The organism is Niallia sp. 01092, assembly GCF_052318935.1.
GTDB lineage: Bacteria > Bacillota > Bacilli > Bacillales > Cytobacillaceae > Niallia.
In genome coordinates, this window is record NZ_JBQRKO010000008.1 from 57,672 (window position 1) to 115,342 (window position 57,671).

General features: G+C 36.3%; 54 protein-coding genes and 1 pseudogene (2 of these 55 cut by a window edge). 10 read left to right on the top strand and 45 right to left on the bottom strand.

Annotated elements, in window-relative coordinates:
- The 3 genes from ACTXGU_RS09225 to ACTXGU_RS09235 form a co-directional block, all read left to right on the top strand.
- Positions 1 to 210: the final stretch of a MerR family transcriptional regulator gene (locus ACTXGU_RS09225; RefSeq protein WP_443481219.1), read on the top strand. The gene continues 567 nt to the left of window position 1, outside the view; the window shows 210 of its 777 coding nt (coding positions 568–777); the start codon falls outside the window, past its left edge; its stop codon occupies positions 208 to 210.
- Between the two features lie 58 nt (positions 211 to 268).
- On the top strand, positions 269 to 1,729 hold the full coding sequence (locus ACTXGU_RS09230; protein WP_443481220.1) for an alpha-L-fucosidase: 1,461 nt from the start codon (positions 269 to 271) through the stop codon (positions 1,727 to 1,729).
- Positions 1,730 to 1,934: 205 nt separating this feature from the next.
- Positions 1,935 to 2,318: an SET domain-containing protein gene (locus ACTXGU_RS09235; RefSeq protein WP_443481221.1), complete on the top strand. Its 384-nt coding sequence runs from the start codon at positions 1,935 to 1,937 to the stop codon at positions 2,316 to 2,318.
- A 32-nt stretch (positions 2,319 to 2,350) separates the two neighbouring features.
- Here ACTXGU_RS09235 and ACTXGU_RS09240 read toward each other — a convergent pair whose 3' ends face one another.
- Both ACTXGU_RS09240 and truA read right to left on the bottom strand, forming a co-directional pair.
- The gene (locus ACTXGU_RS09240) at positions 2,351 to 4,834 is read right to left on the bottom strand and encodes a helicase-related protein (RefSeq protein ID WP_443481222.1); all 2,484 of its coding nucleotides are present in this window, start codon (positions 4,832 to 4,834) and stop codon (positions 2,351 to 2,353) included.
- Positions 4,835 to 4,986: 152 nt separating this feature from the next.
- Positions 4,987 to 5,724 (bottom strand): tRNA pseudouridine(38-40) synthase TruA, encoded by a 738-nt coding sequence (truA, locus tag ACTXGU_RS09245; protein ID WP_443481223.1) that lies wholly within the window; start codon positions 5,722 to 5,724, stop codon positions 4,987 to 4,989.
- Between the two features lie 514 nt (positions 5,725 to 6,238).
- Between truA and ACTXGU_RS09250 the strand changes: the two genes are divergently transcribed.
- On the top strand, positions 6,239 to 7,456 hold the full coding sequence (locus tag ACTXGU_RS09250; RefSeq protein ID WP_443481224.1) for an MFS transporter: 1,218 nt from the start codon (positions 6,239 to 6,241) through the stop codon (positions 7,454 to 7,456).
- 652 nt (positions 7,457 to 8,108) lie between these two features.
- On the opposite strand, the gene ACTXGU_RS09255 is transcribed toward ACTXGU_RS09250, so the two are convergent.
- From ACTXGU_RS09255 to ACTXGU_RS09285, 7 genes and pseudogenes are all read right to left on the bottom strand, one after another.
- Positions 8,109 to 8,546 carry a DUF3995 domain-containing protein gene (locus tag ACTXGU_RS09255; RefSeq protein WP_443481225.1) on the bottom strand — a complete coding sequence of 146 codons (438 nt, stop codon included), beginning with the start codon at positions 8,544 to 8,546 and terminating at the stop codon, positions 8,109 to 8,111.
- Positions 8,547 to 9,006: 460 nt separating this feature from the next.
- Positions 9,007 to 9,387, bottom strand: a complete 381-nt coding sequence (locus ACTXGU_RS09260) for a VOC family protein (RefSeq protein WP_443481341.1) — start codon at positions 9,385 to 9,387, stop codon at positions 9,007 to 9,009.
- Positions 9,388 to 9,429: 42 nt separating this feature from the next.
- Positions 9,430 to 9,852 (bottom strand): SRPBCC family protein, encoded by a 423-nt coding sequence (locus ACTXGU_RS09265; protein WP_443481226.1) that lies wholly within the window; start codon positions 9,850 to 9,852, stop codon positions 9,430 to 9,432.
- 144 nt (positions 9,853 to 9,996) lie between these two features.
- Positions 9,997 to 10,377 (bottom strand): annotated as a pseudogene (locus ACTXGU_RS09270) (DUF6262 family protein).
- On the bottom strand, positions 10,370 to 12,484 hold the full coding sequence (locus ACTXGU_RS09275; protein WP_443481227.1) for a tyrosine-type recombinase/integrase: 2,115 nt from the start codon (positions 12,482 to 12,484) through the stop codon (positions 10,370 to 10,372). The pseudogene ACTXGU_RS09270 and the gene ACTXGU_RS09275 overlap by 8 nt, the downstream one beginning before the upstream one ends.
- A gap of 14 nt (positions 12,485 to 12,498) precedes the next feature.
- Positions 12,499 to 13,620: a tyrosine-type recombinase/integrase gene (locus ACTXGU_RS09280; RefSeq protein WP_443481228.1), complete on the bottom strand. Its 1,122-nt coding sequence runs from the start codon at positions 13,618 to 13,620 to the stop codon at positions 12,499 to 12,501.
- A 195-nt stretch (positions 13,621 to 13,815) separates the two neighbouring features.
- Complete coding sequence (locus tag ACTXGU_RS09285) at positions 13,816 to 14,970, bottom strand: serine hydrolase domain-containing protein (RefSeq protein ID WP_443481229.1); 1,155 nt, start codon at positions 14,968 to 14,970, stop codon at positions 13,816 to 13,818.
- Positions 14,971 to 15,294: 324 nt separating this feature from the next.
- On the opposite strand from ACTXGU_RS09285, the gene ACTXGU_RS09290 reads away from it, so the two are divergent.
- Positions 15,295 to 15,726 carry an Lrp/AsnC family transcriptional regulator gene (locus ACTXGU_RS09290; RefSeq protein ID WP_443481230.1) on the top strand — a complete coding sequence of 144 codons (432 nt, stop codon included), beginning with the start codon at positions 15,295 to 15,297 and terminating at the stop codon, positions 15,724 to 15,726.
- A gap of 278 nt (positions 15,727 to 16,004) precedes the next feature.
- Here the strand turns inward: ACTXGU_RS09290 and ACTXGU_RS09295 are convergent, their stop codons facing one another.
- Both ACTXGU_RS09295 and ACTXGU_RS09300 read right to left on the bottom strand, forming a co-directional pair.
- Positions 16,005 to 16,289 (bottom strand): DUF3784 domain-containing protein, encoded by a 285-nt coding sequence (locus ACTXGU_RS09295; protein ID WP_443481231.1) that lies wholly within the window; start codon positions 16,287 to 16,289, stop codon positions 16,005 to 16,007.
- A gap of 301 nt (positions 16,290 to 16,590) precedes the next feature.
- Positions 16,591 to 17,025 (bottom strand): hypothetical protein, encoded by a 435-nt coding sequence (locus ACTXGU_RS09300; protein WP_443481232.1) that lies wholly within the window; start codon positions 17,023 to 17,025, stop codon positions 16,591 to 16,593.
- A gap of 115 nt (positions 17,026 to 17,140) precedes the next feature.
- Here ACTXGU_RS09300 and ACTXGU_RS09305 point away from each other — a divergent pair, with 115 nt between their 5' ends.
- Complete coding sequence (locus tag ACTXGU_RS09305) at positions 17,141 to 17,749, top strand: LysE family translocator (RefSeq protein WP_443481233.1); 609 nt, start codon at positions 17,141 to 17,143, stop codon at positions 17,747 to 17,749.
- A gap of 229 nt (positions 17,750 to 17,978) precedes the next feature.
- On the opposite strand, the gene ACTXGU_RS09310 is transcribed toward ACTXGU_RS09305, so the two are convergent.
- Positions 17,979 to 18,200 (bottom strand): hypothetical protein, encoded by a 222-nt coding sequence (locus ACTXGU_RS09310; protein WP_443481234.1) that lies wholly within the window; start codon positions 18,198 to 18,200, stop codon positions 17,979 to 17,981.
- Between the two features lie 422 nt (positions 18,201 to 18,622).
- Here ACTXGU_RS09310 and ACTXGU_RS09315 point away from each other — a divergent pair, with 422 nt between their 5' ends.
- Positions 18,623 to 19,327 (top strand): DUF421 domain-containing protein, encoded by a 705-nt coding sequence (locus ACTXGU_RS09315; RefSeq protein ID WP_443481235.1) that lies wholly within the window; start codon positions 18,623 to 18,625, stop codon positions 19,325 to 19,327.
- A gap of 119 nt (positions 19,328 to 19,446) precedes the next feature.
- Here the strand turns inward: ACTXGU_RS09315 and pduL are convergent, their stop codons facing one another.
- The 10 genes from pduL to ACTXGU_RS09365 form a co-directional block, all read right to left on the bottom strand.
- Positions 19,447 to 20,016: a phosphate propanoyltransferase gene (pduL, locus tag ACTXGU_RS09320; RefSeq protein ID WP_443481236.1), complete on the bottom strand. Its 570-nt coding sequence runs from the start codon at positions 20,014 to 20,016 to the stop codon at positions 19,447 to 19,449.
- 193 nt (positions 20,017 to 20,209) lie between these two features.
- Positions 20,210 to 20,413, bottom strand: coding sequence for a hypothetical protein (locus ACTXGU_RS09325; RefSeq protein WP_443481237.1), 204 nt, complete (start codon positions 20,411 to 20,413; stop codon positions 20,210 to 20,212).
- 82 nt (positions 20,414 to 20,495) lie between these two features.
- Positions 20,496 to 21,722, bottom strand: coding sequence for a M20 metallopeptidase family protein (locus ACTXGU_RS09330; RefSeq protein WP_443481238.1), 1,227 nt, complete (start codon positions 21,720 to 21,722; stop codon positions 20,496 to 20,498).
- 236 nt (positions 21,723 to 21,958) lie between these two features.
- Positions 21,959 to 23,008, bottom strand: a complete 1,050-nt coding sequence (locus ACTXGU_RS09335) for a DUF4030 domain-containing protein (protein WP_443481239.1) — start codon at positions 23,006 to 23,008, stop codon at positions 21,959 to 21,961.
- Positions 23,008 to 23,517, bottom strand: a complete 510-nt coding sequence (locus ACTXGU_RS09340) for a sigma-70 family RNA polymerase sigma factor (RefSeq protein ID WP_443481240.1) — start codon at positions 23,515 to 23,517, stop codon at positions 23,008 to 23,010. Before ACTXGU_RS09340 ends, ACTXGU_RS09335 begins: the two co-directional genes overlap by 1 nt.
- Before the next feature lie 258 nt (positions 23,518 to 23,775).
- Positions 23,776 to 23,919, bottom strand: a complete 144-nt coding sequence (sspO, locus tag ACTXGU_RS09345) for a small acid-soluble spore protein O (protein ID WP_443481241.1) — start codon at positions 23,917 to 23,919, stop codon at positions 23,776 to 23,778.
- Positions 23,920 to 23,985: 66 nt separating this feature from the next.
- Positions 23,986 to 24,573: a LysE family translocator gene (locus ACTXGU_RS09350; protein ID WP_443481242.1), complete on the bottom strand. Its 588-nt coding sequence runs from the start codon at positions 24,571 to 24,573 to the stop codon at positions 23,986 to 23,988.
- 20 nt (positions 24,574 to 24,593) lie between these two features.
- Entirely contained in the window at positions 24,594 to 25,160 is a 567-nt protein-coding gene (locus tag ACTXGU_RS09355; protein WP_443481243.1) for a helix-turn-helix domain-containing protein, read from the bottom strand.
- A 401-nt stretch (positions 25,161 to 25,561) separates the two neighbouring features.
- Positions 25,562 to 27,934, bottom strand: a complete 2,373-nt coding sequence (locus ACTXGU_RS09360; RefSeq protein WP_443481244.1) for a polyprenyl synthetase family protein — start codon at positions 27,932 to 27,934, stop codon at positions 25,562 to 25,564.
- A gap of 580 nt (positions 27,935 to 28,514) precedes the next feature.
- Positions 28,515 to 28,973 (bottom strand): hypothetical protein, encoded by a 459-nt coding sequence (locus ACTXGU_RS09365; protein WP_443481245.1) that lies wholly within the window; start codon positions 28,971 to 28,973, stop codon positions 28,515 to 28,517.
- 277 nt (positions 28,974 to 29,250) lie between these two features.
- Here ACTXGU_RS09365 and ACTXGU_RS09370 point away from each other — a divergent pair, with 277 nt between their 5' ends.
- The gene (locus tag ACTXGU_RS09370) at positions 29,251 to 30,225 is read left to right on the top strand and encodes a YczE/YyaS/YitT family protein (protein ID WP_443481246.1); all 975 of its coding nucleotides are present in this window, start codon (positions 29,251 to 29,253) and stop codon (positions 30,223 to 30,225) included.
- 324 nt (positions 30,226 to 30,549) lie between these two features.
- Complete coding sequence (locus ACTXGU_RS09375) at positions 30,550 to 31,551, top strand: zinc-dependent alcohol dehydrogenase family protein (protein ID WP_443481247.1); 1,002 nt, start codon at positions 30,550 to 30,552, stop codon at positions 31,549 to 31,551.
- A gap of 175 nt (positions 31,552 to 31,726) precedes the next feature.
- Here the strand turns inward: ACTXGU_RS09375 and ACTXGU_RS09380 are convergent, their stop codons facing one another.
- The 3 genes from ACTXGU_RS09380 to ACTXGU_RS09390 all read right to left on the bottom strand — a co-directional run bounded on the left by ACTXGU_RS09380 (position 31,727) and on the right by ACTXGU_RS09390 (position 34,060).
- Positions 31,727 to 32,569 carry an aldo/keto reductase gene (locus ACTXGU_RS09380; RefSeq protein WP_443481248.1) on the bottom strand — a complete coding sequence of 281 codons (843 nt, stop codon included), beginning with the start codon at positions 32,567 to 32,569 and terminating at the stop codon, positions 31,727 to 31,729.
- Between the two features lie 159 nt (positions 32,570 to 32,728).
- Positions 32,729 to 33,328, bottom strand: a complete 600-nt coding sequence (locus ACTXGU_RS09385) for a cell wall hydrolase (RefSeq protein ID WP_443481249.1) — start codon at positions 33,326 to 33,328, stop codon at positions 32,729 to 32,731.
- A 552-nt stretch (positions 33,329 to 33,880) separates the two neighbouring features.
- Positions 33,881 to 34,060, bottom strand: a complete 180-nt coding sequence (locus tag ACTXGU_RS09390; RefSeq protein ID WP_443481250.1) for a DUF3934 domain-containing protein — start codon at positions 34,058 to 34,060, stop codon at positions 33,881 to 33,883.
- Between the two features lie 426 nt (positions 34,061 to 34,486).
- On the opposite strand from ACTXGU_RS09390, the gene ACTXGU_RS09395 reads away from it, so the two are divergent.
- Positions 34,487 to 36,232 carry an ABC transporter ATP-binding protein gene (locus ACTXGU_RS09395; protein WP_443481251.1) on the top strand — a complete coding sequence of 582 codons (1,746 nt, stop codon included), beginning with the start codon at positions 34,487 to 34,489 and terminating at the stop codon, positions 36,230 to 36,232.
- A 105-nt stretch (positions 36,233 to 36,337) separates the two neighbouring features.
- Here ACTXGU_RS09395 and ACTXGU_RS09400 read toward each other — a convergent pair whose 3' ends face one another.
- The 20 genes from ACTXGU_RS09400 to ACTXGU_RS09495 form a co-directional block, all read right to left on the bottom strand.
- Positions 36,338 to 37,018, bottom strand: coding sequence for a type II toxin-antitoxin system VapC family toxin (locus ACTXGU_RS09400; RefSeq protein ID WP_443481252.1), 681 nt, complete (start codon positions 37,016 to 37,018; stop codon positions 36,338 to 36,340).
- Position 37,019: 1 nt separating this feature from the next.
- The gene (locus tag ACTXGU_RS09405) at positions 37,020 to 37,223 is read right to left on the bottom strand and encodes a hypothetical protein (RefSeq protein WP_443481253.1); all 204 of its coding nucleotides are present in this window, start codon (positions 37,221 to 37,223) and stop codon (positions 37,020 to 37,022) included.
- 344 nt (positions 37,224 to 37,567) lie between these two features.
- Positions 37,568 to 38,614, bottom strand: coding sequence for an ATP-binding cassette domain-containing protein (locus ACTXGU_RS09410; RefSeq protein ID WP_443481254.1), 1,047 nt, complete (start codon positions 38,612 to 38,614; stop codon positions 37,568 to 37,570).
- A gap of 5 nt (positions 38,615 to 38,619) precedes the next feature.
- Positions 38,620 to 39,312: a GTP-binding protein gene (locus tag ACTXGU_RS09415; protein ID WP_443481255.1), complete on the bottom strand. Its 693-nt coding sequence runs from the start codon at positions 39,310 to 39,312 to the stop codon at positions 38,620 to 38,622.
- Positions 39,309 to 40,289, bottom strand: a complete 981-nt coding sequence (locus tag ACTXGU_RS09420; RefSeq protein WP_443481256.1) for an ABC transporter substrate-binding protein — start codon at positions 40,287 to 40,289, stop codon at positions 39,309 to 39,311. Before ACTXGU_RS09420 ends, ACTXGU_RS09415 begins: the two co-directional genes overlap by 4 nt.
- 475 nt (positions 40,290 to 40,764) lie before the next feature.
- Positions 40,765 to 41,343 carry a hypothetical protein gene (locus ACTXGU_RS09425; protein ID WP_443481257.1) on the bottom strand — a complete coding sequence of 193 codons (579 nt, stop codon included), beginning with the start codon at positions 41,341 to 41,343 and terminating at the stop codon, positions 40,765 to 40,767.
- Positions 41,344 to 41,485: 142 nt separating this feature from the next.
- Positions 41,486 to 41,935: a hypothetical protein gene (locus ACTXGU_RS09430; RefSeq protein WP_443481258.1), complete on the bottom strand. Its 450-nt coding sequence runs from the start codon at positions 41,933 to 41,935 to the stop codon at positions 41,486 to 41,488.
- Between the two features lie 27 nt (positions 41,936 to 41,962).
- The gene (locus ACTXGU_RS09435) at positions 41,963 to 42,928 is read right to left on the bottom strand and encodes an ABC transporter ATP-binding protein (protein WP_443481259.1); all 966 of its coding nucleotides are present in this window, start codon (positions 42,926 to 42,928) and stop codon (positions 41,963 to 41,965) included.
- Positions 42,921 to 43,907: an ABC transporter ATP-binding protein gene (locus ACTXGU_RS09440; protein WP_443481260.1), complete on the bottom strand. Its 987-nt coding sequence runs from the start codon at positions 43,905 to 43,907 to the stop codon at positions 42,921 to 42,923. Before ACTXGU_RS09440 ends, ACTXGU_RS09435 begins: the two co-directional genes overlap by 8 nt.
- Before the next feature lie 15 nt (positions 43,908 to 43,922).
- Positions 43,923 to 44,849: an oligopeptide ABC transporter permease gene (gene opp4C / locus ACTXGU_RS09445; protein WP_443481342.1), complete on the bottom strand. Its 927-nt coding sequence runs from the start codon at positions 44,847 to 44,849 to the stop codon at positions 43,923 to 43,925.
- A gap of 18 nt (positions 44,850 to 44,867) precedes the next feature.
- Complete coding sequence (locus ACTXGU_RS09450; protein ID WP_443481261.1) at positions 44,868 to 45,824, bottom strand: ABC transporter permease; 957 nt, start codon at positions 45,822 to 45,824, stop codon at positions 44,868 to 44,870.
- 65 nt (positions 45,825 to 45,889) lie between these two features.
- The gene (locus tag ACTXGU_RS09455; protein ID WP_443481343.1) at positions 45,890 to 47,563 is read right to left on the bottom strand and encodes an ABC transporter substrate-binding protein; all 1,674 of its coding nucleotides are present in this window, start codon (positions 47,561 to 47,563) and stop codon (positions 45,890 to 45,892) included.
- Between the two features lie 77 nt (positions 47,564 to 47,640).
- Positions 47,641 to 48,858, bottom strand: coding sequence for a M20 metallopeptidase family protein (locus tag ACTXGU_RS09460; RefSeq protein WP_443481262.1), 1,218 nt, complete (start codon positions 48,856 to 48,858; stop codon positions 47,641 to 47,643).
- Between the two features lie 23 nt (positions 48,859 to 48,881).
- Complete coding sequence (locus ACTXGU_RS09465; RefSeq protein ID WP_443481263.1) at positions 48,882 to 49,613, bottom strand: FadR/GntR family transcriptional regulator; 732 nt, start codon at positions 49,611 to 49,613, stop codon at positions 48,882 to 48,884.
- A 162-nt stretch (positions 49,614 to 49,775) separates the two neighbouring features.
- The gene (locus ACTXGU_RS09470) at positions 49,776 to 50,837 is read right to left on the bottom strand and encodes a DUF4030 domain-containing protein (protein WP_443481264.1); all 1,062 of its coding nucleotides are present in this window, start codon (positions 50,835 to 50,837) and stop codon (positions 49,776 to 49,778) included.
- A complete protein-coding gene (locus tag ACTXGU_RS09475; protein ID WP_443481265.1) occupies positions 50,824 to 51,366 on the bottom strand; it encodes a sigma-70 family RNA polymerase sigma factor in 543 nt (180 codons plus the stop codon). Before ACTXGU_RS09475 ends, ACTXGU_RS09470 begins: the two co-directional genes overlap by 14 nt.
- A 318-nt stretch (positions 51,367 to 51,684) precedes the next feature.
- Positions 51,685 to 52,251, bottom strand: a complete 567-nt coding sequence (locus tag ACTXGU_RS09480; protein ID WP_443481266.1) for a Uma2 family endonuclease — start codon at positions 52,249 to 52,251, stop codon at positions 51,685 to 51,687.
- A gap of 188 nt (positions 52,252 to 52,439) precedes the next feature.
- Positions 52,440 to 53,033, bottom strand: a complete 594-nt coding sequence (locus ACTXGU_RS09485; RefSeq protein ID WP_443481267.1) for a cell wall hydrolase — start codon at positions 53,031 to 53,033, stop codon at positions 52,440 to 52,442.
- A gap of 436 nt (positions 53,034 to 53,469) precedes the next feature.
- A complete protein-coding gene (locus tag ACTXGU_RS09490; RefSeq protein WP_443481268.1) occupies positions 53,470 to 54,339 on the bottom strand; it encodes a YitT family protein in 870 nt (289 codons plus the stop codon).
- 387 nt (positions 54,340 to 54,726) lie between these two features.
- Positions 54,727 to 57,671 carry the 3' portion of an SNF2 helicase associated domain-containing protein gene (locus ACTXGU_RS09495; RefSeq protein ID WP_443481269.1) on the bottom strand. It continues 340 nt past the right edge of the window, so only the last 2,945 of its 3,285 coding nucleotides appear in the window; its start codon lies off the right edge, out of view — the gene reads right to left on this strand; the stop codon is at positions 54,727 to 54,729.

Sequence of the window (57,671 nt, forward strand, 5' to 3'; positions counted from 1 at the left end):
GTTGCGCAAAATCTTGCAAAACAATGGATGAACATGGCAGAATCTGCTACTGGAGGGAATGAACAGCTTTTGAATGCCTATCTTCAGGTTAATCAAAACAGGGAGATGTGGCCAGAGGGTGCACGTGCATTAATGGAAGAAGCAGACTCCTATATAACGGATTACTGTAAAATTTATTGTGCCAATAATGATATAAATATGCCTTGGTAATTGCTGAATAAACGGAAATAAAGAGATGTTTAGATTTTAAATATAGGAGGTTCAGTAAATGAATAAAAAAAATTATCAACCAACAAAGGAGTCCCTCAATACTCACCAGGTTCCGGAGTGGTTTGAAGATGCTAAATTTGGAGTGTTTATACACTGGGGGTTGTACTCAGTTCCTGGATTTGCACCTTTAGGTAGTTTAGCGGAGACTTTGAAGACGGATTATGATCGGGCACTGTTAAACTACCCCTATGCTGAAGGCTATTGGAATGCTATTAAGGACCCGAATACACCATCCGCTCAATACCATAAAACTAATTATGGCAACATGCCCTATCAAGGATTTAAAGAGATGTTTGTGGATGGACTGAAAGATTGGGATCCCTCTGCTTGGGCAAAAACCTTTAGAGACACCGGTGCTAAATACGTAGTGATCGTTTCAAAACACCATGATGGCTTTTGTCTATGGCCTACTAAGGTGAAAAATTCACACGAGGATAATTGGTTTAGCAAGCGTGACATTATCGGTGAATTAGCTGAAGCGGTTCGAAAGGAAGGCATGCGCTTTGGCATATACTATTCAGGGGGAATAGACTGGACGTTTCGTCGCAGGATTTCAAGAACGTTTATGGATTATTCCTTTTTCACACCTGGCGGCGACTATCCGGCATACGTTGATGCTCAAGTCCGCGAGCTAATAGATCGATATCATCCGGATATTTTATGGAATGATATTTGCTGGCCAGATAATCAGGATAGACTATTTCGTTTGTTTGCCTACTATTATGATGCCGTTCCACACGGTGTGGTAAATGACCGCTGGAAACATGCCACTTCAACCAACAAGATTATGGGTCTGAAACCTGTACGAGCCATGATGGACTTAATGGTAAAACAAATGATAAAGAAAAATCCCGATATTCACTCTGCTCTTGTACAACCTGCCATTCCCCATAGCGATTTCGCTACACCAGAGTATACGAAATACACGGAAATACAAGCAAAAAAATGGGAGATGACACGTGGAATCGGAAATTCATTTGGCTATAACCGCAATGAGAGCGATAAAGACTACGCCAATTTTGAGACATTATTTTTAGATTTTATAGATGCTGTGTCCAAGAATGGCAATTTACTGCTGAATGTAGGTCCTCGTGGTGAAGATGCACAAATACCTAGTGAACAACTAAGCCGATTATCAAAATTCGGCAATTGGCTGAAGCAGAATGGTGATGCAGTATACGGTACACGGCCATGGACACAGGCGGAAGCAATCACAGAGACAGGAGAGGCTGTTCGCTTTACTAAAAAGGACAATAAGCTTTACTTGATGATTCTAGGTAAGCCTAGCGGATCAAAAATAAAAGTAAAAGAAATATTCTTAGATGGCGAAGCATGCCTGCTTGCTGACGGCAGCCCGATCAAGATAGAACGAGATGGTGATGACATGGTTCTTACCTTTACACAGTCACTTAATGATCTATTTGTACCTGTTGTTCTTATCCAAGATGAGATAAGATAGTTCGTTGCATCTCATTTATACAGGAATAAAAGATGAATTCACATCATTTTCAAGGTCTGTCCTATAAGTCGATATAACCGACATATGGGACAGCCGCACCTATATTTAAGTCCATCATATTGAATTGGTCGAAACATTTATTTCCTTTATTTCAACAACAATGTTACAGTTAGATAGAAACTTAAAAGATGAGTAGGTGACAAATTTGATAGAAGTAAAAACCTCTCCACTAAGTGATGGAGAATTTAATAGAGGCGTCTTCGCTACATGCGATATAAAAAAAGGTACGCTGTTACATGCAGCACCTGTTCTTCCTTATCCTAACGACCAGCATAAACACATTGAGCAAACACTTCTCGAAGATTATGTTTTTGAGTATGGGAAAAATCACACGGCTGTCCTTCTTGGTTATGGCATGCTGTTTAATCATTCGTATGAACCTAATGCAACCTATGATATTAATTTTGCCAACCATACGTTTGACTTCTATGCTTTTACCGATATAAAAGCAGGAGAAGAAATTCTCATCAACTATAATGGTGATGTAGATGACAAAGAACCACTTTGGTTTAATAAGGACAATGATTAAAAGCTGACGAAAATGTCAGCTTTTTACTTTCACTATTTCTTCCCTACAAAATAACAATCATTGCAAACCTGATATTTAAAACGTGTGGGAAGGGACTCTCCACAAATTCTGCAAACCTTTTTTCTTGTCGGTATCCCAGCTTTTAAGTGTTCATGTATTTTGCTGCTAATATCATCTCTTACCCTTTCCCAGTAATGTGCTTCTGTTCTTTTCCCTAATTTATATAAAAATAAAAGGTGAACGCCTACTGATTTATAAGATAACTCCATATCTTCTAGACTAGATTCTTTTATTAATGGGTCAGGCAGTTCTTTATTTTCTACAAGTGCTTCCATTTTTAATTTCCATTGTGCTCTTAAAGCAGGTTCACTTGTAGCAAAAGGGAGTCGTAAAAACCCAAATAAATCGTTGACAGATAACCTTGCTTCTACCATCGTATCTTCAATCATTTCATATAATATTTTTTCTTCTGATAAAGTAGCCTTTTTTGTTCCCTCTGGACTTTTAAAACGATCCCATAAGTGAAAAAACAACCCGAGGTTATTCGCGTATTTTTGAAATCTTTCTAAAACAGCTGATGTAGGGGCAATCGCAAATCCTGTGAGTTCTTCATCCTTTTGTTCGAGAAGCTGCGTCATTTTTTTCGGATCACTTGTAAAAGCAACTCTTCCAACATCATATAAACCGCGCCGTCCTGCACGTCCAGCAATTTGTTTTACTTCTTGAGAAGTGAGCCATCTTCGCTTCGTTCCATCAAACTTGTCATTCTCCAAAAATACAATTCGTCTAATCGGCAAATTTAAGCCCATTCCTATGGCATCTGTTGATACGATGACGGATGTCTCCCCCTTTAAAAAACGCTGCATCTGTTTTTTTCTTGTTTCAGGCGGCATACTTCCATAGATTAAACTTACTTGACGACCCGTTCTTTGCAGTTCTGACGCCGTTTCAAGCACTCTTCTTCTCGAAAAGCAAACAAGAGCATCTCCTTTTCGTGTTTGATTGAAACGAAATAATTGGGAATCCACTTCTAAAGGTGTCTCTCTTACATATTCATGCACTTCCACATAAGACTCACCCAAAAGCTGAAGGATCATCGATTTTGCATGGAAGCTGCAAATAATATGGACCTCTTTTGCATTTGCTTTTGTTATCGCTCGATACCAAGCGAAACCTCTGTCCTTATCTGCAATCATTTGCGATTCATCGATGACAATTACTTCATAAAAATCCTTTTCATGAAACATTTCGACTGTACATGACAGATGGTTTGCACCCATTATCAGTTTTTCTTCTTCCCCCGTTTTTAAAGAACAGAGCACATTATCTGCATTTAATTTCTCATACACTTCAAGTGCTAATAATCGAAGCGGAGCTAAATACAGTCCACTATTTGCTTCTTTCATCCGTTTTATTGCTTGAAATGTTTTCCCTGTATTTGTTTCGCCCACATGAAGGACATAATGAATATTTCGGCCGGATGGAGGATTATATTCTCTGCCGAAAATATCATCAATCATTCGTGCTTCTTCCTCTTTGCGCCGCTTCCTTTCTTCCCTATCCGCTATTTCTTTTTGTTGTCTTTTTAATCGATCTTTTTCATAAATTTCTTGATGTGTTTCTAGATCAAATGGAATATCAATCAGCTTCATCAAATCGGCAATGTTTTCCTCAAGAAGGTCCTCAAAAAATTCTAGAGAACTATCTTCAAAAAGATCCATTCCCACTTCCTTTAAATAGGAGTCTGTTAACGCTTTTTGGAAGACCTTCTCATATTCCTCATATAGGTGGGCAGGTAATGTTTGTTTTAGCCAATTTGGACCAAAATCAAATAAATACTGCAAAATGATCGCTTCATATGTTTCTGTTAAGTCCTCTAAAAAAAGAAATTTATTATCCGGCAGCTCCATTTCATCGTACAAATACTCATCAAACGTTAGTTCCTCAGAGGATAGCGTAATCCCTTTTCTTTCTATTTCAATGGCAAGGTGGCTTCCTATTAAATAACGAACATACAAGTATAAATACTCATAATCTTCATCTAATATTTGTTTGATATAGTATTGAAACTTTCGATCTAATTTCGTTCGAATATCTCGTTGTTTTTCCTTTTTTTGCTGGTCTAAATATGCTTCTCTCGCCTTTATGTATCGTATTTCCCATGCAGATTTTTGATTAGCAAAAAGACTGTCTAGCCAATCATGATAATCATACGGTTTTATTTCTCTTATTTCATTTCGAAACAGTTTGTTTATCAGTTTTCTATTTTCACCCTCTATACTTAAACCCTTGTGTGTTAAATACTTTTTCTTTTCCTCAAAAGAGGCATGGCTTGCTGCTGAATTCAGCCACGTATTTAACCAAATTTGGTTGATATATTCTTCTCTTTCCCGTAAATACTGCTCATACGAAGGCATTTCCTTTTTCCCTTGCAAATACTTGTCTATATCCTCCAAAATCATTTCTTTTGTTCGTTCTACTGCCTTATAATAATAACCGCTTAATATGTCGCTCATGAGAAAAACTCCTAGTTTTTTTAATAGTCATTATAAAAGTATACAAAAGCAAGCCTCTGGAACAATTCTTCAGAGGCTTTACGTATAGTATTTTGCTATTACTTCCAACTGATACGCTTTTTTTGTACGTCGTAGTTTTTTTAATCCTGTTGTTAAAAATCAACCTTTTCCAAATAAAGACCACATGCATCTGCCATGCCACCGGTTTGGTTTCGTTCTTTTGCATCTAATATTCCAGGGATCTGATTGGCATCTATTCTGCCTAATCCTACTTCTATTAATGTTCCGACAATCTTCCTAACCATATTATAAAGAAACCCGTCCCCACGCACTCTAACTTGCAGGAATCCAGCCTCTTCTTCAATATGAAGTGAATATATCTCACGCACCATCGACTTTTTCTTAGACTTCGCATTTGAAAAAGCAGTAAAATCATGTTTCCCGATAAAATGTTGACTTGCATGATTCATTTTTTCGATATCAAGTTTTTGCTCTACATGCATACTGTACTTGCGCATGAAAGGATGTGTATATTCCTCGTTCCAAATCTTATACAAATACGTTTTATCCTTCGCATTATACCGAGCATGAAAACGTTCAGGCACTAACACAACATCTAAAATACTGATATCTTGGGGTAAATATCTATTTAAGTAATTCTTAATTTCCGATTCCGTAAAATTGTTGCTAATCTTAAAATTGGCAATTTGCGAAAGAGCATGAACACCTGCATCCGTTCTGCTGCAGCCAATAATTTCGACCTTTTCTCCCGTCATCTCCGTTAACACATTTTCTATTTTTCCTTGAATGGAACTGTCGCCATTGCCAAGCCGCTGCCAGCCTTTATAGCGTCCACCATCATATTGAATGACTAATTTATAATTATTCATCTTTACTCCTTCATTTAGCGCTTTTTCTTTTTATAATAAATAGCATCTTATATTTACTCACCAATCTTGGTATGTATCCAAACTTAAAATGTCACCTTCTCCTTGGTTGGAAACATTTATTATAACACTTCGCCAGAAAAAAGTGTAAAACCATCCCAAATGGAATGATTTCAAGATGCAACATTTTGGCAGCTGCAATGATTGGTGCCGTATAGAAGCCAAAGGATTTCCATAATTCGGCTGCTGTCAGCGGTTCATTACAAATTCATGATCATATTGATTGAACAAGCTCCCTTTTACAGTATATTTATCGCTAAAAGCACCATTACAATCATCACCTTAATTGTATAAGTAATGTTACGTAAATAAGATTAATTTTAAAGTAAAAAAGAGATAACACCTATAATCATGTATGTAAAAGGATTCTTCTTTTTTGTAAACTAATTATATTCAAACGAAGATTAATATCAAGTAATTTTTCTTCGGCTTTAATAGAAAAAGGAGGATTTTAAACATGTCTCAAAAAAATATTTCTTCTACTATTGCTCTTCAGGATTCTAAATCAAAATCAGCATCTCACCTTCCATGGAGTGGCTTATTAGCACTTGCTATGGCTGGGTTTATTTGTATATTAACGGAGTCAGTTCCTGCAGGACTTTTATTACAAATTAGTGCTGGCCTATCGATATCCGAATCACTTGCAGGTCAGTTAGTGACATTTTATGCTCTTGGTTCACTTGTAGCAGCTATACCGATAGTTACGGCGACCCGTGGGTGGAATAGACGTCCACTTTTGCTTTTATGTATTGTTGGTTTCTTTGTATTTAACACAATAACGGCAATTTCATCTGTTTATTTATTAACTATAGTTGCTCGATTCTTTGCTGGGGTCTCCGCAGGGGTTCTATGGGGCATTACTGCTGGTTATGCCCGACGATTAGTACCCGATAAATTAAAAGGGAAAGCAATGGCAGTTGCTATGGTGGGAACTCCTCTTGCATTAGCATTAGGAGTTCCTATCGGGACATTTCTTGGTTCCATATTCGGTTGGAGGATTGTTTTTCTAATCATGTCATTAATGGCACTTGTCCTAGTTTTCTGGATACTTTGGAAGCTGCCTGATTTCTCTGGACAGGATTCTAGGGCTAGTAAACAACCTCTTAATAAAGTTTTCTTCCTGCCTGGTATACGGCCAATCTTAATTGTTGTCCTTGCATGGGTGCTTGCACACAATATTTTATATATTTATATTGCTCCTTATCTGGCTAGTGCAGACTTAAAAGGAACTGTAGAGCTAATGTTACTTATATTTGGCGTAGCATCTGTTATTGGTATTTGGTTAATAGGAATATTCATTGATCAATGGTTACGTGTATTAATACTGCTAAGTCTTGCCGGTTTTGCCCTTGCATCCGTTTTAATCGGAATAGCTATAAGTTTTCCAACTACTATTTATTTAGGTGTTGCAATCTGGGGACTTACTTTTGGTGGGGCTGCTACTTTATTGCAGACAGCATCTGCTGAAGCAGCCGGAGAAAATGCTGACGTAGCACAAGCGATGCTTGTAACATCTTGGAACTTGGCGATTGGTGGTGGAGGTGTTGTAGGAGGAATTTTCTTGGAAATCATTGGAATACAAACACTTCCTTGGGCTATTCTTTTGTTAATCTTATCAGCCTTTATTGTTGTAAAGTTTGGATTTCTTAAATCGAAAAAACAAATAAAACTATAAACAACTATAACTATATACCTAATAAGGTGTTGTACTATAATCCACTATGCACATAACAGACAACACTATAGACAAAGAGTAAATACATTAGAAAACACCCTTTTTAAATTTATAGAGGGTGTTTTCTCACATTATTAAAAAATAAAGTTCTGTATTATTAAAGAAGCATATCATAGACAATTCTGATATGCTTAGAAAAAGAAAAGGTTGCTGAAGTTATCAAGACCTGAATTATAAAAATCCATAAAAAATAAAGGAGAAAACATATTAGTCATATATAATATGTTTTCTCCTTTTTATTCGATTAAAGCGCCCTTATCTACAGTATGTTTTTCCACCGTATTCAACGTATTTTATGATAACAAAAATGGTAATTTTCTATCTTTGTGGAAGCATTATCTACAGTAATTATTTATAGTTTTCAACGTACACAAAGATAGGACTTTACTTGGAGTGGTGGGTATGATAGGCTCGAATGCCTGATGAAACAACTGCTTCAGCCTTTCATGACCAATCGTACCCACGGAGGCTCCATGTCAAGTCCTTAACCACTTATCTTGGCATACATGTACATAAAGATAAAAGGTGCATTCTATCAATCTTTTGTTGGTAATACTGTAGATAAGGGCCAGTTTCTTGAATAACTATAGGTTTACCTCATATTTATCCCGTTATGTTTTATTTTTCTCCCTTTATTGGAGGTATAAATGTAAAGAAAAGCAAGAAGTCCATATATGATACCTCCTAACAAGAAAAACGGTTCAACAATTATTAATAGTAAAGAAAGTGATTCTGATTCTAACAAGCTTTGAATTATCCCTGCACCACCGCGCAAACCCAATACCACACACGCTCCCCATGCTAAAGTGAGCAACAACCAGGATGGAAACCTTTGTCCCCATGCTTGAACAAGTGCAAGTGCAGTAAATGCAGCAATTATACATAGGGCAATTGCAATCAGATTAATGATGAATAACACTTCGCCCATCGTCCTGCCTTCAAATCCTAAAGTGCCTCCTGCAGCCCAGTAAATGTGGATTAACCCGAATAGAGTCGACCAAACAAAAGCTGCATAACCAGTAAAAACCAACCACCTCTCTGTTTTGTCCAGAGGATGACGATCATTATTGTTTTTGATTTTAGTAACTCCTTTCATTATGAGGGATAACAGAACAAGACAAACAAAAATAACAAAATAACTTTTTTGATAATTATTATTTCCCCCAAGAATTTTTGATTACTTTTTTATATTACCATTATAAGTAAATTTAACCACTTAGTATTCATTATTTCAATACTTCCAGAGTCTATTTAAATGTCAGTCTTAAGAATTAGATTAAAAGAATAATCAAGCCAAACTATGAAATGGCTGTTCTTCCACTAAAAGGCCCAATCCATTAAGAAGAGCGCATTTCTCGCTCCAGAAATGCGCCCTTTTCTTGAATAAACAAAAAGCTGATATTAGCTGGTATTGTTCAATTAACAATCCTTAACCGTTGTCAAGGATTGTTAACATTCTTGTCCCTTGTATAGTGAGTCTTAATATTTTGTCAGTTCAAACGATGGACAATTTCATATTGATTTCCACAGGGGTCTTCAAAATAAAATGCATAATAAGTAGGGCTAATTGGAAATAGTTTAGGGCCACTGGTAATCTTCCCACCAATTTCTTTAACAAGTTGGGCAAGCCTGTCAACTTCCTCGCGGTCTTTCGCCCAAAACCCAATGAGATTTCCATTAGGTTTATGTGTAGAGTCTTCAGTAATAGCGAAATAAGCTACACTTGGAAGATTCCCTTCGGCAGTAAACACTTTCCAATTTATACTGTGAAACGTTTGAGTAAACCCAAGCTCAGGAAGAAACTTCTCATAGAACGGCAAGGCTCTCTCCAGATTAGTTACTCTAAGGTCGATGTGACTAAATGGATTCATCACCTAAATCCTCCTTTAAATATTCAGGTTTTAAAATTGTATTTAAATGGAATTTTGCAATCTTTCTCTTATTCCCTCTAGAACTTTTTCCCAATATAATTTCATTTCTTCTCTAACATTCTTATCGGAGAGATTCTCTTGATGAAAACTAATCGTTGTTTTATTACTTACTTTCGATATAATACGGACTTGAACAGTAGAAGGTCTTTCCCATTCTTCTTTTTTCCAAGTTAGACGAAGCTGTTGTAACGGTTTAACAACCCGGATTTCCCCTGTCCCTGTTTTCGTAATGTATTTCTGACCTGTTTTAAGAATAATGCTAGTACTTTCTCCCAACCATAAATTCAATCCTTCTTCAGAAGTAATAAACTCCCAAGCTTTCTCCTGTGAGATAGGGAAAGTCCTTCTAACCCCTACTTGAAATCCAACGCTTTTCGTTTGTCCAATAATTCTATGGTTATCCATTTCTTCACCTCCCAATCTTTAACGATTTTTTGTTAGTGACTGTTATTTCGATTTACTTTCTAATAATTCCTTCTCTTGTTCCGCAATATGGCCCTTTTGTGGAATAAAAAGACGAACAGGAAGGGCACCTTTCTCCAATCAATACTAAAACTTTTTATACACCTCTGCGTAAGCCACTTTCAACTGCTCTCTAAGTTGTTTGTTATCATCTTCTAATTTCTTGACCTTCCGTTTCAGTGATTCAATAAGAGCATCCTTGTTGCTCTCATTCATTTCTCGCTTAACTTGTTTTGGTGTAGGTGCTTGTGATTGTTGTTGCCTTAATACTTCAATCCGTTCACGAATATCGACATTGTTGTATAGCGTTGCTTTCGTCACACCTGATTCACTTGATACGCTGTTAAAATTTATTCTTTCATTAGCTCGTATGAGCCTTTAAATGGCTTCGTCTACTTTCTGATTGGTGTTAGCTTTCCGTTGGGCGTGGATGCTCTTCATGTGGGCTAAACGGTCATATTTAGCCATTCGTTACACCTTGCTTTCTTTTCATCCGATCTTGTCTACCAAAAATTATGTTTCCTTCTTGAATTGTACTTAAAATCCCCTTATAGCGCTCTAAGTTTCTTTTGTTTTTCTCTGCAATATCTTCACGACTACGTTGCTTTGATATATCAATGGCTTTGGAAGTTGTTTGAATGAGTAATTCATATTTTTTTACATCTAATTCTGAAAAGCCGATGGCTAAGTCCTTACAAGGACTTCCACCGTTACACGTTAGACAAGGCGGTGCTTCCATGTGAGGGCAATTGCCATTTAAACGAGCGTGACAAGTTCCATAGGGGTTGTCCATCGCATTTAATTTATGATCTTGCCACAAGGCATCCAAAACATCATTAGGAATATCTTCGCCAACCTTGATTTCTTGTACCTCCCCGTTCAAATCAAAACTGAACACCCCTTGATTTATGACTTCCTCAAATGCTTTTCTTTTAGTATCATCCAATAATTTTGCATATCGCAAGGTCATTTCAGGGGAGGCATGGGCTAATAATTCTTGTACCGTTAAAATATCCGCACCACCGTTTAACATTTTAACGGCATATGTATGTCGGAACTGATGGAGTTTAAAATGAAATACAACTCCGTTCTCATCGACAATATTCTTTTGTTTTGCTAACCCATTTAACTGCATTTGAACCCAATTTTGAGAAAATGGTCTCCCCTTACGGGAACCACGATAGCGAATAAAGATAAAATCTTCGGGATTATTGTCTTGATTGCTATTCTCTTTTGATTGTTGAATTAATACCGCAAGGATATTGGCCAATTCTTCGTCAATGGGAATTCTATGTCCTTTCACATAGGTTTTCTCGATGTCGGTTACAATTGAGTATTTGCCATTTAGCTTTTCTAAGCAATCAGAGGTTAAGCCTAATACATCTGAAATGCGTAATCCCGTTTTAAAGGCAACCCACACGGCAGGAATGACTTCTTTGTGTAAGTCATTGATGTGAGTGAATAGTTGTTCCAATACAGTGTCAGGAATATAATCAATTTGGTCAATTGATTTTTTTCTTCGTTTCGGCTTATCTTCTGGAAAAAGTAACAATTTTACATGAATTTCAGGGGCGATGTCATATTCATACCGTTGAATGTCTTCGAGAAACTTTCCCACTATTTTTAGTACCTCGGATATATACGCTTCAGGATGTGCATTCTTTTGTGTTAGGTTGCTTTTGGCGTATTCATGCATCCACTGAATGTATTGTTCCATATGGAAACGTTTCAAGCCTTTTAAATCATTCCAAGCTGGTTCGAGCGAAAACACAAAAGATAGGAATTTTGGTAAAACCTTTAAGTAATTTCGTGCTGTACTCCAAGAAAAATTATTTTTACTTAGTAAGCGTTGCTTGATGTATTTTTTAACTTGCTGACGCATTCTTACCTGTTCGATTTTCGTGAAATCAATATAATAATTAGAATCGCTCTTAACATAATCAATCCCATATTGATCATGTAGAACTCGTACGTCCCATCTGTCTTTTTCCCATTCTTCACAAATGTCCGTTAGTTCAAAAAAACTTGAATGTAACAGTCGCAAAAAGTTTACTACGGGCGTTTTGTGTTTGTATTTGCCACAGGTCATGTGTTTTGAAGTTCTTTGTGTCTTAATTCCTTGCGCTTTTAACCAAAACATCCATTCTCGATCTGCTTTTTCAATGTCCAAATCAAGTAGGGAATGGAGAGTAGGGTATTTTTGATTCATGAACAAAGTTAATTTAGACAAGCATTTTGATTGTCCATTAAAAACAGTTCCTAGAGACCATTCATCTTTAAATAGCCTGTGATACCATACATACTTCACTTCTAAGTTGACCTTAGGGCTCGTGAATTGGAAATAAACATTTTGGGCTGAGCCTTTATAGTTTTCTACCATTTCTTTGAACTGCCTAATCTCACCTAAAAAGTCAACATTCCATGTATCATTGACTAAAAAATAAGGGTTCTTCACTTGCTCCATTATGATAGAGCCATCTTTATGAACTGTTCTCATATGATATGTTGACAACTCTTGTTGTAATCGTTCGTGGAGGCCCAATTTCCTTGTAAGCACCTGTTGAATATACTCCATCCTCTTAACACCCTTCAGTTCTTTTTGTTTATCTCAAATGCTTGCTGTGCTTTTTCCCAATCCTCACGAATTTCCTCCTCCGAAGGATGAAGGTATAGGTTCATCGTCGTTTGAATTTGAGAATGCCCCAAGCGTTCTTGTACTTGTTTAATATCTTTCGTTTTCTGGTAGAACATCGTTGCGTGTGTGTGACGAAATAGGTGAGGGTGAACGGTCATCCCTGTTTTCTTCCTCAAACGCTTAAAAAGGGCTTCTACATCTCCAAATGTCATTGGTTTTCCAATGTTCTTCCCCCGCAGCTTTACAAAGACAAAGTTCGTATCAAAATCCAATTCATCTACAACTTCATACAAATAATCATCATATAAATCCATTAATGCTTGAGATACAAAAATCTCTCGTTCGCCTGTTTTTAGCTTTGCCCCATTTTCTAATTCTCCTCGATCCACCAATCGAATACGATGGCCTTTTTGATAATCCACCTTAAAATCTTCTATGAATAGAGAAAGGACTTCTCCGATACGCAACCCTGTTTCAAATAACACTTGAATAAGAAATTTATCTCTTATATTCGTTGTTGCCTCGAATACTTGATGTACTTGTTCTTTCGTTAAAGTTTCAACTCTCTTACGAGGTTCCTTTAGTTTCAGTACATTTCGTACAGAAGGCTTGTCTCTGTTTATATGATGTAGGAAACTCTTGTAACGTAATCTTCCCCCTGTGAAGATTTGTTTCATTAACTTTTCAACCATGTCATTTTGTAGTTCTTCATTTCTGTACAAGTAATCATAAAGATTTGTAACAGCCGTAACCGTCAGGTTAATTGTCTTTTCCGTTTTCTTTGCTTTAATTAGTTTAAGAGAAGTAACTTTTGTACTTTCGTATGGGCTTCTTAGCCAAGCAACAAATTCCACAAAGTCCTCTAGCCCTATGTATTTATAATCTTTATTTGTTTCTTCTAAATAAGTAAAATACTGTTTCAATGAGTAACAGTAGGTTTTTTGTGTATTGCTGCTTTTACCTGTCGTATCTAAATATTTAATGTACTTTAATACAGGAAGAATAGGAACTCCACTCCGATCTAAAAGCATATACCGTTTGTTTCCATTCTCTAATAGAACTTCTTGAACCCTCATTATTAACTTCTCCCCTTACAATATAATTCCATATTCATGTATCAATTATATATTATACATTTAATACCAAATAAAAATGGTATGTATAGAGATTACAATATATAAAAAAATAGTGGATAATCTATGTAATATTAAACATAGCATCCACTATTTATTATAGTACGGTTAACCGTAGCAACCTAAAAATTTCATCTATTATACTGAATAAACTGCATTACATAAATCAATTGTAAACTGTCCTGCCATACCTTCAAAAGCAGTATTTGTAAAAGATACTACTGTAATCTCTTTTATTGGATCAACAAACCAAGAATGTCCATATGCTCCGCCTAACCTCCACGTACCTATCGACTCTTTGGTATTTGCTTCTTTGGGATTCTTTAAAATAGTAAATCCTAAACCAAACCCTCTACCAGGCCAATTATCTAGATCGAGGTCTCCAGTTTGTATTCGCAGCATCTCTTTTTTTATTTCTGCTGGTATTAAAGATTCCCCGGCTCTTAACTCCTCAAGAAATTTAATAAAGTCTAATGCTGAACCATTCATTCCAGAACCCCCTGATGGAAAAGCATCTTTATCAAAAGATCGTGCGGGTTCAAATTTAATCCCTGCAGTTCCCTCAAAAACTTGTGCTATTTCTATTTCTTCCATCCGTTTTGGGATTGGTGAGCCAGATAAATATGGGGTAACTATTCTGTTATTATCCTTAACATGAAATGTTGTATCAATCATATTTAACGGTTCAGTAATATATGACTTCACTAAAGCTGGTAATGAAGTGTTAGTAGCTTTGCTAATTACTGCACCAAGAACGTCTGTAGCTATAGAATATCCCCATTTTGTTCCAGGAGAATACAGTAATGGTACAGTGGAAAGTCTGTACATGTTCTCTTCTAGAGAAAGTCCTGATCGATCCATTCCATCTGAAACACCGGCTTTCTTATAAGCTCCTCCTTCTTGTTCCAAAAATCCATACGTTAAACCAGCTGTATGAGAAAGTAAATGTCTGATTGTAATTTTAGCCTTATCACCATTTAATAATTTTGGTTGAAAATATGGAAGCCATTTTGTTATTTCATCCTCTAATTGTATTATTCCTTTTGAGACTAAAATTAACGCTGCTGCAGAAACCATTGGTTTGGTCACAGATGAAAGGCGGAAAATCGAATCTTCTTTCATTTCTTTGTTTTCTTCTCTATCCGCATATCCTGCTGCACGTTTATAAACTATCTCACCACCTTTACTAACTATGGTCACAGTCCCAACAATATTATTACTTAAGATTGAATCATTAATTACTTGATCTACTCTATCATTCAAGAGCGAAATTTCTTTGTCTGTAGCAAACATTTTTACACACACCTTTCATATATCTTTATCACTCCTTAATTATATAAAAGCAAATCCAAGGAATGAATATAAATAAAAAGGTATTTCCAGAAAAATAATTTTAAAACAAAGTTTTTAAATGTTATTTCCTTATAAACTATAAGCATATGTATAACCGGATGTTTCTAAAGATGATTCGTTAATCGATTTATCATTATTTAATATTCTATATGTAAAAATTAAAATGAATTTATCATTATATTTTAAAAGTCATTTATTTTTAGCGTTTATAATTTTAAGTGTATAATCCTAATATACATGCAATATATAAGGAGAGGGTTTAATATGGATAGCATTGATAAAGATATTCTCATACATTTACAGGAAGATGCTCGGTTATCAATGACTTCGATTGGTAAACTAATTGGCTTATCGCAGCCAGCGGTAACTGAAAGAGTGAAAAGACTGGAAGAACAAGGGGTTATAACAAACTATAGAACTATTGTTTCTAATGAAAAAATCGGTAAACTCACTGTAGCATTTATTCTTTTCCGTACAACTCAGTGCAATAACTTTGTGGATTATTGTGAAAAGAATCCACAAGTTGTTGAATGTCATCGAATAAGTGGAGAATATAATTATTTAATTAAGGTAGTTGTAGATTCAACCAAAGCAATTGAATTATTTGAAAATGAAAGTATGAAATATGGTAATTCAACTACCTTAATTTCTCTCTCTTCACCTATAGACTATAAACCTTTATTACCTTCGAATTAAGTATAAGAAATTAAATCCCTAAATACGTTATTTCCGATAGTTTTAAAAACGTTCAATGTCAGTATAAAAAAGAGAGGAACTTATGTTAACGGGTTCCGTTTCCTATCGCAAAACGTAAATTTGCAATTAAAAATGTAAAGTAAAATGTATATCAAAAAGCACCGCAAAATGCTGTGCCTTTTGTTTTAAGAAATAAAATAGCTCAGTTCATATATGAACTGAGCACTTCTCTTTATTTATTTTTGCTGCCTGTTCAACCAACGGACCATTAAGAATAATTAATCGAGCAACCTTCTATTGATAAATACATGCGTAATGGTTAATAAAACCAACATAGCAACTACAATAACAGTTGCTTCATAAGGGTAGTCAATAAAACTATGGATAACTACTAACAATCCTAACGGTAGAAAAAAAGCTCCCCCTGTAACTTTACCTAATATGGATTTATTTTTAATGTTTTTTTCATTAAACCCAGCTAATAACCACGTTTGCTTTTTCACAGCTGCCAAGTATGAAACAAGTAAAAGAGCTATACCAATAATTAATAATCCGTAGTCCATCTTTGAACCTCCCAAAACCGAAATTATTTCCCGATACTTTATTTACGATTCTAGATAAAAAAAGTTCCCTTTTTATTCAACTAATGCACTCATTAGTTTAAGAATCACTTCACAAACTCTTATCATAATTCTACACTTATAACGATAATACCTCTGGATTTTGAAGTTACCAAAGAGCGTTCCAAAATGGATAAGCTACGCCTAATATCCTGCAAAAAGGCATTCACTGAATTGTCATTAGCTCTTACAATGAGTCTTGGCTAAATGCTCATTTGATAACTTTGAGGAATCCGTAAGAACATCAATGTAACGGCTCCCGCGGTCTGCCATCGCAATAGCGATGTTCAATCTTATTTGATTTATGGACATTATAATGGGTCCCGTCTGGTGCAATTTTTGTTTCGTAAAACTTGTGTACAGCTAGTCTCCTTTTCAAATATTCTACAGCTATTTCATAATCAGATTGTTCCGATAAACCATTGGACTCTGCCCAATCCCTTAGATACTTATTTGAATCAATAAATTCCTGGAAAGCTGCTTCTCTCGAAAGTGTTTTGTCAAAGGTATTAATAAAATGATGTAATTTTCCCTGCTGAATCTCAACCGAGAAAGCCTTTTTTATTGCGGACTTCAGCACCATATCATCATCACTAACCATACGCCACTTTTCCGTTTTTACCATTTCTTTGATAAGGAACATTTGAGCCATCGCAGTATATGTGTGATTAATGTTCATAATTAATCTGTTCTACAATGATTCAACTGTTCTATCCATCACCCTTTAAAATAGAGTGAAAACAACACTTTTTTTAGTATAAATCTGGAATGGATTTTAATTGGAGGTTATGATCATGGCAGAATACACGATTTTTGCTTTAGTTTTTGCAGCTTCTGCATCAACACCTGGTCCAGAAACTTTAGGAATTTTATCTAGAGCTCTGTCTGGCAGACCTTTTGCAAGCTTGCCTCTTGCTTTAGGAATTATTATTGGAAAATTAATCATGCTAACAGCAGCAATTCTCGGTTTAACTGCCTTGGCGGAAATACTTGGACCTATATTCGTGGTGTTAAAATATTTTGGAACAGCCTATCTATTCTGGCTAGGCATTAAAAAATGGAGAAATGCTAGTAAGGTCTTTGAAATGAAAAAAAATTCAAACCCTATAAATTTGACTATTGAAATAGGATTGGGTCTTGTATTGACTCTTTCTAATCCTATTGCCATTGTTTTCTATATAGCTCTCCTTCCAGGTGTGGTTGATGCCTCTAATGTGACATTAAACAGCTATATTATACTGTGTTTCATCATTGTTTGTATGATGCTTATTATTATGATCGGGTATAGTTTGATAGGAGTAGCTACGAAAAAAATGTTCTCTTCCCCAAACTTTAAGATACATTTTGATCGATTAGCAGGTGCATTGATGATTGGCGCAGCAATCTTGATGGTAATTAGATAAGCATGCTATTTATTTGTTCTCTATTAATTGTTTAGTGGATTAGGAGTATTGGATGGGTGAGTCAAATGACTATAAAGAAAACATGAATTTTTACAACCTAAACTACCCTCCTCCTTCCCCTATTGTTATTCATTAAAAAGTTAATGCAAAGGAAACGTCATATAGGCGTTCCCTGGCACTGACTTTAGTTTAAATAACTGCTTAATCTTTAAAAAACTTTTTAACTTTTCTATTCTTTCATATCGTTTTGCGCAAATCCTTTATTACTAAAAAAATAGTAGCTGCAAAAGTTTTTTTCATTTATTTCCCTTTCATTCCCCGCCATCACAATCTCATTAATAGAAGCTAAAAGTTGATTTTGTTCCAAAAACATAAAAACAGCTGGATTCTCCATTGCTAGCTTATCAATTTCCTTTACAACATTAAATAATTGAATAATAGATTGATGCATGAAATCGCCCCTTAACTGCTTTTTATTTATGGCTGTTTTCTCAAAATTTGTTATTTTCACATAAAAAATTGGAGATGAAGTACTCAGCAGACTGAATACACGTAGACTCCTGTGGGAATGCGAGAAAGACGAGACCCCGCAGGAGCGTATGCGACGAGGAGGCTCGACGCTCGCCCACGGAAAGCGAAGTGTATTCAGGCTGCGAGTTTATAAGCAACAATCTTTACGAAAACAGCCTTATCTATTAATAATTTCAAACCTTTCATTTCCATGTATTTCATCATTATATAAAATTGCTCTGAACAAATTCTGAACACTTTTAACCATTCATGAATCGTTTTTGTAAAACAATACTCTGGCTTAAATGTAATAAATGGAGAAGAGTATGTGGATAATAAAAAGAAAAAGGGATTGGGGTTTTCATGGATTTTTTTCACGGTCAAGAATCGCTTACTTCTATTCAATGGATTTTAAGAGCTATTGTATCATTCTTCTTTTTAATTTTTGTGACAAAAATAATGGGACAGCGATCTATTTCACAGTTAAGATTACTCGATTTTGTCGTTTCATTAGTTATTGGAAATGTCATTGCCCACCCTTTGTCTGATGAACAACTAGGATTAAAAGGATCGATGATAACGATAACAGTACTCATGACACTCTATTTGATTGGTGTATATTCCACCTTAAAATGGCACAAGCTGCGTATCTTTTTTGATAAACCACCCTATGCTATCATAGAAAATGGGCAAATTCATTATAAAAATTTAGTTAGGGCAAGGATATCGATTGATATTTTATTGTCAGAGCTGCGTAAAAATAAAATTAAAGATGTTCAAAACGTTTCCCTTGCTCTATGGGAGCCTGATGGCACTATTTCGTTTTTTTTATCCCCTGCCTACCAAACAGTAACACCAGATGTCATGCATCTAGCAACAAAACCCTTTACATTTCCGAGAACCATTATACTAGATGGAAAAATTGATAAGAAGCAGCTAGACCAAATGGGCAAAAATGAAGACTGGTTAAAAAACAAAATTAACACTAGCTGCAATTCGAAAATAAATGATATCCTATTAGCAACGATTGATCATGAGGATAATCTGAAAATTTTTTTGTATAGATAAATGACACCTAAGAAATATTGCTTAAACATAGAAACTAAAAAAGGATAGCAATAAAAATTTCACATTTTATTGCTATCCCCGCTATCACTCAGTCAATGAGAAAAACCCATTACCATTTTTTATTTTAATAATTCTCCCGTATCTCCCGTTTTTATCCCTGCTGCATTAGCTTCATCTGTATCAATATGCATATCTAAAGCGTAAGTGTCTTTTACACGAATTAATACTTGATGGAAAATCAGTTCTCTTTCTCCACTCACTTTCACACGAACGTATTGTCCATCCTCCACATTAAATGTTTCAGCATCTTTTGTCGTCATATGAATGTGGCGCTCTGCAATGATGACTCCTTTATCAATCGTCAACTCCCCCTTTGGACCAATAATAGTTATTCCGGGCGTACCATCGATATTACCAGAGGAACGTATTGGCGCATTGATCTTTAGGTGAAAAGCATCCGTTTTCGAAATTTCAATTTGGGTCGCTTTTCTAATCGGTCCGAGAATTCGCACATTAGCTATCTCCGATTTTTCTGTTTTTATCGTCACCGTTTCTTCAGCCGCAAATTCACCAGGCTGTGATAATTCCTTTTTGCTAGTCAATTCATAGCCTTCTCCAAACAGCTTTTCTAAATCCTCTTTTGTTAAGTGAATATGTCTGTTCGATACACCAATAGGGATTTGCATCATTTTTGAACTCCTTTTTTATATTGTATTTTACTTTTCCCCTAATGGATGATGGTTAATTAATTTTCATCCTATATTTGATTCAGTCAACCTGCTGCTATTCAATTACATCCGCTAGTATAAAGTTCAATTTGTATGTACGAATAGTTTGTTTTTGCCAAGGCAGCATCTGATAGACATACCTTGGCACCAATTTTTAACCCCCGAAGAACTTTTTAAATTTTTCTAATTCCTCTTTACTGTACTTTTTTGTTTTATCAAAATATGGATTGTCCTCTAATGAATTTTTGGGGTCCAGATTTGTATTTACTGAAAAAACTGGCTGCTCATTGCCTTCTGCAATAACTCGATCATCTAAACTGTCAAAGTCAGGCATATTGGAATCTTTATTATTCACCATTGTTTACACCTCCTATAAAGTAGGGTAAACTTTTGGTTTAATTTTATGTACGATAAAAAAGTCTCATTCATAAAAGAATAGATTAATGTCTATCTTCACTTCCTGCTGTTTCACATAGCGCAACTGTCTCTATGGCGTTTTTTACTAAATAATGATCTACACTCGCTAACATTGCCTTTCCTCCATTAATCATCGCCCTCTCGTCGAAATCGAATTTAGGGTGGTGATGTGGATAAACAGCATCTATTGATTCATTACCTGCTCCTGTAAAAAATAGCATACCTGGTTTCTTTTCCAGATAGTTGGCAAAATCTTCACTAACTAATAGGGCAGGCGCCTCTTCAATTTGCAATTCTGGCAAAGATGCTTTAACAGAACTGGAAAATACATCTGTTTCTTCAGGATGATTGTAAACACCTGATACACCATGATAGTAATCAAATTCGTAATCAGCCTGCGAACTTAAGCATATGCCTTTAATAGCATCATTCATAGCAGCTTCTACTAATTGCTGCACTTCTTTTTCATACGTTCTGACCGTTCCTTTTAAAACAGCTGTATCTGCAATTACATTAGCAGCATCCCCAGCATGAATAGATCCAATGGATATAACAGCTGTTTTCTGAGGATGAACTCTTCGACTAACAATATATTGAAGCTGGTTGATCAACTGACCGGCAACAGCAATAGCATCTATCGTATCGTGGGGGGAAGAACCATGTCCCCCTTTCCCTTTTATTTTTATTTGAAACAAATCCCCTGCAGCAGTTGTATATCCTTTTGTATATGAAATCGTTCCTGTAGGAATTAAACTCCATAAGTGGTTGCCAAAGACAATATCTACTTCTTCCAAACAATTATCTGCAATCATTTTCTTCGCTCCACCGCCGCCTTCTTCAGCATGCTGAAAGAGCAGAACTACATTTCCAGCTAATTGTTCCCTATTTTCCTGCAATACTTTACTCACTGCTAAAAGAATAGCAGTATGTCCATCATGGCCACAGGCATGCATAACACCATCGATTTTAGATTTATATGGAACTTCTTTTTCGTCCTGAATAGGCAACGCATCAAAGTCAGCCCTTAATGCAATTGTTTTCCCAGGTTTTGCTCCTCTAATAATGCCGACTACTCCCATGCCGCCAACATTTGTCCTTCTTTCAATTCCATATCCAGATAAGATGGAAGCAATTAGCTTGGAAGTCTTATACTCTTGATTTGTAAGTTCGGGATATTGATGCATATGTCTGCGCCATTCAACCATTTTGTCAAACATTTCTTCCAATTGTTGATTCCAAATGTTCAGCATATACCTTCCTCCTATGTCGTAGCTTTAAGAAGATTGAACAGTCGTCTAATTTATCGACTGCAATCATCTTTCTTTATTTTCCGAAAATTAAATATATAAAAACAGTATACAAAATATAATCGTTGAAAACAAAAATAAAGACCCCTAAAGACAATGCTTAAGGAGTCATTTTTACTTATAACGTCTTTTAAAAATGCTGATTTATTGTTTAATTTGATTTCTTTGAATAAAACAAGCTAATTAATTCGCTGATTGTTTTTACTATAAATCTTAATTTCATAAGGATCATTTTTCACTTTTTCTTTTATTGAATCAGATGAAAGAAAATCATCGATGACTTTTTCAAGCTGCTTGCCAAACTCTTTTGCATTTTTGTCTGAACTAGACAATGTGGTATACACTAAAATCTGTGGTTTTAGATGTACAGAATAGCCTAGCATATGCACTTTATATTCTTTTTTGCCCATTAAATCTTCCTCAATAATATGAAGGATGTCAATCAACCTTTTTTCTTGATCCCTTTTTACCATATCTACTTTTTTTATGCTTAAAGAAACATGTTCCATTTTATATCGTTTAAAAATATCATTTACTACTTGCTTTAGTTCTTCGGTTCTATTCTCCGTGTTAGGTATATATAGGATAATTGTTTGTGGATCATAACTCATTGAAGAAGCTACATTGAAATTCCTAGCTGCTAATTCCTTTTGAATAACAGGATGAATAATATTAAATTCCTTCGTCGTTTTCTCGAATTCCTTCTGTTCCTGTTCTGACATCTTTGTTTCCTTAAGTCGTCTTGAATCCTTACCATTATCTCTTCTTATTTGTAGAGTATAAGCATCATAATCTTTTGAAAGCAGGATGTTCTTTGCTATTTTCTTTACATCATTTTTCACCGAATCATAATACTCTTTAGACCCATAAATCGTGATATATAATTTTTTTTCTGGATAAATCACCCCTATTACAGAAGTATTATAGCCTTCCGCTCTTAATTCTTTTGAAATGGTTTCCGATATACTAGCCTTTGGTTCAAAAATTTGTCCTAAGTATGGAATTTTTGCTGCTACTTTCGCCATTACGGGAGAAACAAAAGCAGAACCAATAAATAGAGAAAACAATAACACTGCTGCACTGCTAATGTAGAATACTTTTTTGGGCAGATTTCGTTGGTTCCTTTTTCCTGTTTTGATGGCATTTTTCATCACTTGGTTCAATTTGTCTTCAGGAATTTTTATATTGTCTATCTCTTTTTTTACATTGGTATTTAGAAAATCATTCATCAGATGCATCCCTCCTTTAAATCCGATTTCAATTGATGGATTGCTCTATGCAATCGAGTTTTGACCGTTCCTTCTGGACAATTTAATATTTCGGCAATTTGTTTTACTGTTAGATCCTTATAGTACCTAAAAATAATCACAGTCTTATAATGCATATCCAACCGCTTAATTGCTTCTACTAAATCCAATTTTTCTTCCATGTGAAGATTTTGATCATGAATATATCCATCCGCATCACTAAGTGAAACCAAACGATTAGTTTTGTTAATAAAATCTATTGCCGTATTAATTAAAATTCTCGCTATCCATGTAGAAAAATAAGATGACTCTTTTAAATGCTTTATAGAAATAAAAGCTTTACAAATTGTTTCTTGTACAATATCAAGCGCATCTTCTTCATTTTTCACGTATAAATAAGCCATTCGAAAGAGCTTGCTCTTTTCCATTTCGACTAACTCTTGAAATGCTTTTTCATTTCCTCTTTTAGCCTTGTTTATTTTTTTATCCATCGACATGTACTCACCGCCTCTTTTTCTAACCGTTAGACACTACAAATTGCGAAAACGTTTCAAAAAAAACAAAAAATAATTATTTTAAAATAATATAAGAACAATTATAAAGACATCAAAAAGGTGTGCCACAAATGACACACCCATTACATCCATTATCATTGATAAAAAAAGCAAGAAATAAACCTTCTGTCGACTTTTATTTTTCTACGATAAAAAATTCCATTTCCATCAGATAGCTGGAAACATCAAAAAATACTACTGTCGTTTTTTTGTCTTTTTATTATTTAACTTTTCCGCTGCTGTCAGCGGTTCATTTGCAAATTCATGATCAAATTGGTTGGACAAGTTCCCTTTTACAGCTTGTTTTTCACTATTCAAGTTTTTCTTCGATTTGGTCATCTTCAAGCACCTCCATCACGTATTTTACCTAACATGGATAATAATTATGTACGCATTTTAAACTACCTATTTTATAAGAATAGAAAGTACACTAACTATTAACAAAGACCCCATAATAATGTTGAATTGTTTTCTAAAAGCAGATAAATATTTTTGAAAAAGAGAGCCAAATAGACTCCAACAAAAGGTACTAACAAAACCAATAAAAGCCAAAAGCAAGGAATAGAATAATAAGGCCAAATGTGAAGGGTCATAGGGTAGAATAAATGTTGAAACTACTGATAGGGCAAATAGAATTCCTTTTGGATTTATGAATTGTAATAAGATGCCCGATATAAAATTGTTATTGTCTTTCTGTTCTTCCGTATCATTTTCAACATTTTTAGCCATCATAATTTTTAATGCAAGATATAACATATACATTACACCAAGAATTGTCATAAGCAGTTCAATCTTCGGCAGAATGCTTTTAAGTAAAACATTAAGGTAAATACACAGTATCATGATCAAAAAGAAACCGGTACCGACTCCTAGACAAAATCTAATGGTCTTCTTTAACCCATACTTGTTTGCAAATAACATAGCCATAATAGTATTGGGTCCTGGCGTAAAACTAGTGACAAAAACAAATAATAAAAATGATAATATGGACATACTTGCCTCCTTAAATAAAGTTAAGTTTCTGGATAATGCATTACGACCTGAAATACAGTGCCCTCATTTGTTTCGTTGATGTATTGGTGAGTAACATTGCCTTCAAACTTTATTGCTTCACCAGATTTTAAGCAATAAAACATATCCTTAATCTTTAATTTCAATTCCCCTGAAACGACTGTAATATATTCTAGAACTCCATTATTATGTGGCTCAGAAATGTAATTGCCCGTTGCTTTTAAAGTAACCGTAAATATTTCCATCTGGGTTTGCGGATCAAATGGAAATAATAAATATACTAGACATTTTCCATTATCCTCTGTTATATCCGCTTCTTTTTTCTGAACAATCGAAATTTTAGTTTCATTCTCCTTTAAAAGGGAAGAAAAAGAGATGTTTAAACCTGAAGCAATTTTCCAAACGATTGTAACCGTTGGCTGTGAAGTTCCTTGTTCAATACGATATAACATTGCTTTACTAACACCTGTTAATTCTGCAAGTTTATCTAAACTGATTCCTCTTTTTTTTCGTATATTTTCAATATTATTGCCAATACGAATATGTATGGACTCTTCGATAAAAATCACCTTTCCTTTTGACGTTTTATAAGTTAAACAAATTTTATCATATATGAAACATTTTTGCGAAATTGTAGTCAGCACTAAAAACAAGAAAAGGTATGCCGTTAAAATGACACACCTTGTCCTTTCTTATTTTGATTGATAAAAAAGCTAAAAATTAACCTATCAATTTTTATTTTCATTTAAATTCTACTGTCGTTTTTCCGTATAATGTTTATTTTCGATCAAGGTTTTCTAATTAATTTTAATCATATTCTTTGATTTATTATACTATCCCACCTTATTAAAACTACAAAAATACAGCAAAAAAAGTATCAGTCACCAAAATGACATTGGTCTATTCAAGGAGACTGACACTTCGTTTCGCAAACTATTAAGTAAAATTAAACCATGAATTTAACAAACCCTTAACGGTCCCGATGCACCATATAATTCAATAAATGCTTTAAAAAAGGGCTGTTGCGCGGCACTTCTTGCAGCGATTCCATTGCGAGACAGTAATGTTCCCACATTGCTTTTTTGGCATCAACAGAACCAAGGATGGACACAAAAGTTGAATGGTCGTTTTCTGCATCTTTTCCAACGGTTTTTCCGAGTAAATTCAGATTGCCTTCTACATCAAGCAAGTCATCCTTAATTTGAAAAGCAATGCCGGCATGATAGGAAAATTTTTTCAACACTTTTATTTCTAAGTCCTTTGCATTTGCGAGAATAGCAGGCATAATCAGGGAAGCTTCGAATCCTATCCCCGTTTTATAAAAACAGATTGTATTTAATTGTTCCAGTGTCAATAATTTCCCTCTAGAATCCAAGTCCATCGCCTGCCCCTTGCACATCTCCCCTGTCATTTGGGCCGAATATTGAATTAATTTCAGCACCGTTTTCGCATCGAATTGGTCAAGTGATGTTTGTTCTTCAATCGCCTTCTGGGTCAGAAAAAGACCCGATAATTCTGCTATTGCAATGTTATACACTTCATGCACGGTTGGACGCCCCCTGCGGATCGACGCATTATCCTGAGATGGCAGATCATCGAAGATTAACGATGCAGTATGCATATATTCTAATGATTTCAACAGCGGCACAATTGCTGAGCTTTTTAATCCATATTCGTTTACGGCCATAACCCAAGCCACGATTGGCCTTAACCGCTTCCCATCGCCATCCAGACTGTAATTTGCAGCATCAATTATCCACTCCTTCATCAAAGAATTATTATCGATTTTAGGAATCGTTAAGATGTTGTTGATTTGAGTGCGGACAGTTTTAATCGTATCTAAAAATTCTTCCTGTTCCTTCCGTTCTTTTTTTAGTGTGTTAATCATATGATCCCGAAGCAGTTTATCAAAGAAATCCACATCATCTGCTTTTCGAACCATCTGTTGGATGATGCGATTGAATGTTGGATTTCCAGAAGCAAACAGCTCCATCACTTCCTTGTATTTTTTCGTTCCTATTTTTTCTTTAAATCGTTTTAGACCGTTTATTGCACGATCCAAAATCACCTCACACGTCTTCGCATCTGAGTGATAGACATGATGAATCAAATGAGAGATGACCGTCCAGTATAATTCAAAGGGATTGATAAGATCCATCCGCTTATCATGATATTTTAAATAGTAGGTATAAGGTGTAACCGCACCTTCCTTCCTATCATCAAACATATCGGCAAAATCATCAGCGAGCTGGTTGTAAATGCCATAATAGAATGTCCGGCTGTCAAAGCCCTCATCCTCAGGAGCACTGATTAAGGAACGAACAATCAATCGGGAAGAAGAGGATTTTAAAATTACCGGTATGTAAAGCTCTTCATTCGTGTAGCTTCCATTGGATAAATCCTTTTCACGGTCCACTTCCTGGGAATGAAAAAACACATATGATTGCTCAAGAAATGATTTCCAAGTCTCATTCCGATGATTTTCCTTCATATACTCAAATGCCTCTCGGAGTTCCGAATGAATATATTGAATCAGATGATCATTATTTCCAGTCCACTCTCCTAATTCAGGGACAGATCCTGTAATAAGGGTGGTACGGATTAAATCGGAATATTGTTTTTCCTCATTAGCGGATAAAACTTTCGCATCCAGAAGGTCGTCAATAAACGGATAGGTCAAACCATAGTAAAAGCCTAGCTTAATCGCTTTATCTAATTTTTTCGTACGTTCTTCAGGCGGTATCCCATCTCCCATTTCTTCGATCTCGTGCATCACTACTCCAGCAGTAATTTTTAGAATTTTTCGCTGGGCTTGCGCTGCATCCATCCCCTCTGGAATATTAAAGGATACCTTCTTTAGTTTGTTTATCACCCAGATTACGGTAGACTCAACTCCTTCCTTCTGGGCCATCCTGTACAAGCCGACCATGCTAAACGTCTCCGTTTTATCACCTCTATTTGTTGTCAGATGAGTTTTTAAACTGTCCACTACACGACGAATTTTAGTCTGAGTATCAGGTGAATTCAGAGATTTTCCCAAATCCCGCATATAAATATAGGAGATGCTACGGTCCAAGTAATGATCGAGTTTACCTGTGTAATCCAGCCATTGAATATAATGGTGATACCCTTTTGAATCAGGCTTCCCCTTTCCCCGTGAAATAAAGGAGAATATGGAATGATGATGAATATGATTGTGTTTCCAAGATTGGATATCTTTTGTTAGGATAGGGACATAAGTCTTTTGCCTGACTTGCTCATACAGTGATTGAAAATAGTGACCAGCCTTTTGCTCAGCCAGCCGGTAGCATGCATCGGCATTTTTGATTAACTCCTCATTCATACGATAAATACCTCTATTTCATGGTCTCTTATGTCATTCAAACCAATATTTTAACCCAAGCATTTGTTTCTTTTCAAAACGCTCTTTTCGTATAGATTGTTGCTTTTAAACTCGCAGCCCGAATACTTCTTCTCCCATTTTTTACGTAAAAAACAACAAACTTAGAGAAAACAGCCTTTCAAAATATATTTAAATATAATCTAAAGATAACATCTTTATAACCAGAAAGGTTATAAAGGCATGATTCCTTTGCATCTGTAAATGCATATATTAATGTTATTAATGTTTATGTATTATTTTAAAAATGATGTTTTTTAGTAGAGGTTGCACTTTTCTAATTTCTAAATAAGTAGTCTAACTTCACCGTATTGAATACGCTTTTATGCCTGACCCCCTGCCCCTTAATCCTATAGGTACTGGGGGAAAGACATCAATTTTAATTTTGTGAGATTTCTGTTGTAAAAAACGTGGGTTTTATTAAGGTTTATATTTAGGGGAGATACTTATTTACATAAGCAACTTCATACGTTGACAAAATACCCCAATAAAAAATGTGATAAATGGTCTTATTTTTTCTTAATTATACTTCAAGTTGTTTTTTTATTCGGTCTATTTCTCTTTCATTCAGAGCAGCTTTTTCCCAAGTATAATCTTGATCTGCTTCTATTTTATTTAATTGGCGGAGAATTACTTGATGACTTTTCAAATTTTCCGTACGAAATTCTAATAGTTCTGTTTTTATAGATTGTTGTCCTTCTTTTAATTCTTGGATGTCTTTGCGCATGGATTGCTGTTCTTTTCCAAATATGGTTAGTTCTTCTTTAAATGCTTTCATTTCCTCTTTCATCGACTGTTGTTCTACTTTTAATCCTTGTATTTCCTTTTTCATCAACTGTTGCTCTACTTTTAGTCCATGTATTTCCTCTTTCATCGATTGTTGCTCTACTTTAAGCTCTTGCACACTTTTGTTTAAATTACCAGTTATTGCAATAAGGCTGGCGATCATTTCTTCTAATTTATCAAATCTTTGTTCTGACACTTTATTTCACCTCCTTGTCCATTATTTTATCGTAAAGGAAAAGAAATTACTATTTCTTATACCCAGGGTCAAACACTAGCATTTTCAATCTCCAACACCTTCCAATTTGCTTCTTCCTATTTCTACTGCTACAATTAAATATAGACAAAAATAGACTTTTATGGAATTTTCCTTTTGAATTTTAGGAGTTGCTATCATATACAAAAAACAAAATATCCATAAAAGAAGCTGATTTTTTTTTAATAATAGGCATAATATTTACACGGAGGGAATTCTTTTGTCAGAAAATGTAGATAAACAACGTAATAAATCAGAAATTTTTGTCAGGTCCATATTGGCGTTGATCGGTGTTGCTATATTGGCAATTGGTGCGACTTTATGTAAGCAAGGACATGTGGGGCTAGATCCTTTTACTGCTATCAATATAGGTCTTTCAGAAAAAGTTGGCCTAAGTTTGGGTAGCTTCCAGCTCAGTGTTAATGTGATTATTATTGTCATCGTATTATTATTAGACCGGAAAAGAATCGGTATTGGCACCATCATTAATATGGTTTGTGCTGGATTTATGATCGATTGGTTTTCAGACCTCTATACCCATGTGTTTGATTATCAGACAACGCTGCTAACCAAAATAGTAAATGGTATTCTCGGTTTGCTCTTCTTTACACTTGGCACTTCTATCTATATGACCGCGAAGGTTGGCGTTGCCCCTTATGATGCACTTGCCCCTATTGCATCAAAACGATTACATATCAAATATAAATTTTGTCGTATGGCTCAGGATATTGGGTTTATGATTGGTGCTTTAATTGCAGGGGGACCTATTGGCCCTGCCACCATTATCATCTCCTTTTTTGCCGGACCATTAATCACCTTCTGGGATCATCGTTTTAGCAAAAATCTTGTAGCGAGTTTAGTAGACTTCGGAAGACATCCTTCTGGGAAAAAAATCGGACTTAGCATTGATAATATCGGAAAATACACGTATAACCTTGTAAAATACAGCTACAATCAAACGGTTATCACACAAGAAAGACTTTCCGATTATTCCGATGAACAACTGGAACAACGAGTAAACCAAACACGTACAACCTTAAATCATATGAAAACTGTATTTAATAACACGGCTACTCTATACGGAATGTTAAAAAATGAGGAGCGGAAGAGAAAAAGAGAAGCAAAACTGCAAACAGAAAATACAGAAACTCCAGATAGAGAAACTTCAAAACAAAAGTCTGATACTTCACATTAATCACTTCCTATTTTAAGAAGGCTGTTTTGTTATAGATTGTTGCTTTTAAACTCGCGGTCTGAATACACTTCGTCCGTTTAGCGAGCGTCGAGCCTCTTCGTCGCATACGCTCCTGTGGGGTCTCGTCTTTCTCGCATTCCCACAGGAGTCTACGTGTATTCAGTCTGTTGAGTACTTCTTCTTCCAATTTCTCACGTAAAAAACAACAAACTTTGAGAAAACAGCCTTAAGAAAAAAAACAACCGGATATCGTTTTTCTATTCGGTTGTTTTTCTTTGTTGTGATTCTGCTAAGAAAAAAAATAAAGGAGGTCTTTCTAACTGTATGAAAGCATTAGTTTTAACCGGAACAGAACAAATGGAAATTCAAGAAATTCCTGATCAACCTTTAAAAAATAATGAAATCAAAATAAAGATGAAATACGCCGGCATTTGTGGTACAGATAAACATTTATTCAAAGGATTGCCTGGTTCAGCACAAGCTAATCCCCCTGTTATTTTAGGTCATGAAAATTCCGGCGTAATCAGCGAGCTAGGGCCAAACGTTAAAAGCGGTCTTCAAGTTGGTGACCGTGTTACAATTGATCCAAACATTCCTTGCGGCTATTGCTCTTATTGTCATGATAACAAGCCTCAGTTATGCGAAAATATGGAAGCTGTTGGCGTAACCCGTGATGGCGGCATGGCTGAATATGTTTACGTCCCGGAAACAAATGTATATAAAATACCAGATAGTCTTAGTTTTAAAGAAGCAGCCATGGCGGAACCAGTCAGCTGCATGATCCATGCACTAAAGCAAGTCGATATTAAAACACATCATACAGTCTTAGTGGTCGGTGATGGATTTTTAGGACAATTATATATTCAATATTTGGCGAATCGCGGTGTGAAAAAAGTGGATGTCAGCAACCGTAATTCGAAAAAAATTGACCAACTAAAGAAACTCGGCGCTACAAGTGTAATTCATCACGACGAAATAAAGGAAAAATATGATATCGTCATCGAATGTGTCGGCGTGACGAAAACGCAAGAACGAGCAGTCTCTTCTGCACGCCGAGGTGGACAAGTTCTAATGTTTGGCGTCGCTAATCCAGATGACGTCATTCAAATTAGCTCCTACGATATTTTTTTTAATGAGTTAACTATAAAAGGTGCATTCATTAACCCACATTCCATGAACGAAGCCATCCAACTATTAACTAATAAATCCCTGTTGGATATCGAACCACTTCTTTCACATGAATTTACATTAGAAGAAGTCCCTGACTTTTTGGCTGGCAACATCAATGAAAAAATCACAAAAGCAGTTATTAATTTAGAGGCGTGATCCATTCAAAAACTCCTCTAGAGAAAAAGCTTTACTTTGAAGCTGCGCAATACAGAAATAAAGAAAAAAGTACCAGTTACCGTAAAAGGACAATTGTCCTTTTGCGGTAACTAGCACTTAGTTTCCAGATCAAAAGAAACCAAATCCTTAAAAAAATTAACAACTTCCTTCTCCACTAAAATTCTTCGTATACTGCTGGGTCTTGATCAAATGTCCGTCCATTTGGGTGGCTTAGCTTAGCAATCGGCTGCATCTCTTCATCGGTTAGCGAGAAATCAAATATTGATAGGTTCTCAAGCTGGCGTCCTGGCGATGAAGCTTTAGGCAGCGGCAATGCACCAAGCTGAATATGCCAACGGAGAATAATTTGTGGAATCGACTTTTGATGAGCATCAGCAATAACCTGAATATCCTTATCCTGCAACAATTCATTCGCTCGTCCCAATGGACTCCAAGATTGTGTTACAATCCCATGCTCCTTATACCACGTTCTCTGTTTTTCCTGTGAAAAATAAGGATGCAGTTCAATTTGATTGATACTTGGAGTAACGCCGGTTTCTTGAATTAAACGTTCCAAGTGTTCCGGTAAAAAGTTGCAGACGCCAATTGAACGGATAAGTCCCCATTTTTTCGCATCAATCAACGCTTTCCAAGCTTCAACATATAAATCCTTGCTTGGATTTGGCCAATGAATAAGGTAAAGATCATAATAATCCAATCCTGCCCGTAAAATAGATTCCTGAATAGTAGTTATTGCTGCATCGTAGGTGTGGTGCCGTCCAGGTAACTTAGATGTAATTCGCAGCTGTTCACGTGGAACCGAGCTGCGTCGAACCGCCTCGCCAAGCGCTCCCTCGTTCTCGTAGTTAAAGGCAGAATCAAGCAAACGATAACCTACATCAATGGCGCTTACAATAGTGTTAGCACCCGCCGCTCCATTCAACTTGTATGTACCAAAACCAATTGCCGGAACTGTCAAACCATCATTAAGCGTAATTTCTGGAACTGCATTTACCACGATCATCTCCCCTTTCTTAACACTATCAGTTTAGCACCCAATATTAGGTAAGTCTAACAAACTGCAACTAATCATGGAAAATAATAACTGGTATTGGTGCCTAGTTTATTTAAAGTTAGTACACAAAAAAAACGCACAGCTTTATGCTGTACGTACCTGTTAAATAGCGAATGCGTGATTACCTATTGTCTTAATAACTTTACGAGAGAAAATCCAATCACTTGTTGCCGTTTCAGGGTTGTAAAAGTAGAGCATCTCATCGTCATTCCCTTGACTCTCCAAAGCTTCTTGAACCGCTTTATGCGCTTCCTCATCTGCAGATTCATGAATAGAACCATTTTGAACAGGTTCAAATGCATTCTTTTCATATATAACATCCTTTATTGTATCGGGAAACTCTTTGTGTTCCACACGATTCAACACAACTGCCGCAACTGCTACTTTACCTTCATATGACTCACCTTTTGCTTCTGCGTGAACAAGACGAGCGAGTAAGTTCTTTTCCTCGGTCGAGATTGTAAGAGAATTATCTGTCTTTTCGAACCTCGTCATTGGGGAATTTACTTCTATTCCATTAAAAAAATGAAAGTCTAATAAATTTGTCTCATCCTTATATCCACCAAATTTTTCCACGAATAATTTTAGCGTGTCACCAGTATGAATAGAATCTACTTCTTCAGCATTTATATGAGTAATAGGAAAAACAGTATATGAACTAATTAATATAATGGTTATAGCTAATATAAATAATTTTATCAATTGTAAACCTCCTGCTTTTTTTAATCCTAACAGGCCCATATACAAGGCTAACAGGTTTACAAGTATTTCTCATTATATAATTATTGGTAGAATTACCATTTAAACGATAAGCATCGACAAGAAATTGAAAATTTTGTATGAGGTTTATTGCAGGGATGTTCAATTGAGGATTTTATCGTCTTCTAAATTGTTCTAATTCTGTTTCCATTTTATATACTTTTTATTTAAGGCTGTTTTCGTATAGATTGTTGCTTTTAAACGCGCAGACTGAATACACTTCGCTTTCCGTGGGCGAGCGTCGAGCCTCCTCGTCGCATACGCTCCTGTGGGGTCTCGTCTTTCTCGCATTCCCACAGGAGTCTACGTGTATTCAGTCTGATGAGTACTTCTCCTCCCATTTTTTCACGTAAAAAACAACTACATTTAAGAAAACAACCTTATTTAACACTTCTGTTTTATCATCAACATAGTCCACAAGTGCCCGCCCTCCTGTTTAAAACTAGCGGGCAGGCAATCTTATTATAAAAAATCAGCAGTTCCCTCTACTTTTTATCAATTATCAGAAGAACCTTCATTCGTATTGCTGGCAGTTTTTTTACCATCGGCATGTTTTACGCCTTTGCTTTTATAAGGTTTCGCACTTTTTGCTTTATTTGCACTAGCTTGCCAGCGGTTCCAGCCTTTTTTGCCAGTTCCTCTGCCTATTCCACTCTTGCCCTTTGCCTTGCTCATTAAATCAACTCCATCCTTCTTTAGAGAATTAACTAGCAGTTTGTTCCTCCTATCACTTTTCCTTAGAAAAAAAACCAAACATAATAAAATATAACATATAAAGATTGAAGAAAGTATAATGAATAATAGAAGCAAAACAATATACACGCTAGGTTAGAGATGATTTTCAATCGTTAAACGAAAAGGACTATCCAATGATTGCACAGGCAAAAGAAGATTTACCGTCCGGAGAAGAAAATTATGAACGTTTTAATTGGGGAAAAGAAGCGATTTTGCAGGGAATCATACAGCTTGGGAAAAATAAATAATAGAAATACGAAACTATTCTTTGCAAAAACATAAAGCTGAATGAATTAGTTCATATTCAATTCATAATTTAGACGTATACTCCTCTAGTAAGAAGATGTTTGAAAGGATGAATTTAAAATGTCAGAAGTAAAAAAACAGCCTGGATGGCGCCAATTTATTCGATTAGTACAGCAGACAAAGCCCTCTAAATTAATGATAGGCATTGCTTTATTATTAAGTTTAGGGACAACGGGTGTGAGTTTATTAGTCCCGTTATTTACAAAAAATCTTATCAATGATTTTTCTCTTCATTCACTAACTCCTGAAAGAATTATACTTCTTGTGCTTGCCATTATTATTCAAGCAGTGGTTAGCGGCGTTTCGATCTATTTATTAAATCGTATCGGTCAATCGGTAGTAGCAGGGATCCGCGACCAGCTTTGGAAGAAATTACTCCTACTGCCTGTATCTTATTTTGACGAACATCCATCAGGAGAAACTGTCAGCCGTATGACAAATGATACTGCTGTCGTAAAAGGATTAATATCGGAACATCTTTCTAATTTTATTACAGGAATTATTTCGATTATTGGTTCCATTATTGTGTTATTTGTATTGGATTGGAAAATGACTTTATTGATGTTTATATGCCTCCCGCTTTCCGCTGGCATTTTAATACCGTTGGGGAAAAAAATGCATCAAATCTCAAAAGGCATGCAGGATGAGACTGCAAACTTTACTACCGTACTTCAACAAGTGCTGACAGAAGTACGCCTTGTGAAAGCATCCAATGCGGAAAACTTAGAATATCAAAGTGGAAAAAAAGGTATTGCGAACTTATTTCAATTCGGCTTAAAAGAAGCAAAAGTGCAAGCGATGATTGCCCCGGTGATAGGCCTTGTGATGATGGTACTGCTTGTACTGATTTTAGGATATGGCGGCATGCGTGTTTCTTCAGGTGCGATAACTGCTGGAGCTTTAGTTGCATTTATTATGTATCTTTTCCAAATCATCATGCCAATGGCGCAATTAGCAAATTTCTTTACACAATTTCAAAAAGCTACTGGTGCAACCGAACGTATTAGTGCTATTTTGGATGCCGAAGAGGAAGCAGATGGTGAAAGACAAGCTCCAAATATGAATCAAAGCCTTCATGTAGAGAATGTACATTATCATTATCATAACAAGGAAGAAGTGTTAAAAGATATAAACTTTAAGATGGAAGCAGGCAAGGTCACTGCCATTGTCGGCCCAAGCGGAAGCGGCAAAACGACCCTTTTCTCCTTATTTGAACGTTTTTATCAACCGCAGCAAGGTTCTATTTCCATCGGAGGAAAGTCCATTCATGATTTCACCCTTCTTTCTTGGCGAAGTCAGATTGGCTACGTTTCGCAGGAAAGTCCGATTGTTGCCGGTACGATTCGGGATAATATTTGCTACGGGCTGGAAAGAAGCGTAACAGATGAAGAATTAGAAAAAGTAGCAAAAATGGCCTATGCCGATCAGTTCATATCAGAGCTTCCGAATAGATTTGATACAGAAGTCGGCGAAAGAGGTATGAAATTATCAGGCGGTCAAAGACAAAGAATTGCCATCGCTCGTGCATTCCTGAGAAACCCAAAAATATTAATGCTTGATGAGGCTACTTCAAGCCTTGACAGCAAATCAGAAAAAGTCGTGCAACAAGCATTAAGCAACTTGATGAAAGGCAGAACGACCATCATTATTGCCCATCGCTTATCAACTGTTATCGATTCCGATCAAATTATCTTCCTTGAAAAAGGGAAAATAACAGGAAAAGGTACACATGAACAGCTATTTAACACGCATTCCCTGTATCGTGAATTTGCGGAGCAGCAATTGCATAAGGTTAAACTAGCTTAATTCACCGAGAAAAAGTGTCAGGCACCACAAAAAAACATTTGTCCATTCATGGTGCCTGATACTTAAATCTTAAAAAATCTTTATAACACTATGTAAAAATAATAATTAACTTGATGAAGATAGTGGATACTTAGTATTAAACTCTGTATCTCCGATTTCTTTAATTAAGTAGTTCTTAAATTCTTTATCTAGCTTACTAAGAATTATCGATCCATTAAAACTATCATTCTTAACAGTGGTTGTATATACTGGTAGCTCATTAACTTTTTCCATATCACTATCTAAAGATAATAGACCTAGAGCCTCTATTCCAATAGCACTGCTTACAATTAATGAGTCCGCTGAACCTAAAGGAGTATAAATACTAATATCGAACGCCCTACGAACCTGTTCTTCATCTGATTCGACAATAATACATATATCTAAAAATGGTTCTATTAATTTTTTAGCTTTCTCATGATATGTTTGAAGAGTACTAGGGTCATTTTTTATTATATGTTGCCCCCATCTTCTACGATGACTACTCGGGCTAACACCACCACTTGAAACTTGATCACTAACATAGAATTCTCTTGCTAATCCATTAAGTAACTCCATAACAACTACTTCCGAAATACATAGTACTACTTTTTTGTATATCAGATACCTAATAAAAAGCAAGGTAGCTTCATGTTTCTGTGAATCCTTATATAGATATGAAATAATTATATTTGTATCAAGAAAAAAGATATCATCACCTTTTAAGGTAACGACATCTTTTCCGTAATCTTCACTATGGAATGGCATATTAGTGTTTACCCCTTAAATCATTAGAGATTTCTATCACATCAAAATTATGTTTGGTACTTAATGAACCACCAACATTAATTAATGCATTTGTTTTTTCTTTATCTTCATATTTTTTCTTAGCTTGTTCAAGGATGCTTTGTTTTTTCTTTCTAACTTTAGTTGGAGCGGTCATTTCCATGTCATCACTCTCCTCATTCACCATATTGTCACACCTCCTACTCACCAATTTTCCCTTAAATAAAAATCGGTATTCAAAGATATGTATGAATTCTTTATATTATTATACATTCTCAATTAATCATTATCAATATTTTCCACATCATCGGCCATTTTATATTCAGAAAGTTATAACAATTTTAACAAGGAGGAGGTAGGCAGCCATATTACAAAATAATATTTCCCTTGCCCATATATCGTATATCTATACACTCCATTACTCGAAACATTACTGTTTCGACCAGATTTATTCCAAACACTCCCTTTTCGAACACACTCTTTTAGTCCTTATGATTTCCAATCCATATTTCCTGGCACATACATCCATTATCATGATTCATTCATTTCAAATAAATTTTTCAAATCGACATCCAGTCTTTCACCAAAACGAATCCGATTGCGCAAGGCCATCATCTGATGATCCAAACGCTCTAGTTCCTCTAAAACCACTTTTTCCTGTGGGCTCGACTCAATCACATCATGGATTCCCCCATTTTTAATTACCACTCTCTTCCTGCCTGATAACGCTAAAATTGGATCATGGGTAGCCATAAGAACGATCTTATCTTTTTTCACTAGCAGCTCCAACGCTTTTTTCCGGTCAATTCCTGCGTTTTCAATTTCGTCGATCAGAACAATCGGTGAAATGCTTAGGAAAGCCGTATCAGCAATCATTAAAGCTCTAGACTGTCCTCCACTAAGCGATGTCACAGGTGTTGCAGCAGAAAATTCCTCTCCGGCCAGCCTATTGGCATGTTCAATAATCATCTTCGTTTTTTCTTCGGGATCACGCATCATTCTGCTTTCGGCATGCATTTTTATAAAGTCCTCTACTGTCATATCAACGACAAAGTTCATATTTTGCGATAATTGGGCCACTAATTTATGTTCAAGAGAAAACCTCCATTCACTAGGGGGTACTTGATTATTGATGAGAATTTTTCGGCCTGTAGGTGTATCTCCTTGCGCCATCCATTCCAGATCCGCTAAAAGCCTGCTCTTTCCAGAACCTGTAGGACCAACCACACATACAATTTCACCCGTTTTCATTGTTAAGGAAATCGTTTCAGGAACCCCTGCCTTATCTCGTCCTCCTATGATGGTAACAGAGTCCACTTTCATTGGATTACTCTGCTGAAGTTCTGTCATATGTACGAGAAAATATTCGAATCGCTGGATTAATTCGTTTCGATCCATTCCGATATCTTCTAGCAATTCACGATCAAGTCCTAAAAAATAATGTTGAAGGCTTACATCTGTTTGCGTCAACGGTAAAGCCATCGCAGAAAAAAATTCTTCAAAGTACGAATACTCCTCTAATAAACGGCTAAGCTGCCAATCTTTTATTTGCTGATAGTCCAATTTTTTCTTCTCCATCTGCTTCATTCCTGTCCAAAATTCATTTTCCTTACATTGCCCATTTGAAAATCATTTCCTATCTTAATTTCCCCGAGACAATACGAACAGAGCGCTGCTGGCATCGTAAACCTTAACCTTTTCCCATCTAATGTAGTTAGATCCTCATTTTCTAATAACAGTCGGCTTAACTCATAAACTCCTTGTCCCGTAATCCCGTTCACATGAAAAATAGTTGCCTTAGGATTTACTTGGCGAACGCGAAAAGCAAAAACTTCCCGTTCCGCTTGTGAGACAATATCGCCTTTGCTAATGACCACCAAATCGGCTAACTTCAGCATCGGGCCAATTTTTTGCGGTGTATTGATCCCCATTAAATTATCAATTACACAAACTGCTTTAATCTCTTTAATATGTGGGGAGCATCGGTTGCACAAACCAGCGCTCTCCGTCATTAATAAGTCAAATTTTTTGTTCATTCCCCATGTGATGCATTCCTCGATATTACTGACAAAATAATGATCAGGACATAGGTTTCCTGCCAAACCTACTTTTACCTCAAAACCAGCTTTTTCATATATAAGATGATCCTGTGTCGTTAAACAGTCGAGTTTAATCACTCCTATTTTTAATCCTTCTTCCTTTAATACTTGTGCCGCCTTCAAGATGACCGATGTTTTCCCAGAAGAAGGAGGGCCAGCTATCGTAACAACTTTCATTGTCTCCCCTCCCAGTAAGCCTTAAGAAAAACATCCTCCAAATGTTGAGCTAAGCTAGCAATATCATTTTCTTCAATAAAATCCCATCCAATCCATTTAAAGGTTGATCCCTCAGGTAGTTTATTGTCCACTAAAGGGTGATACGATGGAAAATAAGCATCAGAAAAAAATGCACCTACGTCTTTTTCTGCCAAAAATTTTGCAAGATTATTTACATCAGACTGCCGGCTGCTTTTCACCATCATCGTCATAGGATTTACAATGGCCCCGTCTTCCGGCCAAATCACGGCAACATCCTTTTTCGAACGCACAAGCTTAGAAAAGGAATAAGGGATGGCGCTGATAATAGGTGCTTCTGACTTGCCACTTCCAACCAGCTTTACCATTTCCGCAGGATGAAGACCTATTTTGGTCGCTCTTCCTAATTTACGAACGCCTTCTTCCCCATGTTCTTTATACATATTTAATAAAACCCCTTCACAAAAATCACTGTGTTGATGACCACGGATTGCAACAGAACGTTCATATTCAGGTCGAAACAAGTCCGCCCAATGACTTGGAAGAGGAATATCCTTATGGTTCGTTCGATCGACCAGCATCACGGTAGGATTAAAGCAAAGTATATTGTAATGTCCTTCGGGATCTTGCAATGGAAGGTTATCAATACTTGGGTTTAGCTCTTGACTTCCTACCGATTGGAAAAAGCCTTTATCGACAAAACGTTCTCTAAATTCTTTATGAAAAAAATAATTAAATCCTGGTGCAATCATAATATCAGGCATTTGATTTATCTCTTGACACTCTTTAAGGTATGGAAAAAAATCAAATTGTGTATTTGCATTTGATTTAACTAAATAACGAAGGTTTTTATTCTGTGTCCCCTCTACATAAGAGGTAATTAACGATTCAAACGGAACTTTTAGGGGACAAGGCAACAGCCCTATTAACTCATGTTCTTGTAATGTGGAAAGGTCCATACTTTTTTCCTCCTTTATATGGCGAAAATCATTTTTTGTACGTGAAGATATGCACAAAGTAAGTAGTAAAAATAAAAGCCACACCTTCATCTGGTGAAACTTTTTATGCTTATGGTTATGTCAAAATTTTCTGGAAAGAAAAGCTAAAAAGGGGTGTATTGAACTATTGGTGAAAGTGATTTTTTATCATTGTGATAAGTTCTTTATTTTCAATTATAAAGGATTTTGTTCACGTTCAAGCGCTCAAAAAATGAACATTCTTTGTATTCTGAATATTTAATAGAAATATCCTATATCAACATAATGAAACCAATCTCATGACCTACCACGTTGAACATTCCTAGCACACGAAGCAAAACCACCCGTGAGAACGGATGGTTTGCTCTACGGCTGAAAGCCTTTGCTGGCCAGACCTAAATGCCTCCAATTGTCTGGCCCCCAAATGGATATTTTTCCATTTGAGATGCCTGGCACTCTATTTTCTACTAAACAAGTAATATGCTGGATTTCTATTCTCACAGTCTTTTGCCAATATAGAAATATCGCAGTAGATAAAGCTGCCGTCGATTTTCACTTTTCCTTTTCTGCCTTCTTCCTCATACTTATCAGCTGAAAGAGATGGGTCCAAAATACACAGGGTGCTTCCTTTTGCCGAAACCACTGTAATATAATGTCCGCCGTGGCTGAAGACTCCCGTATACGCTTCTCTGTCTCCACCTGTATTAGCAATGGCCATGCCGCCGTTTCTCAAATGATCCAACAGCTCCTCAGCACTATTCGTCATTTTAAGATCCAGTCCGAATTTTTCTGCAACGGCTGGACCTAATATTATCATATCGGTTCCTGGCTGTTCATTCGCTTTTAAGGAGATGGACATCTCCAAGCATTCTTCTAATGGAAAGGAATCAAGGGTCAAGTTTTCTACAACCATACAGGAGCAGCACAATCCACAGCCTGCTGTTTTGACATTATCCTTTCCGGGGCCAAGCCCTCCCTTTAACGTGTTTGTAAGATAATGTATATGTTCATATTCTAATTGATTAAGATATAGCATATCGTTCCTCCACTATTTTTTACCTATCCGCTTCTTCTATCAAAAGCCTATTTCTTTCCATCCTTTTTCCGCAGGGGGTGCTGAGATTCCATTAAAAAAGTACTCTTCGAACATTCCCCCTGACAGCTGTATCCTTAAGCTGCTAAACCAGCTCATTTTTCAGCTTAATTTGTATCCATTCCGATTCACTATCACATGTATGACTATCTTCTCGAACGATGTTCCATTGACCTGAAATAATAGATGTTAAGCTTGCGATATCCTCTTTACTCATTTTCAACAAAGTAATCGTATTATATTCCTCTTTATAGTCTATCTCTACTATTTTGTTATATTTAAATTTCAACAGGTTTTTCAACCCATGAATCGATAAAAAACGAATTCGATAGCCGTTACTGATTGCTTTCTCCCAATCATTTCCCAACTCTTCTGCTAAACGGAGCTTTTGTTCTGCATCCACCTGTTCATCCAGCTTAAGCAAATGAAAATTTTTCTCTTTAAGCGCCAGTATTAAATCTTTATCGGCAATTCCATTGGCACGACCTTGTTCAATAAAAAGAGCAATTGGCTGGGATATGTCCACTTTATCCATGTTAAAATCCTCCCTTCTGCGTTAAGCCTAGACTAAATGACAGGCAACAAAATGCTGTCCGCCAACATTTCGGAATGCAGGGACTTCCTGCCTGCATATTTCTTTTGCCCATGGACATCTCGTATGAAATTTACATCCAGATGGAGGATTAGACGGACTTGGCATATCTCCACTTAAAACGATTCTCTCTCTTTTTAACGTAGGATCTGGTATCGGCACAGCAGATAATAAAGCCTTTGTATAAGGGTGGAGAGGATTCGTAAATAATTCATCTCTATCTGCCATTTCGACCATTGAACCTAAATACATTACAGCAATCCTCGTGCATAAATGCTCTACCACACTTAAATCGTGTGATATAAATAAATACGTCAGATTTTTTTGTTCCTGCAAATCGCTGAAAAGATTGATGATTTGTGCCTGAATCGAAACATCCAATGCGGAAACAGGCTCGTCTGCTACAAGAAATTCCGGATTCAAAATAATGGCTCTTGCTATTCCGATCCGCTGCCTCTGCCCTCCTGAAAATTCATGTGGATATCGGTCTATATGGTAAGGAGCCAATCCGCAAATGTTCAGTGTCTCTAAAACTCTTTCGCGAATTTCTTTTTTGGATGCCATTCCATGGTCCAGCAAAGCTTCTCCAATCGAATCGCCAATCCGCATTCTTGGATTTAACGAGCTGTATGGATCTTGAAATACAAGCTGCATTTTAGGACGAAGGCGCCGAAGCTCCTCTTTCGGCAGCATATGTACATTTTCTCCTTTAAATAGGACAGACCCTTCTGTAATATCCATCAGCCTTAAAATGGCCCGGCCAGTCGTACTTTTACCGCTTCCAGACTCTCCTACAATGCCAAATGTCTCTCCTTGTTTTATCGTAAAACTAACGCCATCCACTGCTTTAACTGGCGCTTGCTTCTTTCCAAAAAATCCAGTAGAAGTAGGAAAATATTTTTTTAGATTATCCACTTGAAGTAGAGCATCAGCCATTCTTATTTCCTCCTTCATACAGCCAGCAAGCTGCTTTATGTCCATTCTCATCTGCTTCAAGCTTTGGCTGCTTTTCCCTGCAAATATCCATGCAATGCTCACAACGGTCATGGAAGTAGCAGAATTCTCCAAGATCAACAGGGTTCGGCACCTGTCCTGGTATCGAATAAAGTCGTTTTTTCCGCTGATTAAACACAGGCTTGGATTTTAACAGGCCTTGCGTATAAGGATGCTTCGGATTTTTAAACAACTCCAAAACAGGCGCTTCTTCAATAATTTTCCCTGCATACATGACTACTACATAGTCTGCCATTTCGGCTACAACCCCTAAGTCGTGTGTAATCAGCATGATGGAAGTATGATGTTCTTCTTTTATTTTCCTCAATAAATCTAGAATCTGCGCTTGTATGGTAACATCCAGAGCTGTAGTAGGTTCATCTGCAATTAATAATTTGGGATTGCAGCTAAGGGCAATGGTAATCATGATTCTTTGCAGCATTCCTCCGCTTAATTCATGTGGATAGGCATTCATGATTTGCTCTGCTCGAGGAATTCCTACAGATGTTATTAGTTTAATCGCTTTTTGTTTTGCTTCTTTTTTGCTAACCAATGTGTGTTCCATAATTGGCTCGATTATTTGTTCCCCAATGGTCATTACTGGATTTAAGGATGACATTGGCTCTTGAAAAATCATGGAGACTTCGTTTCCGCGAATTCTTCTGATTTCCTTATCGCTTGCCTGCAATAAATTTTTTCCATTAAACAAAATTTCTCCGTTCACTACTTCACCAGGAGGACTAGCGACTAGTCCCATTAAGGATAAAGCAGTTACACTTTTTCCACAGCCGGATTCGCCGACTACACATACTGTTTCACCTTCTCTAATACGAAAGGTTACATCATTTACTGCTTTAACCGTGCCCTCTTCGGTATGAAAAAAGGTTTTTAAGTGTTTAAATTCTACAAGGGTATTACTCATCTTCTTCACCTGCACCTACCTTTTCGTTTTTGGATCAAGGGCATCTCTTAAGCCATCTCCCAATAAGTTAATAGAAACAACGGTGGCAAATATCGCGGCACCTGGTGGAATCCACAGCCAAGGACGCTTTTGAAAGTCGACAAGGGAGTTGGCTGCATCAATCATATTTCCCCATGAAGCTGTTGGCGGAACGACACCTAATCCTAAAAAGCTAAGAACAGACTCACTTAAAATCGCGCCTGCTACATTTAAGGTTGCTACTACTAGCAGAAGGGGCACCGTATTAGGCAGAAGATGATGAAACATCTTTCTTCTGTCTCGAAGACCAAGGACATCTGTTGCCAGCATAAACTCCCGCTCCCTAAGGGAAAGGATCTGACTTCTGACAAGACGAGCCAAGCTTGGCCATCCAAGTAAACTGAGCATAAGCATCACAATATAAATTCGATACTCAGAAGGAACTTTTAAATCAGAAAGAATGGCACCGATAATCACCAATAAAGGCAAACTTGGAATAGACATTAGTACATCTGCTAAACGCATGATAAAACTATCTACTATTCCACGGTAAAAACCTGATACCACCCCAAGCACGGAGCCAATAAGTACAGACAGTATCATGGAGGCAATGCCAACAGTCAGCGAAATTCGGCCCGCTAGCATCAGCCTTGTTAAAATATCTCTTCCCAGCTCATCTGTTCCAAGCCAGTGGTACATGCTAGGAGGCTGCTTCATCAGCTCCACGTGAATATTTCCTGCTGCATATGGTGAAAAAAGAGGGCCAATAAAACAGAAAATAAACATAAAAATCAGGAAAAACAGACCAAATACCGCCAGCTTATTTTTCTTTAATCTCTTAAAAGCCAGCCTCCAAGGAGACGAAGATGTTGTTCTCTTCTTTTGGAGCGGTTTTACGCTTTTTTGTATTTCTTCTATTTTCATATTCAATCGCGTTCCTCCTTATTTCATCCTTACACGCGGATCTGCCCAACCGTATAGCAAATCAGCAACTAGATTTCCAACAATCGTAAGCAATGCTAAAAACATCGTGAATCCCATTAATACAGGATAATCTCTTTCCCCAAGCGCCTCCAAATGAATATGCCCAGCCCCTGGCCAGTTAAAAATTTGTTCCGTAATAATGGCACCAGAGAATAGTCCTGGCAGCTCAAAGGCTAAAAGAGTGATAGCCGGCAGCAATGCATTTCTTAATGCATGCTTATATACAACGGTTTTTTCCTTTAATCCTTTCGCTCTTGCTGTTCGAATAAAATCTTGTCTAATCACTTCCAGCATATTGGTTCGAAAGTAGCGAGTTAACGATCCTACACTAAGCATGGTTAAAACGGTTACCGGAAGCACCATATGCTTCGCTACATCTACAACATACGAAAAGCCCGATGTTGCACTTCCTGTTTCAATCATTCCTGCAACTGGGAATAAATGAAGATCTACCGCTAGAAATTTAATTAAAAGTAAACCAATGAAAAAAGAAGGAAATGACATTGCAGCAAATACAAAAAAAGTAACGATTCCATCAAACCATGAATACTGCTTTGTGGCAGAAACTACGCCAACGAGGAGTGCAATAATCCATGTCAATACTAGCGAAGTAAAAGCGATGAGAAAGGAATTCCAAATATAATCTCCAAGCACATCCGTAACATTTTGCTGATATTTTAAAGAAAAGCCAAAATCTCCTTGCAGCATCTGGCCCACCCATATAAAATACCGCTCGATAATCGGCTTATCCAACCCGTACAATGCTCTTAATTCTTGTGCTCTCTCTGCTGTTATATTCTGATTCGAATCAACAAAATCACCTGGAACTAACGCAAATAAGAAAAATATTAAAACGGATACTCCAAATAAAGTTGGAATCATTTGAAGTATTCGTTTCATTACATAACGCGCCATCTTTTCCCTCCTTATGGTTAAATGCTAAAGTCAGTGCTTTTAGCATTTAACCCGTTCTGCCTCTATTATTTTTGTATTTCTGCTTTGCTTAAACTATTAGATATTCCATTAAATGGATTTGTCTTTAACCCTTCCATTCTAGCATTGGAAGCAAATAAGAATTTTCGATAGTATACATATAAAACAGGAGGATCCTCTGTTAACTCTTTATATAATTCGCCGTAAACTTCTTTTCTTTGATCCATATCCACCGTGCTTATGCCTTTTTTAATAAGCTCATCTGCTTTTGGATTATTGTATTTTGAAATATTATTCGGATTGTCCGATAAGAAATTTTTCGCATTATCGTGAGGATCGATGATCATGGAAGATTCAAAGAATGCTAAATCATAATCCCCTTTTTGGGTTTTATTGAATAATGCATTAGGATCGAGCAGCTCTGCGTCAAAGTCAACGCCCATTTTTTTATAGTTTTCAGTTGCCATGGCAATGATCGTGTCATTTAATGGCCTAGTTTTCGAACCGATAAACGTTACTTTTAATTTTTTTCCGTCTTTTTCTCTTATGCCGTCTTTTCCAGCTTTCCATCCAGCTTCATCCAACAGCTTTTTAGCCCGCTCCAAATCATAGTCGTATTTTTTTACATCCTTATTGGTATACGACCATAAAACAGGGGATGCTGGAACATCTGCAACTGTTGCATATCCTTGATAATAGGAATCTACTATTTTTTTACGATCTAGCCCGTAGAAGAATGCCTGCTTTACTTTGTTATCACGGAATAATTCATTGCTATTGTTAAAAGCAATATAACCATAAACACTTGCCTGTGATAAATCTATATTCGCGAATCCTAAGCTGCTTAGCTGCTCAAAGTTGTCTGGCGTTGCATCAAATCGCTCATAATCCGTTTCTCCGGTTTGGAATAATTGAAAATTTGTGTTAGGATCTGTTACTTTATAAATAAATTCTTCTGTATCCGGTTTTCCTTCATAATAATAAGGATTTGCCTTAAATCTTAATTCTTGTCCAGCAACATACTCTTCTAAGTAATATGGACCACTTCCTATAGGCTTTAGGAACGTCGTTTTGATATAATCTAAATTTCCTCGTTTATATTCTTTGCCGTAATAAGCCTTTGACAAGACCGGCCCGCCTAGCATCGTTAATGCTTGAGCGTTGACCTCTTCTGTTTCAATTTTAATTGTCTGATTATCGATTACATGAATTCCTTCTATCTTATCCGCTTTTCCTTCCTTGTAAGCCTGTCCTCCCTTAATATGTACAAGACTAATATCTGTTGCTCCGTCATATTTCGGATCGTGCAGCATTGTTAATGTAAAAGCTACATCCTCAGCAGTTAAAGGACTTCCGTCGCTAAACTTTAGATCTGGTCTAAGATGAAATGTATACGTTAAATTATCAGCAGAAATGTCCCATTTTTCTGCTAGCTGCGGATATGGTTTTCCTTTGTCATCAATATTAACCAGCGAAGAAAAGATCACACTGTTAATATTTTCATCCCAGCCATTTGAATAGAAATATGGATTAAACACGCCGCCTGGCTTTGTTGTCCCAGCAACAAATGTATCCGTTCTCTTCTTAGAAGCTGCCGGAATTTTAGAAATGTCAGCTGCCTTAATCGATTCATCCTTTTGATTGAGGGAGCCACCTCCATTATTCGTATTGCTTGCTGGGTCATCGCTGCACCCTGCAAGATATAATGCACTACCTAACATGGTTGCAAGTATTGCTTTAGAAAGCCTTCTCTTTTTTGCCAAAATGGTTCATCTCCTTTTATATGTTTAAATCATGTTTATTGGTTCCTTCTATGTAAATAATTCAAGGCAATTTGTGACAGCATTGCGATGCCGATGGGCAAAGCTTCTTCATCTAAATCAAACCTTTCATGATGCAGCGGAAATTGTGTAGACTCCTCTCCATTGCATACACCTAATCGAAAAATAACCCCAGGAATGGCATGTGTATAAAAAGCGAAATCTTCCCCGCCCATAGAAGGCTTTTCGTCTCCGCATTTGTCTGCCCCAAGTATTTGTTCAGACGCCTGATAAACGAAATCTGCCATTTGGTCATCATTTATGACAGACGGGTAGCTTTTTTCATAATGAAATGCATACTCTGCTCCATACATTTCCGCAATTCCTTTAATTACCTTTTCGATTTGATGAGGAATTTGCTCCCTCACTTCTGGATTTAACGTCCTTACTGTCCCAACAAGTTCTACCTCTGGGGCAATGGCATTTCCTGCAGTGCCGCCTTTAATCTTTCCTATTGTAATAACAGCCGCATCCAGCGGATTCGTTCCTCTGCTAATAATTTGCTGCAATGCTGTTATCATCTGTGCGGATATCGCAATGGAATCCACTGATTCATGGGGCCGTGCTGCGTGGCCGCCTTTTCCGATGATTTTAATCGTTATAGGATCTGCTGCTGCACAAGCTAAGCCTCTTGCTACAGATACTTGACCTGTCGGAACATTTGGGGCAACATGTAAAGCAGCTATCGCATCCACTGGCGGATTTAACAATACACCATCCTCCATCATCGCCTTTGCTCCCGCAAGCCCTTCTTCAGCAGGCTGGAAAATAAATTTTATATTCCCTCGTTTTGGCTTTCCTAATTTCGTTAAAAGCCTCGCCGTTCCCATCAAGATGCTTGTATGAGCATCATGCCCGCACAGATGTGCTAATCCATCATTTTTGGAACGATAAGGTACAGACTTTTTATCCTGGATAGGCAATGCATCCATATCTGCTCGAAGTGCAATCGTTGGTCCATCCTCTTGTCCGCGCAATAGACCAACAACCCCAGTCTTTCCTACTCCACTTTGCACCTCTAATCCTAGTGATTTCAGGTAGGATGACACAATACTTGAAGTTCGAATTTCTCCATATCCAATCTCCGGATGCTGGTGAAAATCCCTTCTCCAAGCCACTGCCTGCTCTTTTATTTTTTCTGCTTCCGCAAGTAAGTCAACGGCATTATCTTTTTTATTTTGCATATTTGGATTCATTTCTTCCTCCAGTAAATGAATGGTTATTTGTTCGATTCAAATACTCTCGTATGAACCTCACTTAATGTTTTACTGATATGTGCTTGCATAATGTCTCTCGCCTTTATTTCATCGCGCTCTTCAAAAGCCTGTATAAGCTCCAAATGCTGCTTATACGTATTGTTTGTTACTTCTTTGCTAAACGGAATTAAATCCAATACAGGATTCAGCTTGGTCCGAATTTTTCTAACAGCAGTTTTAATATGGGTATTCCGTGATTCCGTTCCAATCAGCAAATGAAACTTCACATCCAAGGAACGGAACATTTCCCTTGTACAATCTGCTTCCATGCTTTTATTTACAAGCATTTTCAAATAAGCAATATTTTGTTCGCTTATTCTCGATGCAGACAGCCTGGCAGCCTCAGGTTCTATAAAGGACCTGAACTCCAACAGCTCTTCCAAGGCATTCCAGTCGTTCTTTATTTCCTCAATTGTCCGCTGGTGTGCTTTAGATGTTACAGGCAGCACAAAGGTTCCACCTTTATTGCCAAGCCTTCTTTCAATCAATTCTTTTTTCTCCAGCTCTGCAATCGCTTCTCGTATCGAAAGTCTGCTTGCCTTAAAAATATTAGCAAGCTCCCTCTCAGGAGGCAGCTGTTCCTCTGGAAGAATCTCTTTTAAAATAATTGCTTCTTCCAACTGTTCTAAAATAAAGTCACTAACACGCATAGGCGTAACCTTTTGAAACTGAAAAGCATCAAGAGAAACTTTCATAAACTCCTCCATTTTTTATTTTAATGGTCTAAGGTTTGAACCTTAGATCAATATTATCATGATCAATTATTTATTGCTATCGTTTTCTGAAAATTACATAAAGAAGTGCCAGGCACCCCGAATGGACAAATGTTCATTTGGGGTGCCTGACACTTTCTTTACTTATTCATTTATTTTCTTCTTATCCTTGCTTAAAACAGTCACCTCATATGGGTCATTACGCAAATTTTTAGTTAAGTCATCTGTTTGTATAAACGTATCAATTTCCTCTACTATGCTTTGTGCTAATTCTTTTGCATTTGCATCTGTTGAAGAAACGGATGTTTTGACTTTGATTTGCAATGGAAGTGGGTGAAAGGAGTAAGAAAATCCCTTGACTTTAAATTGTTTATTCTCCATTAATCCTTGTGCAATAATACTTATAGCTCCTGTCTTGTCCCATCTTAATTCTTGTTCTCTTGCTTTCATATCTACTTGTGTAATTCTAAATGTAAATTCTCCATACTCTTTGGAAATATCTATCAAATCTGCTTTTAATTGTTTCATCCTCTTCTCCGTTTTTGGAACAGAAACATACACAAATTTTTCTATCTGATTTATTCTAACTTGTATTGGAAATGCTGTAACAAAATGATTTTTATCTAAATAGTGTTGAACCTTTTCATGCAGCTCTTGGCTTTTCTCTGCATACTTCTCTTCCTCTTTCAACTGATTATTATCTGGTATTTTATTGACTATTTTTTCTCTTTTAAGCGTAATCGAATATTTTCCAAAATTTTGTTTAATAAGTTCTGAGTTGATATTTTTAATAACAGCTTCCTTTTGTTTCTGAAATTCTTCTTTTGACATATCAACTGATAATACAATCCTTCTATCAGGGATAGAAACATCGTCTAGTTGATTAAATGGATAATTATATTTTCGCATTACGTCTCCAAGCACTTTATAAATTGCATTTTTATCGTTCTGCTGCTTCATAAAATAATGAAAGTAAGGTATTTTTGCTGCAACCTTTGCCATCGTTGGTGAAAAAAAGGTTGATCCAATAAACAGGAGAAATAGTGCAGCAGCTGTTGCGATAAACGGCATCCACCTTTTCCTGCTTTTTCTCTCCTTTAGAGGATGTGTTGATTCCTCTATTACTCTTCCTAATACTTTTTGTTTATGCTCCTCCGTAAAATGGAAGTTTCCTTGATGATCTTTTAGATATTTAAAAGGATTCATGCATTTTCACCTCATCTAATGTTATTTTTAACGCATTCCTACCTCTATGTAATCGTGTTTTAACTGTATTACTTTTAACCCCTAGCAAGTCAGAAATTTCTCGGATGGAAATATCTTCATAATAATATAAGATAATAACTTCTCGATATTTAACAGGAAGAGCTAAAACTTTATTAAATATATCTTCATTTCTTTCTACTGATTCTTTCACAGGAATAGGGGAGAGTAATTTTGTTGTATCTTTGTTAAAGATGTTTCTGAAATGCCAGCTTTTTAAGACATCCTTACATTTGTTCACCGTAATTCTATAGATCCAAGTTTTATAAGATGCATTTTCCTTAAATTCATCTAGATGTTTATAACAGCTGACAAATACTTCTTGAGAAATGTCTTCCGCTGCTTCCTTTTTCTTTACATATGTGTAAGCTAGCCGTATTACCATATCTCCATACTGATCCATTAACCAGACAAGTTTTTCATTTTTCGATAAATGAGAAATAGTCTCCTTATTTTCTTTATTTGTATCCACTGATGAACCTCCTTCCCTTACAAACGTTAGACGATGCATCCTTCCATGTGGTTCCTTTTTATAAAAATTTTTAAAAGAAAAGTGTGATGATTATTTATCTAAATTTCCTTCCAAACAAGTATGGAGTTATAATAGGCATCTTTACTTCTTGTTTAAATAATGATTAAATCAACGACTTTATTTTGTTAGACTAAACTAGGATGGCAATAACGCCGAATGCCTGTTAACAACATAAATAGCGCCACCGGCTATCTTTAATTAATTTAAAGTTATTAATCATAAATAAAGCAAAAAAGCCAACCCAAAAGAATCAGCTTTTCAAGAAAATATTTCATGCAATTTTATTTTGAATTCAGGAAAGATATAAAAAGGAAAAATACTTTCTTCATTAAAGATAGATGGTGTACTGTACCGATTATTTTCTCCGAGAACATATTGCTCCAATACTTTTTCATTTGGATAAATTAATAAATATTCTTTTACCCCATATTTCTCGTATTGGTTTAATTTCTCAATTCGGTCTCTTTGCCAAGTGGAAGGAGATAAGACTTCCACAACTAAATCTGGAGCACCTTTACATCCTTTATTATCTAATTTTCTCTCATCACAAACCACACTAATATCTGGTTGTACCACTTGACATTCTGCTTCATCCTCTGTAGCTGATAAGCGAACATCAAAAGGAGCTGCATACACTTCACAAGTTTTTCCTTTAAGAAATGTATATAGTTCACCAGTTAATTTCGTTACAATCGCCTGATGCTGTCTTGATGGCGCAGCTTGCAAAAAAGGAATGCCATCAATGATTTCGTATCGCGGCTCATCAGGCCAAGTTAAATATTCAGCATATGTCACTTTCTTTGAATAAGGCTGATTTACACTCATATGAGACACCTCCATCATTAAGAATAGTCTAACACTATTCTTGAAAAAATACAGCTGTACACTAGTTTAATGTAACAGTATTTCCTTTATTTTCTATTCCAAAAATGTGTTCCTGTCCCTCACTCCAAAAATAAAAAGGATGCCTCCAAAGGTTTAGGACCTTCGGAAGACATCCTTTCATTCCTTACTTATTTAGCAAAACGATGATTCCCAATTTCAACTGTAACAGGGCGTGATAAAATCCACTTGCTGCTTGACGTTTTAGGATTGAAGAAAAATAAAGATCCCTTTCCTGATTCACCTATAGCAATCGCTTCGTTTACTGCTCTTTTAGAAGCAGCATCAGCTGGCTGATTGATTTGTCCATTTTGTACAGGAGTAAATGCATAATGTCCGTTTGAGATTTGGTAGATGACTTCACGGATTGTATTAGGGAATTGATCACTTTTTACACGGTTCAGTATGACAACAGCAACAGCTACCTTTCCAGCATAAGGTTCCCCAACTGCCTCTGCATGCACTAAACGTGCCATTAAATCTTTATCTGCAGCAGAAATAGTAGAGTTTGGTAGGATCATTGTTTCACCTGCAATTAGCGGTTTACTATTGTTTGCATTCATTAAACTATTGATTGGAATGCCGAATCCCTTTGCTATGTTCCAATATGTCTCACCATTATGTATCGTGTGATTTGTTGCTGCCTCTGTTTGATTGGTTAACGTAAATGCGGAAAGAGATCCGATTAACCCAGCGGCTACTATTAATTTTTTAAATTTTTTCATTCCTTGTGCCTCCTAGCAGTCTTTCATTTGCTCTTCTATTAGGCTATCAGATGTAATATTTTCATTCATGGTACAAAACATGGAAAATGCAAGTTTGCTATTTTAAACCTATGGTAATAAAGGGATCGATTTTTTAAAGGAATTATTATCCATACCATTAGAATTTCCAATAACATTCTCTTATAGAAAAATGAGGACCGAATTTTACAGTATGGTAACATTATGTAACAGAGAGACTAAAATCGACGCCTGTCTCAAACAAAAATAAGCCTACTCGGAAAATTACTCCTAATAGGCTTATTTCTTCTTTTGCTATTTAGTGATTTATGCACTTACCCCAGCCCAGTCTTCTTCCCTAACATCGAAAAAGAGGAACTATTATTAGTCCCTCTTTTTCCAGCTATCAATTATTTTCAGTTTATGTGCTAACTAGTATTTAATGAATATTTCGTTTTTGGAAGTTCCCGCCCTTTACTTCGGAAACATCGTAAATCGCGACAAAAGCTTTCGGATCAATCTCACGGATAATTTCTTTCATTTTACTTTCTTCCAAACGGTTAATGACACATGTTATTTCTTTAAATTCTTCTTGTGTATAACCACCAAGTGCTAGTGTATACGTAGCTCCACGGCCTAATCGATCACGTATCGTTTCCACCATTAATTCAGGATGAATAGTAATAATTTTAAAGGTTTTCGAACCACTTAAACCTTCTTCTACAATGTGAATCACTTTTGACGCAATAAAATAAGCAATTGCGGATAAAATAGCCCCTTGAAGACCAAACACCGTTGATACGACAATAAAAACAAACATATTTAAAAATAGAATAAGGTCACTAGTCCCAAACGGTAATTTCCGAGAAAGTAATACGGCTAACATATCGATTCCGTCTAATGCGCCGCCATTACGTAAAGCTAGCCCCATTCCAAAACCTATAATAATCCCACCAACAACGGTTACGAGCAACGTATCCCCTTCAATAATCGGTGATACATGATGCATAAGACTCGTACTAACGGCTAGTGAAGCAATCCCAATTACGGAATAAATAGCAAAACTTTTCCCAATTTGTTTATATCCTAAAAAAACAAATGGGATATTTAATACAGCAATTAGAAGCCCTAATGGTAAGCCAAATTGCGAACCAACGATACTTAGACCTGTTACACCACCATCTGATACAGAGTTTGGGATTAAAACAGCTTCTAATCCATAAGCAGTAATAATCCCTCCAATAATCACCAAAAATGCACGTGAAAATTTAAAAAGTTTATTGCTTTTTTTCTTTGTTATTATACTCATTTAATTCCTTTCCCCGTTTCAGCATTATTTATGTAATTTGATCCTTCCTTTATGTTTTATTTTAACACTGTACTTTATTCAAGTGTTCTCTTTTGCTTTGAACTTCTTTTTTTCTAGATTTTATTAAGGAAGCTTGCTTATATTGAATAGAGGGGGAGAGTTCTTTTAATATTGGGAAAAACCTCTTTTAAAAGGTCCACCGTCCATTCTTCTGGAACATTGGGAAATTCATTTATTACATGAAGTACCGTTTTTTTATTAGAATATAGCTACTAATTAATCTGTAGTTTGATTTTTCTGAAACCATTATAAATAAACTCTTGTTCCTTTGAATATTGGTGACTGGCACCAATAGACAAATGTCTTTTTAAAATGCCTGTCACCAATTTATATATTCAATATTTCTCTTATATCTTTTTCAGTCATTCGTGATAAAGCTTTATCTTGATCGCCTTGTTCCATGATAGTTTCAATAAGTTCTTTTTTCGTTTGCTGCAATTCATGCATTTTTTCCTCAATAGTCCCTTTCGTAATAAGTCGAATGACTTGAACCACATTTTTTTGACCCATGCGATGCGCTCGGCCAATCGCCTGTTCCTCCACTGCTGGATTCCACCAAAGATCATAGAGAATGACCGTATCGGCTTCCGTTAAGTTCAACCCTGTATTTCCAGCTTTTAAAGAAATAAGAAAGATGGCTGTCTCCTTCTTATTATAACGCTCCACTAATTCTATTCTTTCCTTAGAAGAGGTTTGTCCATCTAAACGGAAAAAACTCAAGCCTTCTTTTTCTAAAGAACGACTAATGATATCCAACATACTTGTAAATTGGGAAAAAATTAATAATCGCCTTCCATTTTCAACAGCATTCACTACAATCTCTACTAATTGTTTCAGCTTTCCAGAGTCACCATTGTACGTCTCTAAAAATAAAGAAGGATGACAGCATAATTGACGAAGTCTCGTTAAACCGGCAAGAATTTTCATCCGGCTTTTTTGAAACCCTTCTCCTTTAAGCGACTCTTCCGTTTCCTCTTTCATTTTTTCCAAGTAAGCAAGATAATGCTCCTTTTGATGCTTTGTAAGCTCTGATACGTGAAGGGTTTCAATTTTATCTGGCAATTCCTTCAAAACATCCTTTTTCATCCTTCTCAATAAAAAAGGCTTGATCATGCTTGCTACCTTTTCTGGTGAAAGCTCTCTAAACTTTTTTTGATTTGGAAAAAAATCAGGCATAACAATTTGAAAAATAGACCATAATTCATCAAGCGAATTTTCTATTGGGGTTCCACTTAAAGCAAAACGCGTTTCTGCTTGAATGCTGCTTACTGCTTTCGCTGTTTTTGTTGCATAATTTTTGACCACCTGGGCTTCATCCAAAATAAGGGTATGAAAATCACGATCCACATACTCCTCCATATCTTGACGTAAAGTAGGATAAGAGGTAATCCAAACATCCGCTACTGCTGAACGTCGAAATAATTCCTTCCTTTCTGTCGGAGAGCCGATCATAATTTCTGTTTTTAAAGATGGTGCGAATTTTTTCAATTCATTTTTCCAATTATAAACAAGTGATGCTGGTGCAACAATAAGGGCTGGCTTCTTTTCTTTCTGCTTCTCTTTATCTGACAATAAAAGAGCAATACTTTGCAGTGTTTTCCCTAATCCCATATCATCCGCGAGTACCCCGCCAAACCCATAATATTTCAATGTACTCAACCACTGAAATCCATAATGTTGATAATCACGCAGCTCTGCCTGCAAGGAGCTAGTTACCCCAAAGTTCAGCTCTTCTGGATTTTTTAATCGAGTCAGCAATTGAAGATATTGTTCTCCAGACTTCGTATTTTCTCCAGATACTAATTCTTCCAATTGAACTCCTCTGTATAAGGGCAGTTTAATCGCTTCCTTCTCCAATTGAGCGACTGGCAGATTCATTTCAACAAATAGATGACGAATCGTGTGAAACTGCTCCGATTCAAGCGATACAAACGTTCCACACGGCAAGCGATAATACTTCTTTTTTTCCACTGCACTTTTCATGATTTTTTGAATCGTTTTCTGGTCTATTCCTTCCATTGAAAAATTAACTTCCAACCAATTACCAGAAGCATCTACGTCAATATTAGTAACTGGCACATGTGATTCTGACAAAATAAGATTTTTCACTGCGCTTGTTAAATAAACAGCAGCTTTCTCTTCCAACTGTGGAAGAATCTTATAAACAAATTCAAAAATTCCTTCTTCTTCTTTTGTATATAAAAACTCTCCATTCGATTTTAACGAACTTGATTCAAGCACACTCATAATCAGTTGTTCTTTTTCCGTATCGCGAATAAGAATCGTTTCTTTTGGGGGAATATACTGAAATGGATTCATCTTATGCTCTCCGTAGCGAAATTCCAAATCCACTCGCAATAACTGATCCTTCATATCTACATATAGATGGGATTGAAGTGGAATTTTTATAATCTTATTCGAAATATTATCCGCCACTTGAACCTTTCCGACCTCATCCATGATCGGTACTACATAAGACAGCAACGGTTCCACCTGCTCCTTGCTGATCGGCAAAATAGGCGACTTCGTACGTTCTACTAACGTAATCAACTCTTCCAAAAAGGGTTGTTGCTCTTCGGAAATTTTGTAGATTGAATCCTCTTTCACAAAATAACCATAAAAACGAAAATAACTCCCCTTTGATAAATCAGCTACATTCAGTTGATAATCTTGACCCTCTGCCTTTTCAAGTTGAAAAAGAAAGGAATGCTCGTCGTATTGAAATTGTAATTGGTTATATAATTGTCCATTATGATACAACTGCACATTCCCCTGCATAAGCTTTTGTAAAACCTTATCTGCAATCATAGGAGATAAAACAATTGCACGAACATCATTAGTTAATCCGGATCCATAATAAGGAGATTGTAAATTTTGATACATTTTTTCAAAATTGAGTCCCTCTTGCAATAGGTTAATCACTTCTTGATCTACTTCTGAAAAAGTATATTCTGTAGGGTCATAGGTGAAGTTTTTTGTAAATGGATACTGCTCTTTCCATTTTATCGCTTCCAAAAATTTCTTTATATCTTTCAAAACATACGGTCTTTTTAGCCCTACCTTTATTTCTAAAGTGATAGATTTTTTGTTATGCATCTTACAAATCCATTCCACCATTAATGGTTGCTTTTCCACCACTTTCTCTTGTTGTATAGTCTCTTGATAATAGGTAGAAAACTTATCGATAAACTGATTTGTAAGCTGGTTCACATAAGCAGATTGCCTTACTTGCTGCTGTCTCATCAGCTCCGCTTGTTGTCTCTCCAGCATTT

Bases quoted from the DNA above. Each gene is read 5' to 3' on its own strand.
- ACTXGU_RS09230 (WP_443481220.1), top strand. From the start codon at position 269: ATGAATAAAAAAAATTATCAACCAACAAAGGAGTCCCTCAATACTCAC.
- ACTXGU_RS09240 (WP_443481222.1), bottom strand. From the start codon at position 4,834: ATGAGCGACATATTAAGCGGTTATTATTATAAGGCAGTAGAACGAACA.
- truA (WP_443481223.1), bottom strand. From the start codon at position 5,724: ATGAATAATTATAAATTAGTCATTCAATATGATGGTGGACGCTATAAA.
- ACTXGU_RS09250 (WP_443481224.1), top strand. From the start codon at position 6,239: ATGTCTCAAAAAAATATTTCTTCTACTATTGCTCTTCAGGATTCTAAA.
- ACTXGU_RS09260 (WP_443481341.1), bottom strand. From the start codon at position 9,387: ATGAATCCATTTAGTCACATCGACCTTAGAGTAACTAATCTGGAGAGA.
- ACTXGU_RS09265 (WP_443481226.1), bottom strand. From the start codon at position 9,852: ATGGATAACCATAGAATTATTGGACAAACGAAAAGCGTTGGATTTCAA.
- ACTXGU_RS09275 (WP_443481227.1), bottom strand. From the start codon at position 12,484: ATGGAGTATATTCAACAGGTGCTTACAAGGAAATTGGGCCTCCACGAA.
- ACTXGU_RS09280 (WP_443481228.1), bottom strand. From the start codon at position 13,620: ATGAGGGTTCAAGAAGTTCTATTAGAGAATGGAAACAAACGGTATATG.
- ACTXGU_RS09285 (WP_443481229.1), bottom strand. From the start codon at position 14,970: ATGTTTGCTACAGACAAAGAAATTTCGCTCTTGAATGATAGAGTAGAT.
- ACTXGU_RS09290 (WP_443481230.1), top strand. From the start codon at position 15,295: ATGGATAGCATTGATAAAGATATTCTCATACATTTACAGGAAGATGCT.
- ACTXGU_RS09295 (WP_443481231.1), bottom strand. From the start codon at position 16,289: ATGGACTACGGATTATTAATTATTGGTATAGCTCTTTTACTTGTTTCA.
- ACTXGU_RS09300 (WP_443481232.1), bottom strand. From the start codon at position 17,025: ATGAACATTAATCACACATATACTGCGATGGCTCAAATGTTCCTTATC.
- ACTXGU_RS09305 (WP_443481233.1), top strand. From the start codon at position 17,141: ATGGCAGAATACACGATTTTTGCTTTAGTTTTTGCAGCTTCTGCATCA.
- ACTXGU_RS09310 (WP_443481234.1), bottom strand. From the start codon at position 18,200: ATGCATCAATCTATTATTCAATTATTTAATGTTGTAAAGGAAATTGAT.
- ACTXGU_RS09315 (WP_443481235.1), top strand. From the start codon at position 18,623: ATGGATTTTTTTCACGGTCAAGAATCGCTTACTTCTATTCAATGGATT.
- pduL (WP_443481236.1), bottom strand. From the start codon at position 20,016: ATGATGCAAATCCCTATTGGTGTATCGAACAGACATATTCACTTAACA.
- ACTXGU_RS09325 (WP_443481237.1), bottom strand. From the start codon at position 20,413: ATGGTGAATAATAAAGATTCCAATATGCCTGACTTTGACAGTTTAGAT.
- ACTXGU_RS09330 (WP_443481238.1), bottom strand. From the start codon at position 21,722: ATGCTGAACATTTGGAATCAACAATTGGAAGAAATGTTTGACAAAATG.
- ACTXGU_RS09335 (WP_443481239.1), bottom strand. From the start codon at position 23,008: ATGAATGATTTTCTAAATACCAATGTAAAAAAAGAGATAGACAATATA.
- ACTXGU_RS09340 (WP_443481240.1), bottom strand. From the start codon at position 23,517: ATGGATAAAAAAATAAACAAGGCTAAAAGAGGAAATGAAAAAGCATTT.
- sspO (WP_443481241.1), bottom strand. From the start codon at position 23,919: ATGACCAAATCGAAGAAAAACTTGAATAGTGAAAAACAAGCTGTAAAA.
- ACTXGU_RS09350 (WP_443481242.1), bottom strand. From the start codon at position 24,573: ATGTCCATATTATCATTTTTATTATTTGTTTTTGTCACTAGTTTTACG.
- ACTXGU_RS09360 (WP_443481244.1), bottom strand. From the start codon at position 27,934: ATGAATGAGGAGTTAATCAAAAATGCCGATGCATGCTACCGGCTGGCT.
- ACTXGU_RS09375 (WP_443481247.1), top strand. From the start codon at position 30,550: ATGAAAGCATTAGTTTTAACCGGAACAGAACAAATGGAAATTCAAGAA.
- ACTXGU_RS09390 (WP_443481250.1), bottom strand. From the start codon at position 34,060: ATGAGCAAGGCAAAGGGCAAGAGTGGAATAGGCAGAGGAACTGGCAAA.
- ACTXGU_RS09395 (WP_443481251.1), top strand. From the start codon at position 34,487: ATGTCAGAAGTAAAAAAACAGCCTGGATGGCGCCAATTTATTCGATTA.
- ACTXGU_RS09400 (WP_443481252.1), bottom strand. From the start codon at position 37,018: ATGCCATTCCATAGTGAAGATTACGGAAAAGATGTCGTTACCTTAAAA.
- ACTXGU_RS09405 (WP_443481253.1), bottom strand. From the start codon at position 37,223: ATGGTGAATGAGGAGAGTGATGACATGGAAATGACCGCTCCAACTAAA.
- ACTXGU_RS09410 (WP_443481254.1), bottom strand. From the start codon at position 38,614: ATGGAGAAGAAAAAATTGGACTATCAGCAAATAAAAGATTGGCAGCTT.
- ACTXGU_RS09415 (WP_443481255.1), bottom strand. From the start codon at position 39,312: ATGAAAGTTGTTACGATAGCTGGCCCTCCTTCTTCTGGGAAAACATCG.
- ACTXGU_RS09420 (WP_443481256.1), bottom strand. From the start codon at position 40,289: ATGGACCTTTCCACATTACAAGAACATGAGTTAATAGGGCTGTTGCCT.
- ACTXGU_RS09425 (WP_443481257.1), bottom strand. From the start codon at position 41,343: ATGCTATATCTTAATCAATTAGAATATGAACATATACATTATCTTACA.
- ACTXGU_RS09430 (WP_443481258.1), bottom strand. From the start codon at position 41,935: ATGGATAAAGTGGACATATCCCAGCCAATTGCTCTTTTTATTGAACAA.
- ACTXGU_RS09435 (WP_443481259.1), bottom strand. From the start codon at position 42,928: ATGGCTGATGCTCTACTTCAAGTGGATAATCTAAAAAAATATTTTCCT.
- ACTXGU_RS09440 (WP_443481260.1), bottom strand. From the start codon at position 43,907: ATGAGTAATACCCTTGTAGAATTTAAACACTTAAAAACCTTTTTTCAT.
- opp4C (WP_443481342.1), bottom strand. From the start codon at position 44,849: ATGAAAATAGAAGAAATACAAAAAAGCGTAAAACCGCTCCAAAAGAAG.
- ACTXGU_RS09450 (WP_443481261.1), bottom strand. From the start codon at position 45,824: ATGGCGCGTTATGTAATGAAACGAATACTTCAAATGATTCCAACTTTA.
- ACTXGU_RS09455 (WP_443481343.1), bottom strand. From the start codon at position 47,563: ATGTTAGGTAGTGCATTATATCTTGCAGGGTGCAGCGATGACCCAGCA.
- ACTXGU_RS09460 (WP_443481262.1), bottom strand. From the start codon at position 48,858: ATGAATCCAAATATGCAAAATAAAAAAGATAATGCCGTTGACTTACTT.
- ACTXGU_RS09465 (WP_443481263.1), bottom strand. From the start codon at position 49,613: ATGAAAGTTTCTCTTGATGCTTTTCAGTTTCAAAAGGTTACGCCTATG.
- ACTXGU_RS09470 (WP_443481264.1), bottom strand. From the start codon at position 50,837: ATGAATCCTTTTAAATATCTAAAAGATCATCAAGGAAACTTCCATTTT.
- ACTXGU_RS09480 (WP_443481266.1), bottom strand. From the start codon at position 52,251: ATGAGTGTAAATCAGCCTTATTCAAAGAAAGTGACATATGCTGAATAT.
- ACTXGU_RS09485 (WP_443481267.1), bottom strand. From the start codon at position 53,033: ATGAAAAAATTTAAAAAATTAATAGTAGCCGCTGGGTTAATCGGATCT.
- ACTXGU_RS09490 (WP_443481268.1), bottom strand. From the start codon at position 54,339: ATGAGTATAATAACAAAGAAAAAAAGCAATAAACTTTTTAAATTTTCA.